Source organism: Niastella caeni, assembly GCF_004834005.1.
Classification (GTDB): domain Bacteria; phylum Bacteroidota; class Bacteroidia; order Chitinophagales; family Chitinophagaceae; genus Niastella; species Niastella caeni.
Genome location: NZ_STFF01000001.1, coordinates 305,018 through 362,688 on the forward strand (window position 1 = coordinate 305,018; position 57,671 = coordinate 362,688).

47 protein-coding genes (1 of these 47 cut by a window edge) are annotated in these 57,671 nt (G+C 42.0%); 21 read left to right on the forward strand and 26 right to left on the reverse strand.

The window, feature by feature from the left end:
• Together FAM09_RS01275 and FAM09_RS01280 are read right to left on the reverse strand one after the other, a co-directional pair.
• Positions 1–1,159, reverse strand: partial view of a RagB/SusD family nutrient uptake outer membrane protein gene (locus FAM09_RS01275; RefSeq protein WP_136575264.1) — the 5' portion only. The gene continues 419 nt to the left of window position 1, outside the view; 1,159 of the gene's 1,578 nt are visible here — the first part of the coding sequence; it begins with the start codon at positions 1,157–1,159; its stop codon lies off the left edge, out of view.
• Between the two features lie 24 nt (positions 1,160–1,183).
• The gene (locus FAM09_RS01280) at positions 1,184–4,330 is read right to left on the reverse strand and encodes a SusC/RagA family TonB-linked outer membrane protein (RefSeq protein WP_136575265.1); all 3,147 of its coding nucleotides are present in this window, start codon (positions 4,328–4,330) and stop codon (positions 1,184–1,186) included.
• A gap of 528 nt (positions 4,331–4,858) precedes the next feature.
• On the opposite strand from FAM09_RS01280, the gene FAM09_RS01285 reads away from it, so the two are divergent.
• Together FAM09_RS01285 and FAM09_RS01290 are read left to right on the forward strand one after the other, a co-directional pair.
• Positions 4,859–6,232, forward strand: coding sequence for a polysaccharide lyase 6 family protein (locus FAM09_RS01285; protein ID WP_136575266.1), 1,374 nt, complete (start codon positions 4,859–4,861; stop codon positions 6,230–6,232).
• Between the two features lie 347 nt (positions 6,233–6,579).
• Entirely contained in the window at positions 6,580–8,676 is a 2,097-nt protein-coding gene (locus tag FAM09_RS01290) for a cellulase family glycosylhydrolase (RefSeq protein WP_136575267.1), read from the forward strand.
• 84 nt (positions 8,677–8,760) lie between these two features.
• On the opposite strand, the gene FAM09_RS01295 is transcribed toward FAM09_RS01290, so the two are convergent.
• Entirely contained in the window at positions 8,761–10,020 is a 1,260-nt protein-coding gene (locus FAM09_RS01295) for a PQQ-dependent sugar dehydrogenase (RefSeq protein WP_243751555.1), read from the reverse strand.
• A gap of 219 nt (positions 10,021–10,239) precedes the next feature.
• Between FAM09_RS01295 and FAM09_RS01300 the strand changes: the two genes are divergently transcribed.
• Both FAM09_RS01300 and FAM09_RS01305 read left to right on the forward strand, forming a co-directional pair.
• Positions 10,240–11,565 carry a T9SS type A sorting domain-containing protein gene (locus tag FAM09_RS01300; protein WP_136575268.1) on the forward strand — a complete coding sequence of 442 codons (1,326 nt, stop codon included), beginning with the start codon at positions 10,240–10,242 and terminating at the stop codon, positions 11,563–11,565.
• Between the two features lie 136 nt (positions 11,566–11,701).
• On the forward strand, positions 11,702–12,190 hold the full coding sequence (locus FAM09_RS01305; protein WP_166436992.1) for a PepSY-like domain-containing protein: 489 nt from the start codon (positions 11,702–11,704) through the stop codon (positions 12,188–12,190).
• A gap of 150 nt (positions 12,191–12,340) precedes the next feature.
• On the opposite strand, the gene FAM09_RS01310 is transcribed toward FAM09_RS01305, so the two are convergent.
• From FAM09_RS01310 to FAM09_RS01315, 3 genes are all read right to left on the reverse strand, one after another.
• Complete coding sequence (locus tag FAM09_RS01310) at positions 12,341–13,888, reverse strand: hypothetical protein (RefSeq protein WP_136575270.1); 1,548 nt, start codon at positions 13,886–13,888, stop codon at positions 12,341–12,343.
• A gap of 13 nt (positions 13,889–13,901) precedes the next feature.
• Complete coding sequence (locus FAM09_RS30590; protein WP_153825434.1) at positions 13,902–14,075, reverse strand: hypothetical protein; 174 nt, start codon at positions 14,073–14,075, stop codon at positions 13,902–13,904.
• 230 nt (positions 14,076–14,305) lie between these two features.
• Positions 14,306–15,133 carry an acetolactate decarboxylase gene (locus FAM09_RS01315; RefSeq protein WP_136575271.1) on the reverse strand — a complete coding sequence of 276 codons (828 nt, stop codon included), beginning with the start codon at positions 15,131–15,133 and terminating at the stop codon, positions 14,306–14,308.
• Between the two features lie 389 nt (positions 15,134–15,522).
• On the opposite strand from FAM09_RS01315, the gene FAM09_RS01320 reads away from it, so the two are divergent.
• Positions 15,523–16,242, forward strand: a complete 720-nt coding sequence (locus FAM09_RS01320) for a hypothetical protein (protein WP_136575272.1) — start codon at positions 15,523–15,525, stop codon at positions 16,240–16,242.
• A 60-nt stretch (positions 16,243–16,302) separates the two neighbouring features.
• Here FAM09_RS01320 and FAM09_RS01325 read toward each other — a convergent pair whose 3' ends face one another.
• From FAM09_RS01325 to FAM09_RS01335, 3 genes are all read right to left on the reverse strand, one after another.
• Positions 16,303–17,340, reverse strand: coding sequence for a hypothetical protein (locus FAM09_RS01325; RefSeq protein ID WP_136575273.1), 1,038 nt, complete (start codon positions 17,338–17,340; stop codon positions 16,303–16,305).
• Positions 17,341–17,523: 183 nt separating this feature from the next.
• Positions 17,524–17,931, reverse strand: coding sequence for a hypothetical protein (locus FAM09_RS01330; protein WP_136575274.1), 408 nt, complete (start codon positions 17,929–17,931; stop codon positions 17,524–17,526).
• Between the two features lie 95 nt (positions 17,932–18,026).
• Positions 18,027–19,367, reverse strand: a complete 1,341-nt coding sequence (locus FAM09_RS01335; protein WP_136575275.1) for a phosphatase PAP2 family protein — start codon at positions 19,365–19,367, stop codon at positions 18,027–18,029.
• Positions 19,368–19,567: 200 nt separating this feature from the next.
• Here FAM09_RS01335 and FAM09_RS01340 point away from each other — a divergent pair, with 200 nt between their 5' ends.
• The 5 genes from FAM09_RS01340 (at position 19,568) to FAM09_RS01360 (ending at position 25,001) form a co-directional block, all read left to right on the forward strand.
• The gene (locus FAM09_RS01340) at positions 19,568–20,611 is read left to right on the forward strand and encodes a sensor histidine kinase (RefSeq protein ID WP_136575276.1); all 1,044 of its coding nucleotides are present in this window, start codon (positions 19,568–19,570) and stop codon (positions 20,609–20,611) included.
• Positions 20,604–21,296, forward strand: a complete 693-nt coding sequence (locus FAM09_RS01345) for a LytR/AlgR family response regulator transcription factor (RefSeq protein WP_136575277.1) — start codon at positions 20,604–20,606, stop codon at positions 21,294–21,296. The genes FAM09_RS01340 and FAM09_RS01345 overlap by 8 nt, the downstream gene beginning before the upstream one ends.
• Positions 21,297–21,829: 533 nt before the next feature.
• Positions 21,830–22,369 (forward strand): phage tail protein, encoded by a 540-nt coding sequence (locus FAM09_RS01350; protein ID WP_136575278.1) that lies wholly within the window; start codon positions 21,830–21,832, stop codon positions 22,367–22,369.
• 49 nt (positions 22,370–22,418) lie between these two features.
• Positions 22,419–23,312 (forward strand): methionyl-tRNA formyltransferase, encoded by an 894-nt coding sequence (locus tag FAM09_RS01355; RefSeq protein WP_166436993.1) that lies wholly within the window; start codon positions 22,419–22,421, stop codon positions 23,310–23,312.
• 27 nt (positions 23,313–23,339) lie between these two features.
• A complete protein-coding gene (locus tag FAM09_RS01360) occupies positions 23,340–25,001 on the forward strand; it encodes an FG-GAP repeat domain-containing protein (RefSeq protein WP_136575280.1) in 1,662 nt (553 codons plus the stop codon).
• A gap of 57 nt (positions 25,002–25,058) precedes the next feature.
• On the opposite strand, the gene FAM09_RS01365 is transcribed toward FAM09_RS01360, so the two are convergent.
• From FAM09_RS01365 to FAM09_RS01380, 4 genes are all read right to left on the reverse strand, one after another.
• Complete coding sequence (locus FAM09_RS01365; RefSeq protein ID WP_136575281.1) at positions 25,059–25,793, reverse strand: TauD/TfdA family dioxygenase; 735 nt, start codon at positions 25,791–25,793, stop codon at positions 25,059–25,061.
• Positions 25,794–25,832: 39 nt separating this feature from the next.
• Positions 25,833–26,774 carry an energy transducer TonB gene (locus FAM09_RS01370; RefSeq protein WP_136575282.1) on the reverse strand — a complete coding sequence of 314 codons (942 nt, stop codon included), beginning with the start codon at positions 26,772–26,774 and terminating at the stop codon, positions 25,833–25,835.
• Between the two features lie 37 nt (positions 26,775–26,811).
• Positions 26,812–27,381, reverse strand: a complete 570-nt coding sequence (locus FAM09_RS01375) for a hypothetical protein (RefSeq protein ID WP_136575283.1) — start codon at positions 27,379–27,381, stop codon at positions 26,812–26,814.
• A 93-nt stretch (positions 27,382–27,474) separates the two neighbouring features.
• Positions 27,475–27,687 carry a YwbE family protein gene (locus tag FAM09_RS01380; protein WP_136575284.1) on the reverse strand — a complete coding sequence of 71 codons (213 nt, stop codon included), beginning with the start codon at positions 27,685–27,687 and terminating at the stop codon, positions 27,475–27,477.
• Between the two features lie 130 nt (positions 27,688–27,817).
• On the opposite strand from FAM09_RS01380, the gene FAM09_RS01385 reads away from it, so the two are divergent.
• Positions 27,818–28,405, forward strand: coding sequence for a GNAT family N-acetyltransferase (locus FAM09_RS01385; RefSeq protein WP_136575285.1), 588 nt, complete (start codon positions 27,818–27,820; stop codon positions 28,403–28,405).
• 92 nt (positions 28,406–28,497) lie between these two features.
• Here the strand turns inward: FAM09_RS01385 and FAM09_RS01390 are convergent, their stop codons facing one another.
• The 3 genes from FAM09_RS01390 to FAM09_RS01400 form a co-directional block, all read right to left on the reverse strand.
• Entirely contained in the window at positions 28,498–28,683 is a 186-nt protein-coding gene (locus FAM09_RS01390) for a hypothetical protein (protein ID WP_136575286.1), read from the reverse strand.
• Between the two features lie 81 nt (positions 28,684–28,764).
• Positions 28,765–30,261: a M28 family metallopeptidase gene (locus FAM09_RS01395; protein WP_136575287.1), complete on the reverse strand. Its 1,497-nt coding sequence runs from the start codon at positions 30,259–30,261 to the stop codon at positions 28,765–28,767.
• A gap of 215 nt (positions 30,262–30,476) precedes the next feature.
• Positions 30,477–32,087 (reverse strand): OmpA family protein, encoded by a 1,611-nt coding sequence (locus tag FAM09_RS01400; protein WP_136575288.1) that lies wholly within the window; start codon positions 32,085–32,087, stop codon positions 30,477–30,479.
• A gap of 301 nt (positions 32,088–32,388) precedes the next feature.
• On the opposite strand from FAM09_RS01400, the gene FAM09_RS01405 reads away from it, so the two are divergent.
• The 4 genes from FAM09_RS01405 to FAM09_RS01420 all read left to right on the forward strand — a co-directional run bounded on the left by FAM09_RS01405 (position 32,389) and on the right by FAM09_RS01420 (position 39,334).
• On the forward strand, positions 32,389–33,594 hold the full coding sequence (locus FAM09_RS01405; protein WP_243751556.1) for a DUF1624 domain-containing protein: 1,206 nt from the start codon (positions 32,389–32,391) through the stop codon (positions 33,592–33,594).
• A 179-nt stretch (positions 33,595–33,773) separates the two neighbouring features.
• Positions 33,774–34,199, forward strand: a complete 426-nt coding sequence (locus FAM09_RS01410; protein ID WP_136575289.1) for a DUF1801 domain-containing protein — start codon at positions 33,774–33,776, stop codon at positions 34,197–34,199.
• A 310-nt stretch (positions 34,200–34,509) separates the two neighbouring features.
• A complete protein-coding gene (locus tag FAM09_RS01415; protein ID WP_136575290.1) occupies positions 34,510–37,689 on the forward strand; it encodes a SusC/RagA family TonB-linked outer membrane protein in 3,180 nt (1,059 codons plus the stop codon).
• Between the two features lie 16 nt (positions 37,690–37,705).
• A complete protein-coding gene (locus FAM09_RS01420; RefSeq protein ID WP_136575291.1) occupies positions 37,706–39,334 on the forward strand; it encodes a RagB/SusD family nutrient uptake outer membrane protein in 1,629 nt (542 codons plus the stop codon).
• A gap of 63 nt (positions 39,335–39,397) precedes the next feature.
• Here the strand turns inward: FAM09_RS01420 and FAM09_RS01425 are convergent, their stop codons facing one another.
• The 6 genes from FAM09_RS01425 to FAM09_RS01450 all read right to left on the reverse strand — a co-directional run bounded on the left by FAM09_RS01425 (position 39,398) and on the right by FAM09_RS01450 (position 45,435).
• Positions 39,398–40,225, reverse strand: a complete 828-nt coding sequence (locus FAM09_RS01425; protein ID WP_136575292.1) for a CheR family methyltransferase — start codon at positions 40,223–40,225, stop codon at positions 39,398–39,400.
• Between the two features lie 31 nt (positions 40,226–40,256).
• On the reverse strand, positions 40,257–42,041 hold the full coding sequence (locus FAM09_RS01430; RefSeq protein WP_136575293.1) for a methyl-accepting chemotaxis protein: 1,785 nt from the start codon (positions 42,039–42,041) through the stop codon (positions 40,257–40,259).
• 42 nt (positions 42,042–42,083) lie between these two features.
• Positions 42,084–42,560, reverse strand: a complete 477-nt coding sequence (locus FAM09_RS01435; protein WP_136575294.1) for a chemotaxis protein CheW — start codon at positions 42,558–42,560, stop codon at positions 42,084–42,086.
• Complete coding sequence (locus tag FAM09_RS01440; RefSeq protein ID WP_136575295.1) at positions 42,538–44,184, reverse strand: chemotaxis protein CheA; 1,647 nt, start codon at positions 44,182–44,184, stop codon at positions 42,538–42,540. Before FAM09_RS01440 ends, FAM09_RS01435 begins: the two co-directional genes overlap by 23 nt.
• The gene (locus tag FAM09_RS01445; protein WP_136575296.1) at positions 44,185–44,547 is read right to left on the reverse strand and encodes a response regulator; all 363 of its coding nucleotides are present in this window, start codon (positions 44,545–44,547) and stop codon (positions 44,185–44,187) included.
• A gap of 207 nt (positions 44,548–44,754) precedes the next feature.
• Positions 44,755–45,435 carry an XRE family transcriptional regulator gene (locus FAM09_RS01450; RefSeq protein ID WP_136575297.1) on the reverse strand — a complete coding sequence of 227 codons (681 nt, stop codon included), beginning with the start codon at positions 45,433–45,435 and terminating at the stop codon, positions 44,755–44,757.
• A gap of 104 nt (positions 45,436–45,539) precedes the next feature.
• Here FAM09_RS01450 and FAM09_RS01455 point away from each other — a divergent pair, with 104 nt between their 5' ends.
• The gene (locus FAM09_RS01455; protein WP_136575298.1) at positions 45,540–45,749 is read left to right on the forward strand and encodes a hypothetical protein; all 210 of its coding nucleotides are present in this window, start codon (positions 45,540–45,542) and stop codon (positions 45,747–45,749) included.
• Positions 45,750–45,975: 226 nt separating this feature from the next.
• Here FAM09_RS01455 and FAM09_RS01460 read toward each other — a convergent pair whose 3' ends face one another.
• Positions 45,976–46,635 carry a LexA family transcriptional regulator gene (locus FAM09_RS01460; RefSeq protein WP_136575299.1) on the reverse strand — a complete coding sequence of 220 codons (660 nt, stop codon included), beginning with the start codon at positions 46,633–46,635 and terminating at the stop codon, positions 45,976–45,978.
• Between the two features lie 328 nt (positions 46,636–46,963).
• On the opposite strand from FAM09_RS01460, the gene FAM09_RS01465 reads away from it, so the two are divergent.
• The 5 genes from FAM09_RS01465 to FAM09_RS01485 all read left to right on the forward strand — a co-directional run bounded on the left by FAM09_RS01465 (position 46,964) and on the right by FAM09_RS01485 (position 49,904).
• On the forward strand, positions 46,964–47,230 hold the full coding sequence (locus FAM09_RS01465) for a hypothetical protein (protein ID WP_136575300.1): 267 nt from the start codon (positions 46,964–46,966) through the stop codon (positions 47,228–47,230).
• Positions 47,231–47,491: 261 nt separating this feature from the next.
• Positions 47,492–47,869, forward strand: a complete 378-nt coding sequence (locus tag FAM09_RS01470) for a helix-turn-helix domain-containing protein (RefSeq protein ID WP_136575301.1) — start codon at positions 47,492–47,494, stop codon at positions 47,867–47,869.
• A 472-nt stretch (positions 47,870–48,341) separates the two neighbouring features.
• The gene (locus FAM09_RS01475) at positions 48,342–48,737 is read left to right on the forward strand and encodes a helix-turn-helix domain-containing protein (protein WP_136575302.1); all 396 of its coding nucleotides are present in this window, start codon (positions 48,342–48,344) and stop codon (positions 48,735–48,737) included.
• A 298-nt stretch (positions 48,738–49,035) separates the two neighbouring features.
• Positions 49,036–49,515 carry a MauE/DoxX family redox-associated membrane protein gene (locus FAM09_RS01480; protein WP_136575303.1) on the forward strand — a complete coding sequence of 160 codons (480 nt, stop codon included), beginning with the start codon at positions 49,036–49,038 and terminating at the stop codon, positions 49,513–49,515.
• Between the two features lie 134 nt (positions 49,516–49,649).
• Positions 49,650–49,904: a hypothetical protein gene (locus tag FAM09_RS01485; RefSeq protein ID WP_136575304.1), complete on the forward strand. Its 255-nt coding sequence runs from the start codon at positions 49,650–49,652 to the stop codon at positions 49,902–49,904.
• A 93-nt stretch (positions 49,905–49,997) separates the two neighbouring features.
• On the opposite strand, the gene FAM09_RS01490 is transcribed toward FAM09_RS01485, so the two are convergent.
• From FAM09_RS01490 to FAM09_RS01500, 3 genes are all read right to left on the reverse strand, one after another.
• On the reverse strand, positions 49,998–51,521 hold the full coding sequence (locus FAM09_RS01490; protein ID WP_136575305.1) for a TlpA family protein disulfide reductase: 1,524 nt from the start codon (positions 51,519–51,521) through the stop codon (positions 49,998–50,000).
• A 720-nt stretch (positions 51,522–52,241) separates the two neighbouring features.
• Positions 52,242–53,648, reverse strand: coding sequence for a RagB/SusD family nutrient uptake outer membrane protein (locus FAM09_RS01495; protein ID WP_136575306.1), 1,407 nt, complete (start codon positions 53,646–53,648; stop codon positions 52,242–52,244).
• 13 nt (positions 53,649–53,661) lie between these two features.
• Positions 53,662–57,318 carry a SusC/RagA family TonB-linked outer membrane protein gene (locus FAM09_RS01500; RefSeq protein WP_136575307.1) on the reverse strand — a complete coding sequence of 1,219 codons (3,657 nt, stop codon included), beginning with the start codon at positions 57,316–57,318 and terminating at the stop codon, positions 53,662–53,664.
• Between the last annotated feature and the right edge of the window lie 353 nt (positions 57,319–57,671).

The following is a 57,671-nucleotide window of genomic DNA, read 5'->3' on the forward strand; positions in this document are numbered from 1 at the left end:
ATACTACATTACTGTATTTACGGCACATGGGTTCAGCACTCTTCACATAATCGAAGTTCTTACGGTAACGAACATCGAGTGTGTCAAGAGGGCGTGTCCACTGGCTGCCATTCCAATACCAGAACTGGTAATTGTTGTTGAAGTAGGAATTGGGCACCCAAAAGCGTGCGTTGTTGCCGAAGTAAGATACATATTCGGCACTGCGAAGGAATTCCAGGCCGATGTGCGCATTGGAACCTTCCTGCGTTCTGTCGTCCATGTATAGTTGGAAAATGCCTTCCGGTGAAGTGGCGGTGTTGCTGCGGCCGACAAAGGTCATGTAATAATTGGACGTATCGGTATAGGAATAACCGCCCTCGGCCAGTAGTCTGGTAAGGGTCGTATCGGCATTTTGCACATCCGCCGGGTTCGGCACATTGGAATTGAGATTGGCCATGGTGGCGCGCCACAGATACAGGTGTGTCAGCAGTGCATATACAGAACCTTTATTAGCCGTGACTGCTCTTTCCGATTTTACGTTATAACCCCAATTCAGCAGGGCTGCGGCTTCTTTACAATCTTTTTCGATCTGCTTTTGCACGTCGGTGGCTGAAGTACGCGGTAACTGGGGCGCCGTGATCGGATCTTCGTATGCTTCTGTAACGAGCGGTACATCGCCCCAAACGCGCGTCATTTGAAAATAAGTGAAAGCCCGGATAAACAGTGCCTGTCCTTTTATCCTCCTTCTAAATTCCGCGATATTGTCTATATCGGAAAGATCTTCGTCGGTCGCGTTATCTATCTTGCTGATGATAAGGTTGCTCATGGTGATGGTCTTAAAGAACATCGACCAGTCGCCCAGACTTTGCACATTGTACTTGAATGTAAAATCGCCATTTTGGATGCCTTCCAGTCCATCGCCAGTATAATCGATGGTGAAATAATTCTTGGCAACTGCATCGCCATACAAGTAATAGCGGTTGTTTTTACTGGTCAGTGTATTTCGCAGTAAGGCATAATTGCCGGCCATGGCCGATTGATAATCGCGGCCCGACTTCCAGAACACCTCATCGTAGGTCGAGTTCTTCGGTGTTTGTTCAAGGATCTTTTTGCACGCACTGCCTGTGACAATGCATACTAATAGTAGCAGAATGGTATATATTGATAATTTGTGTTCCATGCTTTTTCTATTTATGCGGTTACATTAGAATTGAACTTCGAGGCCCAGGGTGAATTTTTTAGGAATAGGATATCCTGCACCGTTGTATTCACCGTATGAATTAACAGCTTCGGCATCGGGCAGGTCATCTGACCGCTGGAATATCGCCAGATTGTCGACAACGCCAAATACCTTGAACCGGTCGATCTTGAACCTGCTCAGGAAGTTGTGGGGAAGCTCATAGCCCAGCGTAACGCTTTTGATCCTGAAGTAATCTCCTTTTTCAAGAAAGAAGGTCTGGGCTGATGTATAATAGTAGCGATAAGTGCCAAGGTCGTATTTGGCATATTGCGCATTATCACCTGATTCGCGCCATATATTGATCTTATTGAGATCGGGAATGGAGAATCGTACAAAGTTATTATACGGGTCGCCATCGGTGGAGTTGGAGAAGCGGTCGGCTTTGAACAGGTTCAGCACATCGCGGTCGAAGGTAAAAGTGCAGAATACGCCGAGAGAAAAGTTCTTCCAGGAGAAATTGTTCGTAAAGCCACCGGTGATCTTCGGATTGGGATCGCCGATAGGCATTTTATCGGGATTGAGGCCATCGTTGAATACATCGATGAGATAATCGCCATCGAGATCGGCAAACTGAAAGTCGCCCGCGCGGTACTCGCCATTGGGATTCCTGAAGCGGGTGCCTGTATAAGGATTGATGGGAACATCCTTATCTGTAGGATATACGCCAAGCGTTTTGTACAGGTAAAAGGCATTGATAGGGCTGCCAACAGAAAGGATATGTGATTTGTCGAAACGGTCCCCACTCAATACCAGGTCGCGGCCGCCATTGGGCAGGTTCATGATCTTATTCTTGTTATAGGCGATATTGAACCGGCTGAACCATTTGAGTTGGCTCTGTTGGGGCAGGAAGTTGGCTGCGAGGGTTAATTCCACACCTGCATTCCGCACACCTATCGAATTGGTTTTGGCCACATCATAGCCCGATGTAACGGGCAGTATAACCGAGAACAGGCCAAAGGAATTTTCTTTGTTGTAAAAGTCGAGCGAGCCGGAATATTTGCCATTCAACACTTCTATATCGGCGCCTATATTCCATTGCTTCGATTTCTCCCAGCTCAATCCTTTCTGGGCAGCGCCATTGTAGAAATTGGGAGTAATAGCGGTGATGGCGTTGTAGGTGCCTGCACCTCCATTGCCGTTAAAGCCACCGGCATTCACATTATACAGATTGTATTGCAGGTAATTTTCCTTGGGCAGGGAACCGGAAGTTCCCAGGCTTGCGCGAAACTTGATCATGGAAAACGTATTCGCCACGTTCTTCATCCACGACTCTTCCGTCAATATCCATGCGGCTGATACAGATGGGAAGAAGCCCCATTTGTTGTTTTCACCAAAACGGGAAGAACCGTCGGTACGTACGCTGCCCGAGAGCAGGTATTTGCCATTGAAGTCATAGGCCAGGCGCCCATAGTACGATAATAAGCCATAAGCCTGGTAGTCGGAATAGGCGCCTATTTTCAATTGCTGGAAGCCTTGTACTACCTGTATCTGGTCAGAAGCCCCGCCATAGCCCGATGCTGTTGTATTCTGATATTGAGCGTAAGTGAATTCCTGGCCACCCACTACGCTGAGATTATGTTTGCCAAAAGTATTTACGTAGCTGAGGTAATTGGACGACATGATGTTGATCTCATTGTCGGAGAAAGTATAGGAAGAATTTCCATTGCCATTCCGCAGTTCGTTGGTCGCGTTCAAATCGCGGCGCGAATTCTTATAGATATAAGAAGTGAGCGACGTAATTCTCAGGTGATTACTGATGGCATAGCTCAGGTTCAGGGTAAAGTTGAACTGGTTGGAAATGTTTTTGTCGAGGTTGTCATCGTATTGCCCCAGCAGGAATGCCTTTTTATTCGGGTCGAGGTTAAACAGGGATGATGGCATATTACTGGCGCCAAGGCTGATGGGGCTATTGCCATCGCCATTGCCGCGGGCTTTGTCGGTACGCGAGAAATTGATGATGGGATTAATCTCCAGTTTACCACCCAGTGTACGGGCGCCCAGGTTCAGGCGCATGGTATATCTTTTAAAGCCGGTAGCTTTGATGATACCTTTTTCATCGTAGTAGTTCGTGCTGAAGCGGTAACTGGCACCGCCTTCACTGGCGCCGCTAAGGCTCAGATCGGCACTCTTTACATTACCGGATTGGTAGAACATGTCCTGCCAGTCGGTATTTCCATTGAAAGCAGGATTCAGGCTGTCTGTAATAAGCGCCGGCAATCCCCTTTCCTGGTTATAATCCAGTTGTTGCTGCAGGATGGCCAGTTTGGCCCTTCTTTCCTCCACGCCGAGCGTAACGTCACGGAGTTTGGGGCGTTGCACAATACCGGCATAGCCCGATAAGATCACTTTGGGAGCACCCGTTCTGCCTTTCTTGGTGGTAATGAGAATAACGCCATTGGCGGCGCGGGAACCATAAATAGCGGCTGCCGAAGCGTCTTTCAAAACGTCGATAGACTCGATGTCATTGGGGTTTACACCACCAAGATAGTTAAGACCAGTTCCTGTTCCAGGCCCTACATAGGTTTCGGTAGGCTGGGGTACCCCGTCTACTACATATAAAGGACTGTTGAGCACATTGTTTTCATCGTAAGCCGAGCTCAGCAACGAACTTCCCCGTACACTTACAGAAGGAGAGGCGCCGGGCGCGCCGCTGAAGTTTTGTACGTTTACACCGGAAAGCCGGCCCTGCAATAGCTGGTCAAAACTGGAGGCGGGCAGGTTCGCCAGTTCCCTCCCCGAAATACTGGAAACTGCAGCGGTATTCTTCTTACGGGTCACTTTTTGATAACCAATGATCACGGTTTCCGCCAGGTTGCTGTTCGATTCAGCCAACTTAAGGGAAAGCTGCTTATCGCTGGTGATCTTTACGGTTTGAGCGGCATAGCCCACCGAAGATATTTCCAGCACGGCATTGATGGACGTTTGAATAGAAAAGAAACCCTTGTCATTGGTAGTAGTTCCCTTGTCGGTGCCCCTGATTTTTACACTGGCATTTGGGATCGGTGCATTTCCCGGGTCAGTAACGACCCCTGTGATGATTATAACCTGCTGAGCATGAGCATAGAACAACAGGCATAGCAGTACACCTGATAAAAAAATCTTTTTCATCATAGCATTAGTTTGGTTAACCCTAAAGTTAGTTTTAAGCTCAGGATAACTTTAGACTAAACTTAACCGATAGTTGACCGATTTTGCCAAACTAATTCCATTTAGCATTGAAAGTTTCTGGTAAAAACCGCCCGGCGCGGGGGGAATAACGACGTATACTTACACGTGAACAAGCTATATGAGTGGCTTGGTCGGAACTGTCTTTTACACCGGCCCTTTCACCAGAATTACATGGTATAATTCAAATTCTATGCACTTCCTATGCACTTCCTATGCAATTACCAGGCGGGCTTGTGAGCATGTCTTGTACTGAAAAAGCTTTACAGGTGAGGAGTGTCTTGTAAATATTCATTACTAAATGGCCAATCTGTTACAATTGCACAGAGATCTATGTTTTTATATTTACATTATCTTCTTCTTAGCCATTTGCAAATAAGCTATCACGTAAGGTTACTGCCGTAATTTCTTTTGATCCGGATCACGGAAACTGCTAATCATTAATCAATTATTAAAAAGCTAAACACCTTGCCAATGAAAAGTGTATTGTGCAACCTATGCACGGTTGCGAATAACCGATTGCTGCTATTCCTGTTTATAACGATTGTTTCTGCAGGCGCCTGCAGAAAAACGGGCGTGGGGCCTGAAACGCCAAGTAACAATAATCTTCCAGTGGAAAACATCCTCGCTGCAGCTGCTACAACCTACAATGTATCTAACAATTCCCAATTAAATACAGCCATGTCATCTGCCGTTTCGGGCGATAAGATCGTGATGGCCAATGGAACGTACTCTGGTTTTACGGTCACCAAAAGCGGCATTACCATCCAGGCTGCCAATAAAGGCAACGCCACTGTTTCATCGGGTATTATCCGGCTGAGTAAGGTGTCTTCGGTTACCATACAGGGATTGAGAATTACCACTCCCGGTTCAAACCAAACGGTGGATGGCGAATCCTTCCGGGTAGCAGTATGGTTTGAAGCCAGCAACAACTGTCGCCTCGCCGGCAGCACGCTTAAGCTAAGCGGGCAGGCCAGCGGCACCCAATGGGTAATGTTGAGCGGGAACAGCAACAATAACCGTATTGATCACAATGAGTTTGGGTCTAATAGCGTAAGAGGCCATTATATTTTTGTGCGTGGAAACCGTACCGGTATAACGATCCCGGCAAATCGTACCAGTTGGGCCAACGGCAACGGGCCCAACAACCCTAATATGGCCCGTAATACGCGAATTGATCATAACTACTTCCATGACATGGCAGCCGGTACGGGAGAAATAATGGTACTTGGCGGTATAGGCGTGGCCGGTGACTACCAAAATACTTCTACGGTGGTGGAAAGCAATCTTTTTGTGAACTGCGATGGCGATGCGGAGATCATTTCTATCAAAAGTTCCAACAATACGGTTCGTAACAATACCTTCCGTACTTCGGTAGGTACCATCTCCTCCCGGGCGGGTAATAGTAACACCATCTCCGGTAACCTGCTGCTACAGGCAGGAAAATCAGGTACCGGTGGCATTAAAATTTATGAAAAGAACCATAGCGTCACGGGAAATTATGTAGACAATCCCCAGGATTACGGGTTTGTGTTGGGCGCAGGAGACAGCTATGCCAGCTCTGACTTTAGCCATGCGCAGGTATTCAATGCCAGTGTGACCGGCAATATATGGATCAACATGAATAACCGGGGTGTTATCATTGGTCATGGCAGCAACGATATGCTGCCGCCAACCGGTTGCACGTTTTCTAACAATGCGCTCCGGGGCAGTGCTTCAACGCTACTCAACCTGCGACTACCCGGCAATACCGTATTCTCCAACAACAGCACCAGCGGATCCAATCCGGCGATGCCCAGTACGCCGTTGACGACATCCAATACCGGCCCGGGCAGTTATAGTTATTAATAATCCATTGTGAGGCGTACCGCTTTCGTTTACAAGGGGGTAATAGCGGTACCGCCTACGCTACAGGCAGAAGGCTTCACAGATGTGAGGCCTTTTTCTTTGGATCAAAGCCCTCCATCCAACAATCAAATGCAACTAAATACTAATAAGTAGAATTGTTATCCACAAGATTACTTTAGTAATGGTCGTTTCCTACATTTGTGATCCCTATAACTCCTATAGCTAAACTAAGCTACACCTTCTTCACTGCCAGTAACACAAAAAGCCACTGCACACTTGTTTCCTTTCCTTAACCGGATAGGCCAACCCGTTTGTCTTTTTCAGAACATGTAAAATAAACCAAGTCAATGAAATCACCACTGAAACCAATTGTCCTGTTTGTAAACCTTTTCCTCTGTGCCTGGGGATTTGCACAAACACCCGTTGCCATCAACGGCCAGCTAAAAGTAACAGGCACCAAACTAACCAACCAGAACGGCTATCCTATTCAGTTACGTGGCATGAGCTCCCACGGTATTCAATGGTACAACCAGTGTCTTACCGATGCCTCGCTCGATGCGGTGGCGAATGATTGGGGAGCAGATGTATTTCGCATTTCCATGTATGTTCAGGAAGGCGGGTATGAAACCAATCCTACTTATTTTACCAACCTGGTAAAAACACTGGTGAACAAAGTAACGGCCCGCGGTATGTATGCACTGATCGACTTTCACATGCTTACGCCCGGCGATCCCAACTACAACACCAGCCGAGCCATCACTTTCTTTACCGAGATGGCCAACACTTTTAAAAACAACAACAACATCCTGTACGAGATCTGTAATGAACCCAATGGCAACGTAAGCTGGGCAACAATTAAGAATTATGCCAACCAGGTAATCCCCGTCATCAGGGCTATTGACAATGATGCCCCCATTATCGTAGGCACCAGGGCCTGGTCTTCATTGGGGCTTTCCGAAAATGGCAGCGCACAGGAGATAGTGAGCAGTCCGCTTACCTTCCCGAACATCCTGTACACGTTTCACTTTTACGCCAAAAGCCACCAGGATTATTACCTGAACCATCTTGACTGGGCCTCAGACCGGTTGCCCATCTTCGTTACCGAATTCGGCACGCAGGAAGCTTCCGGCGACGGCGCTAACGACCTGGTCATGTCGCAACGGTATATGGACCTTATGCGCACAAAAAAGATCAGTTGGGCAAACTGGAACTTCAGTGATGATTTCAGAAGCGGCGCGGTATGGACCACCGGCACCTGCTCCGGTACTAACTGGACAACCAGCAGACTAAAAGAAGCCGGTTTATTTATTCGCAACAATATGCTTAGTCCGGCTGATGACTTCGGCGGCCCAACAAATCCTAATCCTGCAAACATTGCCCTGAACAAATCCGTTACGGTTTCTTCTATTGAAGACGGTACGCTGACAGGTCCCAACGCAGTAGATGGTAATGGTTCAACCCGCTGGGCCAGTGCAGAGGGTGTTGATCCGCAATGGATCACCGTTGACCTTGGCAACAACTATGCTATCAACCGCATCCGCATCAACTGGGAAGCTGCCTATGGAAAAAACTTCCTGGTACAGGTTTCAGGTGATAACTTCAACTGGACCACCCTGCGCGACGTGCAGAACAATACTTCATTAAGCAACGACTACACAGGCTTATCCGGTACCGGCCGTTATGTGCGCATTTACGGTACTGCCCGTGGCACTACCTATGGCTATTCCATCTACGACCTGGAGGTGTACGGTACGCTGGTTACCACTTCACCCAATATTGCTTTGAATAAAAATGTAACCGTATCTTCTGTTGAAGCATCCGGGCTCGAAGGAAATTATGCGGTGGATGGCAATACGTCTACGCGCTGGTCGGCCACCATGTATGTTGATCCGCAGTGGATCACCGTTGACCTCGGCGCTCAATACAATATCTCGCGTATTAAATTCGTATGGGAAGCAGCTTATGCAAGGGATTTCCTGGTACAGGTGTCTGCTGATAATTCCAACTGGACAACGGTAAGAAACATCACGGGAAATACATCGCTCACCAATGACTATACTGGCTTGACGTCTACAGGCAGGTATGTTCGCATGTATGGCACGGCCCGCGGTTCGGCATATGGTTATTCTATTTATGAGTTGGAGGTTTATGGATCAGCCGCCGCTCGCGCATCTACAACCAACGCGATAACTATCACAAACACCCCGGAGCAACGCATACAGGTATATCCTGTTCCGTCAAAAGATGAAATAACCATCATCTTGCCCGAAAGCACAAAAAGGACACAGGTAGTGGTAACCGATCTTAACGGAAGAACCTACTACACCGGAATAGCATCGGGCCATGTTCACAAATTGCACATCAATAAATATCCTGCCGGCATCTATGTAGTGCAGCTTATTAATGGCGATAAAAAGATCATTAAACGGATCGTGAAAAATTAGCGATAGGTTTATTGCAGTACAATTATCAAGTGGGCTGCCCCGAAACTAAGAGGCAGCCCTTTTTCATTTTATAGCGGCTATTATTTATTTCTTCCCTATACGATACATTCTCCCCGCATCCGTAACCGCATACAACATTCCATTCTTACCCACGGCAACATCCCTGAACCGCTGGTCTTCCTTTTCAAGCAACCTTTCTTCCCCTGTCACTTTGTTGTTTTTAATAACCAGGCGTATAAGATGCGGCTTTTGTAAAGCGGCAATGAATAAATTGTTTTTCCACTCCGGCATGTTGCCGCCATTGTAAAAAGTCATGCCACTTGGCGATACAACGGGGTCCCAGTAATAAACCGGTTGCTCCAGGCCCTCCTGCTTCGTAATGGCTTCACCCACTTTTCCGCCACTATATTCAATTCCGTAGGTAATCGTGGGCCAGCCATAGTTTTTTCCGGGTTGAATGAGATTCACTTCGTCACCTCCCCGTGGCCCGAATTCATTTTCCCACAAGTCGCCGGTTTCAGGGTGCCAGGCCAGGCCCTGCACATTGCGGTGTCCATAAGAATAAATTTCCGGCCTCGCATTGCTTTGACCAGCAAAAGGATTTCCGCTTGCCGGTTGTCCGTTAGTGTTTATGCGAATGATCTTGCCCAGGCCTGAATTGAGCGATTGCGCCTGTGGCCTGGTTTCGCGGTCAGATCGCTCGCCGGTGCTCACTACCAGGTTGCCTGTTTTGTCGAAAAGGATCCTGCCGCCGTAATGCAGGTTGCTATTGTACGCCGGTGTGGCGCGGTAAATAACCGTTGCATTTTCTATCCGTTGTTCATCATTTGCAAGCCTGCCTTTTGCTACACTGGTGAGCGTGCCATTTTGCGTATTTTCAGAAAACACCCAGTACACCATTCTGTTACTGGCAAAAGACGGATCGAGCGTTAATCCGAGCAAACCGCCCTGCCCCCGGCTGTTTACTTCTGGCAGACCTGTAATTGGGCTACCTGCCTTTCCTTCGGCCGTAACAATGCGCATGGTTCCACCTTTCTGTGTGATCAGGAACCGGCCGTCGGGCATTACGGCAATTCCCCAGGGTTGTTTGAGATCGGAAGTGATCACGACAGCTTCATACGGCGTTTGCGTGGTAACCCGGCCAATTCGTGTTTGGCCCGCGAAAGCTGGTTTGTACGATGCGTTGGGCGACCCGGTTTCTACGGGAGAACCCAGCGTATCGCCATCGGCCTTAACGGATTCTGCACCAGATTCCGCATTTGACCCTTTAACTGTAGTTTGACTGTCGTTACAAGCCATGGCTGTTACGGCAGCACAAAACACTAAACAAATTAACTTATACATATGGCATAAATTTTTTAGTTCCGGTCCCCGGAGTGAAGAAGCAAAGTTATTACCATCAATGTTTATGCCGCTGCCTTCCTTCCACTTATACACCCATCCAACCGGTTCATAACTATACTTAATTGCCGCCACCTTTCCCTTATATTTCACCAACACACATGCGAATATTTCATTATATTCATTCCGCAAACTAATCATTTACAGGATAAAATATAGTTCATGAAACTGTTATACTTACATCCGATCAAAACGGCTGTTGCCATTTTCCTTTTCTTTTCGATATCACTTACAGTAAGATCAACCACACTCACTGCCGGCGACCTGCTCTTTACAGGTTACTTCAGCAACGGTTCCACTACCGACGAATTTTCATTTGTGTTGTTGGTAGATATTTCAGGAACTACTGTTATTAACTTTACAGATAATGCCTGGTTATCTACCAATGTGTTTCGTGTGGGTGAACAAACCGTTACCTGGACGTATACTGGTACCCTGGTAGCAGGCCGGGAAATAAGAATTTCCGGTCCCTCGGCAGGCGCCGCCACAGCTATCCTGTTTGGAGGCTCCAGTGGCAATACTATCATAGGCGCCTGCAGCGGCGCAATGCCCAGCTTTGCCACCAGCGGCGATCAGATCATTGCTTATAGTGGTACCGTGGGATCACCAACGCTTATTGCCGGATTGCATATGAACGTTTATTCAACAGACATTGGCCAATGCAATAATACTACAGCAGCTTCCTGGGACCCTACCTGTATAACTGAAAATGCCAATTACAGCAGAATGCCATTGGGTCTTTCGGCAGGCACCAGTGCTCTGTGGATCGGAACAGAAGGCGTTGGCGCCAGCGAACAGGACAATGGCAGGTTCAATTGTACAGGCCCATTGCTCACTGTTGCGCAATTAAGAACAGCCGTAACCAACTCAGCCAACTGGACGGTCAGCAACGTTGCTCCGCCTAATATGACATTACCTACAGGCTGCGACTACATGAACCTGAACCTTACGCTTCCTTTACAACTATTAAGCTTTGAAGGAACTGAACAAGAACGCCAGGTAACCCTGAAATGGCAAACCGCGTATGAAGAGAACCACAATCATTTTGAAATTGAAAAAAGTGCCGATGCCATTCATTTTACCAAAGGTGGCCGTGTTGAGGCCCAGGGCGGATTCAGTTACCTGGTAACCAATTATCAATACCAGGACCATTTGCCACTGCAGGGCGCTAATTATTACCGGCTGAAAATGGTGGCAACGGATGGCCGGTTTGAATACAGTTCAGTAATAAAAGTAACGTACAATAATGCTGGAAGAACATTGTTCGTTTCTCCCAACCCCGCTGTTACACACGTATATGTTTCAACACGCGAGGGCAGGTTCTCGGAAGTAATCATTTCCAGTTATACCGGACAAATTGTAGCAAAACAAAAATTGATCAGTGGCTATCAAAAAATTGATGTGAGCCTTCTTGCACCAGGACAATACATCATTACCGTTGCAGGCGATGCGGAAAAAGTAACTGAAAAATTAATGATCTTCAGATAATAAGATACCACTCATAAACTTTAACTTCTGTAAACCCATCAATAACAATTGTTTCGCAAATGTGTCCAAAATTATCAACACTTCCAAAGCTGGCATTGGCTTACTATTTGTGAGCCTTTCTGATAAAATGCTACATATGAAAAAGATAATTTTTGCAGGCCTGTTGACTACAGGCTTAATGATGGGCGCATTTGCCCAGGACACCAAACAAGACAAACAAGATAATCTAAAGGAAAAAGATGTTCCCACTGCCATTCAAACCAGTTTTAAGGCTGAGTTTCCAAATGCAACAGATGTGGAATGGAAAATGAAGGAAGGGAAGTACAAAGTGGAGTTTGAAATGAACGACATCGATCATTTTGCTTCGTATGATGCTTCGGGTAAAGTGATGTCGAAAGGAATGAAGATCAGAACATCTGAACTTCCTGCTGCTGTGGCAACAAGTGTAAAAGGCGCTTATGCAGACAGATCAATTGATGAAGTTTACAGAGTGGATAAGGATGGCGCTGTATTTTACAAGGTAAAATTGAGTGGCAATCCTGACACAAAGATCATGTATTCCGCAGATGGCCAGGAGGTAAAGGATAAGAAGAATCCAGCTGGTACTGATCAGAAACAGCAGTAATTACTTTACTGTACTGTAAACTTACATTTGCTAAATTAATAGCATTGACAAATACCGGGTGCGGAAGTGCCCCGGTATTTGTCATTTATGGCGTGGTTATGTTTTCACCAATCGATTCTTAGGATTATGGTGCCAGGATGAAATATTAAATTAAATGGATAATCTATCGATCAAAAATTGATAATAATTGTGGCTTGCTCTGTGATTGAATAGTGATTGAAGGATAGCTTTATTAGCGGCAAGAAAATTAACAAGTACAGGCTTAATTTCGTTTGGCAAATAGCAGATTAAGTCCTTTCCAATCATCCCGTTTTTCACGTCTGTTGCATCAAAAGTAAATTCAAATACTTTGTGAGATGCAATATAACATGAAGCAACCCACAGATACTTTGGTAGGCTTTGAGTTAATCTTGATATTTTCTCATTTTGTTCCAAAGCAGAATGTTTTATTTGCTTCTTAAAATTTTCTGAAAAATCAATTTTTATATCCCAAACTAAATCCGCTATATTTTGATTATTGAAGAAGAAACTTAGTATCCTATCTATACCTAATACTATTACCTCAATGTCTTCATAAGAAATACGAATTTTAGGATAAATGGATACAACAATATTTGAAATAAGTGTTGATTTTTGATTAGGATCAAAAACAGTCCAAGGTGTTTTTAATTCAATTTCATTTTTAAATTCAACTCTTGCAAAAGGTCCCCATTGGTCGTCATGGGCATAAAATTTTTCGATACTATCAGACAACCAACTTATTTGTGTTTGAGGAGGAATGGGTTTGGGAGCACTTTGTTTAAAACCAGATACAGTAATTGCATGTAAACCATGATCTCCACCATTGGGGACTTTAATAACCAATATAATAGGAATGCCTATAGGAGAATATGCATTTAAAATCTTTTTCAAATAACTATTTGATACAAACCTGCCAATTGGCTCTCCACTGCTATTTCTTAAAATGTAATCAGGTTGTTTAACCTCAGATACCAACCCTGAATTAAAAATTGCCTGGCAAATTTGTAACAAATTCAACCCTTTATTAGGAAATAATCTACTTCCATCTGGAGAAACATTGTCGGCATCTTTAGTTATTTGACTTGGAGATTTTAAAATTGTATGGAAGTCTATCGCCGCTTTATTTAACATTGACCAAATTGCAGTAGTAGCACATGCAGCTAAAACGCTATCTTGTTCCTGAAAAGCTAAAGATTTTATTTTTATTTCGGTTCCATGAAAATGGATCACATACTCCCTGATACCCCAAAAATTTCTTTCATCAAATGCTTGTTTGCTAGAATATGTTTTTAGTACAGTATATCCTATTACGGTGACAGGTATAGGTTTTATAACAATAAAGCCAAGATAGCTGTTCCAAAAATTTGCAGTTACATTTGCATCTATCAGTGATGCTTTTAATTCGACTTCTGTAAATGAGCTTTTGAAAAAATGAACACGCTTGCAAATCTTCGGGTAGGGCTCAAAGCAGAGGGCGTAGTAAGATGCATAATCATGAAGAAAATCCTTGCTTACATAATTTTCTTCTATTACAATTGATTTAGCATCAATGTCAGAACTTCCGAAATAATCCTTTAGATAAATGAAATGATTTTTTGAGGAAATTACTTCTGAGGATGTGTATTCGTTCGAAAGGGCTTTAGCCAAGTTTTCTACCGAATAAGGAAGAATTTTCAAATGACAGCAGTTTTTACAGTTGAACAACCATCTTCAAGCTTTCTTGATCAACTTCTTTAAGCTTGAGAACTTCAGCTTGTTTTTGCTTAGTCTCATCAATAAGTTTGGCCACATTTTTTTCATTTAACTTAATCGCCTCCAACTTGGCATCCTTTACCAAGATTTCAGAGATTTGTATTTTGTCCATTATGTCGCCTTGTTTGTCCAAATGTAATAACTTTATAAGGGGTTGCAAAGATACCACAAATTTTATTTAATAACAAATGTTAACAACTTCGAATTGATATAACATTCCATTATCAAAGCAGCGCGATTGTTATACACCCATAGAGTACGACTTACATTTAGATGAACATAATAATTGATGATGCCTATAATGCCACTCTCCTACGGTTATTATACTCTTCTTCTCCTTATTTATTTTTCACACTCCTTCTCTCCCCGCTCTACACTTTTAATATCCTCTTCCCGGTTCTTCTTAAAGTCGAACTGTTCAAACTCACTGCCCGACGGTACATGTATCGTATAACTGTTGAGCCTGTCAATTTCAATTGTGATACTGTCTGTTTTTACATCAATGATATGCCCGCCTGCATTTTTATTTGCAGACAGGTAATGAAAGTGATAGCCTGAAATATTGGTATTATCCATGAATGAAGGCAAGCGGTAACCAATCAGGTCACCCTTCACGTTATTGAATTCAAAAAAATGTTGCAAGTGTAGCATGGAAGCCAGCGGTGTATGGTCATGTGCTTTTACCGGCGGGAAAGCCCTGGTCTTGATATAGCTGAACTTTCCACTAATATGAATGGCATAAAGGCCATTTACGTTTGTAAGTATACTATCGAGAAAATGAAGAAGCGACTCTTTGCTTATTGAATTGCCATTGGTGATCTTTTTATCGGGTTGAAAGAAATTAACCATTGCAAAGGGTGTTAAATTCCGGTCGTCCACCACAAATGTTTTGCCCGTGTATTGGGTTTGATAAACCTTTCCCTGGAATACGACAAGTTCTCCATCCAGCTTATCCGGAGCACCCAGGCCAAAATTTCCGTGTTGCTTAAGTAAACGGTAAGGATAGTTGCCGTCGTACAGCCCTCCTATCAATGCGGCGCCAACACCTACGGTGAAGAGGTTGTTATGAAGCGTGTCTTTTTTATTACTATAAGGTATCGGGGCAAATGAAGTGACGGAAAATAAAGTTGCAGCAAGAGCAGTGACCAGCAGAATAATTGTTAAGCGCATGTTGTAGCTTGATATTAAGAAGCAAATATATTACGGTGAGAGGAAATTAGTAGCTATAGAGATCTTAATCAAACAAGTGCCCTAGTTAAATCATTTTGCACAAGTGACATAGAATATTGATTTTTAGTTATTCCAACAGTTAAGTTCATTGGCAGCTTAGCTGAATTGAAAAACTTATAAAAACTTCAAACTTATTGATACTCAATATGAAATATTAAAAGAAAGCTAAATCAATAAAAGCTAAGAAAAGGCTTCACGATAATGAGCCCTTTTTGCTTATTTCCACAGTTTTATATGCTTCTAATAGTACAATTGCTACTTCTTTACGTTTTTATATAGTGGACTTCGGAATTGAGGAATTTGTAAAAAAACATTCAAAAAAGATTGTTATGCAACGGCCTTTATGCTTTCAATACATCGCTTTTGATTCAGCCTTAATACAAGAAGGTAAGCAAAAATATGAGATGTTTCAGAGGACCGACGAAGATCAGGAATCAGTTACAGGAATGACAGAAGCTATCGCTGTAGAATGGCTTATGAATAATTTCGTCTTTCGTGATCTGTTTATAAAAGAATTTTTTGAGGTTCCTAATAGAATAAAGGCTTTTTTTGGGGTAAAAGAGCCTTTTACTCGTCACCATTTCAAGCCTGGTGATATTGACTTATTATTAGTAGATCCTCAAAGACCTGAGATATCAATAGCGTTAGAATTTAAAAGAGTAAAGGCTGTTTCGGAAAGTAAAACTGTTTCGAAGGTTAATAATGCAAAAAAAATTATAGATGGAGTAAAACAAGTAAATTTTTTAAGAGAATTAGGGTTTCATCAACATTATTTAGTTATTATTCTATTGGAAGATGGTCGTCAGATGGATATGCCTAATAGCGTATTCAATTATAGTCGAGCTCCAGAAATAGAATGCATATATGAAATACCTTTCAATGAGCCTTTGCATTCAGATGTTGGAGTTATCTATATTAAAGTTAACCAGATTAGTGGTAAGCATATCAATCACAGAGGTGGACTCGGATTTTGTATCGATAAAACAGCAGGAAAAATGGAACAGCTACATGATACTACTATAAAAATTAAACAATTATTATGCATATGAAGTTTGTAAATAGCATTTTAATATTTCCAGAAATTTTATTTACAGGTCCTATATAACTACTTACTTCCAATCAACCGGAATATCACGAAATTCCACAGCATAGGGCTCTCCGGCTGAATGGCTGTAATCGTATTTAAAAAGTTTAATAGTCTTGACATCCGCCAACACACCGCTAAAGGTATAGGTACATTTTATAGGAATGCCGGTGATTAAATCAATTGAACGTAAATAATCTGATGCGCCGTTTGTAAATGATTTTAGTTTGTATTCATTCCCTTCTCCATCAATGATGGATTTGACCTGCGACATAATATACCAATTGGCAGCACTTGTAGTCAGGACTAAGGTACATGTGACGGACTGAGTCTTTGCATTTCCTGTGACTTTGACAAGTTTGAACTCGATATTATCAGAAGTTGTAACCTGGATTGGTTTCGAAGGGGTTGAAAGAGACATATTATCCGCTTTCTTTTCGGCATGCTGGGTCGTCTGAGGTCTTGAATCTTCTGGTGTTCGGCTTGTGGGATTTTGCGGCTGCGGTTTTTCGGACGCTGTCAAAGTAGTTTCCGCAACCGACTGATCCTGTAAATTTTGTGTAAAAGAATCATTATTGGGTCGGTTCTGAGTTTGAGTGTCAGTTTTTTTAGCATTCGAAGAACGTTTTGGCCACAAACCGCCAATTGCCGTTAGAACGACGATAAAAAAAAGGATATATTTAACCTTATTGTCAAAGATCGTCTTTTTACCCTCGGCGGTGTTCACTTTCTTGTCGAACGATTCTTTTTCTTTTCTTTCTTTATATCTTTTAAGGTAACCTCCTGCATCCTGAAGGGCTCTACCCTCTATTGTTAAGCGATACTCAGTGCCAGCAAGATCGTCGTCATTGCTAATTATGAGATCAACATACTTCTCCCTCGTAAGAATTTCCAAAGCAACTTCGAAATAATCTCTGTTTCTGGCGTACCGTTCTGGATTCTCTTTATATATAGTAGTCAATAAGTTCGCTTTCGATATCTTGCCTGACCGTGGAATGTACCGCAGGAATTGATCAGCGAGTGTTATCTCAGGATGAGTTGAAGGATTGATTTTAACGCTCATACGATGCAGAAGTAGATAATTAGTTTAATGGTAATGCTACAACAAATATAAAAATTCTGCATTTATTAAAAAAGTAAACAACCTTTTTACCTATTCGTCCAAAAACCCAACATTGGATTAAGATCAATATCTGAAATTGTGAAACGCAAATGAGGCCTTTTGTATGATTAAAGTGTTGGAATCTTATCTGGCATCTCCACCATTGAACGAATAAACATGACGTCCCTCAAGGTACGCAAGCATTGCCACTACAACTTCCTGCAATATTAAAAATGCTGCGCCAAATAATGTTGCATTTTGTATGTAGAAAATCAACAACGCCACACTTATAATTGTCCACACCCAATTTGCGGTTATCAGTATCCTGAGGAATAAGATGGAAGTCGTTCTTTGAAGTACGAGGCGTAAGGCCAGTAAACCATACCCCAACGTAACAGTAGCAACAATGACAATAAGGTTCACTGGCAACCCCAAAAATTCAGTTAATGCCGGATACCATAACAAACCCACTAACCCTGTCCCCACGCCTAATGAACAGTCGGCCCATAGTACCTTTTTCAGCAAGGGAATATTTCTAAGCTGATATTTCATTTAGTAACACAAGGTACGTGAGAAATACAATTATATATATATATCAACTAACCTTCGCACCGGGCAGGTGCTTGCTTCATGACTATACAATCCCTTTACCTATCCCCTCCCTTCGCTAACGGTGAGGCCTCCGCTACCCCGTCACGCTTCGCTCGCTGGATGATAGCGGCAGCTACCTTTCTACCCAATTCAAGCGCTACGTCATTGTCGCTGCGAAAATGAATGCCTGCCTGGAAGCGCGATTCAGCCGCATCGGTTGCTTTTTTACGGAAATACACTTTATCGGCAGGGAAAAAATAAGAATATAATTCACCCATCAATCCACTGAGGGCTGCGTGACCGGAAGGATAACCGGGAAATGGCGGCGTTGGTATCAGCGGCCGCCAGGTTGTATCATACTGATCGGGACGCTGGCCCCAGTAAGCATACTTGGCATCCCAACAAGCCACAAATCCATCATAGCTTCCAATAGCCGTAAAGGCATATAACCTGGCTGCCCGTGGTGGGTTCAGGTGCAAATTGTGCTCAAATATTTTCTGGTTCAGTGCATCGAACCAGAAGTTGTTGCTAGCCCAATAAAAAGCATTCGCGCGTGTGCCGAACGTTTGTTTATAGTTCTTCATTTCTTCCATGTCTTTTGCAAAATCAGGCGGCGGAGCAGGACGGAACTGGCTGCTGCTTTCGAGCACAACCGTTTTGTTGGTACCGGCCAGTGGGAACATGGGCCGCTTTCCTTTCCATACGCCAGGCCCCTGTGGCATCTTTCCATCCCAGGCAGTGGCAGGTGTAAAACCTTTGGTACGCTCAATTTCTTTCAGGGCAATTGTCTTTCCTAATTCAAAACCCGCACGCGTATCACCCGGAAATGCAACGCCCGCTGCAATGCGTGCAGCCATGAGTTGCTGTGCCATTTTATTCACCGAATCGCGCATGGCGGGAAAGTAATTACCTATGACGGTAACGGCCACCCCGGCTGCTACGGAATACTCGCAGGGATAAGAAGGACTTTCGGGCCTGGGAACGTATACCTTTATACGCTTATCGGTTGTAAAAGGGCGCGGTCGGTTGTATGCATATTTAGTGTCCCAGGCAGCTATGGTAGCATCATAAATACCAACGCCCACCAGCATATTGGCCAGGGCGCCATTATAACCGGTATCAGACATCCATAATTTATTTACCATATCTGCCCAGCGATAACCCGGCGCGCCTGCGTTCCAGTACAACAGTTGCTGCCAGCCTGCAGAATCAAGTTCCTGCTGTGCCAACAATACCTGCCCAATTTCATTTTTGTAAGCAGGCGGCGGGGGCAGGCGATGGTCTTTGCCCGATGAAATGAACCAGGTCTTCCAGTTGCCGGCACCGGGTTCCAACTGTGCCTGCAGGCTCGTACCGATTGACAGTATGGCTATAATTAGAATTAAAAGCTTGTTCATATGCTGATTGTTTACACAAGAATATTTAAATTAAACAGGCCAATATCGCGGGTGTCAATACACAACAGTTTGTGGTATACAAACTACTTAGCAGGGCTTAATTGACTATTTTCAGTTATTGGTTTACCGCAACGCCTGTTCTGTAGACAATAAGAAGAAAAGCGAACTATTTGCCGACATTTACATAATAAAAAAACCGAATGGCTATAGCATTCAATAAAAAGCGGTGGATCTTGTATCTAAGCATTGGCGCCGCCTATTTATTGTTCTTGCTCTTTATAGATCTGATCCGGCATCCCGAAACGTTTCTGAAAAGAATAGTGAACAATACCTGGCTGGTCATATACCTGGTAGTAATGAATTATATACTTTTCGAATATACCATCCCTTTTATCAGGATGCGCTGGACAAGAATGCTGGCAACCCCCTTTCTGCTGTTCGCGCATTTGATGCTGGCTTCCTTTGGCTTTCATGCCTGGCGACATATCGCCATTGCGTTGGGCTTCTATTTTTCATTGAGAACATATCCTTCCCTTGAAAAAGCAGTTGAATATCTTGTTCCCTATAGTTTTCTTTCCATGTTGTTTTTTGGCGTCATCAAGTTTACATATGATTTCAGACAATTAAAAGCAGCCACCCAGCAACTACGGATCGAAAAACAGGAAGCAGAACTGAACTTTCTGAAATCACAAACCAATCCGCATTTTTTATTCAATACCTTAAATAACATTTATTCCCTGGCAAGAGATAAAAGCGACCTGGCCCCTGAATCCATTGTACGCCTGTCGAAAATTTTGCGCTATATGCTGTACGAAGCGGGCGGGGAATACATTGCCATTGAACAGGAACTGAAGATCATCAGTGACTATATTGCGCTTGAACAATTGCGTTACGACGATTCCTTATTGGTTAATTTTAACTATAACATCGAGGACATGAAACAATCCCTGCCTCCCCTGTTGCTGATCCCCCTGGTAGAGAATGCTTTCAAGCATGGTGTTTCGGAAACAAGGAACCGGCCGTTTGTTGATATTCATTGTTCGGTTAATAACCAGCAGCTACAATTCATTGTCAAAAATTCCACCGAGGCATTTCCGTCAGAAGGCAGCGTAAAAGAGAACATTGGTCTTTCCAACCTCCGGCGCCAACTGGAATTGCTTTATAAAGATTTTAACCTGTCTGTTCAACAGGGCGAATCTGTGTTCACTGCCGCTTTACAAATTAATCTGAAAAGCCATGTCTAAGATCAAATGCATCATAATAGAAGATGAGCCATTGGCGGTAAAGGTTTTAGCTGACTTTATTTCGCAGGTGCCTTTTCTGCAGTTACAGGCAAGCTTTAAAGACGCTATCCTGGCTACCGACTTCCTGCGGCATAATACTACCGATCTGATTTTTTTAGACATCCACCTGCCGAAGTTAAAAGGAATGGCCTTTTTAAAAACGCTTACCAACCCACCTGCAGTGATCATTACGACTGCCTATCATCAATACGCAGTAGAAGGATTCGATTTGAACGTAACAGATTACCTGTTGAAGCCAATTGAGTTTGAACGGTTCCTGGTAGCCGTGAATAAGGTAAAGCCAGCCGAGAAAGAAAAACAGCCATCGAACGAAAACCGGGACACGAAAGATTTCATGTTTCTGACCATACAGAAAAAGAAAGTGAAGGTCCTGTTCGCTGACATCGTGTATATAGAAAGCCAGCGGGAGTATATAAAGATCGTGACCACCAAACAGGAATACATTTCAAAAATAAGCACTCATGAAATGGAAGAACTGCTGCCGGCCCACCTCTTCAAACGAATTCACCGGTCATTTATAGTGGCTGTAAACAAAATTGATTCCTATACAGCCGAAATGGTTGAAGTTAATGGTGTTTCTATTCCTGTTGGCAGGGGCTATAAAGATATCCTTGACAGCCTGTAGCTTTTATATTAAATACAAAAGACACCCCGTTGGAAGCGCCTTCAGTATTTATTTAAACCCCCACCCGGCCAATAAAATTCATTTATGAACCTGCAGATGTGTTATACAGCATCTAATACACATTGTTTCACCATCAACTTGCGTACCTATTACAAGAACCCGTGCCGGTAAATTGTCATTATCTTATTTACGTAATTCAACCTAAATAAAAAACGTGAAAAACACCCAACCTAAACCCTTTGCGTACCCAATCCGCTATTCACTGCGTGGGCAACCGAAATTATAATTGCATAATGATACCATATTGATTTACAAACTAAGATTACACTTACCGGTTATATTAATCTAAATCAAGTATTTTTTTACTTCAAAGAAAGTGTCAATATAATTTTGCTACCTTAAAATCAATTTTTATTTTCAAATAACAATTCGTCTAGCCCCTCTTGTAAGCTGCTAACAAAGCTTATCCTTAAAATACTCCTGAACAGACATCTTACTGGCATTTATTTTATAACACTAATCAATTCTATTTTATGGAACCATTCTTAGGCGAAATCAAAATGTGGGGCGGCAACTTCGCTCCGGTTGGCTTTGCATTCTGCAACGGACAACTGATGTCAATTGCCCAAAACACTGCTTTATTTTCCCTTCTTGGCACTACCTATGGCGGCGATGGCCGTACTACTTTTGCACTTCCCAATTTACAGGGACGCCTTCCCATGCATTGGGGCAACGGTCCCGGATTATCTCCCAAAGATCTTGGCCAGGCTGCAGGAGAAGAAACTGTTAACTTGCTAATTACACAAATACCTGCTCATAATCACTTAATGAATGCAGGTACCGGAACCCAACCGGGTACTGGCGCCAATACGCCTGCAAATAACTACAATGGCGTTTATATAGATCCCAATAGTGGCAGCGCTGTTGACACGTATAGCACTGTAAAGGATGCAGTAATGAATCCAGCTTCCATTGCTCCTACAGGGGGAAGCCAGCCGCATGACAATATGCCGCCTTATCTATGTGTAAGTTTTATTATTGCAACACAAGGAATTTTCCCGTCACGCGATTAAATAGTACAGGGCATGTGATCAGGCATGCCTGCCTGTTATGAAAATAGGTGTGATTTCGAGTACCGAAGTTTGCCAGCCTGTTTTATATCATTTGGCTTCAAAAAGGGCCAGCGTTTCGCTGTTCTATGCAGCTGCGCCGGAAGCCGCTATTACAAAACAGGTGGTTTCCTTCTGTAACGGCTATCATATTCCTATTGTTTTAGAAACAACGAAAGAACATATATACGAATGGATCCGCAACGATCAACCTGATATTGTTTTTATAACCGGGTATGGTCTGTTGCTGAATGTAAACGGACTTGGTTCTCTTAAGTACGGTGTCTTTAATGTTCATTTTGGGTCTCTTCCGAATTATAGAGGACCAAGTCCGGTTTTCTGGCAACTAAAAAATGGCGAGAAAACGATTGATGTCTGTATTCACAAACTTACCAGTAAAGCAGATGCAGGCCCGGTAGTTTGGCGGAAAAGTATTGCGAATGAAGAACACCATAATTATACCTTCATTAATCAATATTTAAGTAATGTACTTGTAGAAGGCGTGGACTTTATTTTGAACTGCTTACCCGGTGGTAAGCTTATGGAGTTTCCGCAGGATGAAACAAAAGCAAAATACTATTCCCGTCCTTTATTAAAAGATGTAATGATCAACTGGCATACCATGCAGGCAGCAGCCATCTTTAATTTATGCAAAGCCTGCAATTCCTGGAATTGGGGGGCTATCACCAGTTATAAAGGTGCTGAATTAAAAATACTGGATGCAACGATCAGTACCGGCCAACAGAACAAAGAACCTGGCACCATTATCAGCGTTGAAAAAAATTTAGTGGTTGCCTGCCTCGACGGAAGTTGTTCAATCAATTTTATGAATTTGAATGGGATCTTCTTTCCTGGCCGTTATGCGGGAAACTTTGGTATTGCTGTTGATCACCGGTTAGGTGGTTAAAATATTTCATAATCTTAACCTTTAAAAATGAATCCTCGTTACATGGATATCAAAATAGATACATCCCGAACTTACCAGTTTCATGCACTTCCAAATAAAGCATCCGGAAAGATCTTTCTTGCCGGTCTTTTGTTGTTGATCACTGCCCGCAGTTCTGCGCAAACTTTCTCTTCCCAATCTTCCGCCACTTTTCCTAATCCTACGTTCAATGCCCGAAATGTAGTGGCTGATTTTGACGACGATGGTGATGCTGACATTTTATTTCAAACAGGTGGGAACGGTACAGCTTTCTCTTATGCAAGAAGCAATGGCAATGGCACTTTTACCACTGTTGCACAGGGATCTTCCCCTTTTGCCGGACTTACCCTGCCTGATGCAACTGCTTATGGGATCTACAGAACAGCCGATTTTGACGGCGATGGTGATATTGATGTTTGGGTAGTGGCCAACAGCTCTACCGGAACTTACTTCAGAAATGATGGAAGCAGCTTTTCTTCCCAATCTTCCGCTACTTTTCCCAATCCCACGTTCAATGCCAGAAATATACATGCTGATTTTGACGGCGATGGTGATACGGATATTCTATATCAGACTGGCGGGAACGGCACCGCTTTTTCTTATGCAAGAAGCAATGGCAATGGCACGTTTACCATTGTGGCCCAGGCGTCATCACCTTTTGCAGGACTTACCCTGCCTGATGTAGCCGCTTATGGCACTTACAGAACAGCAGATTTTGACGGCGATGGCGATATTGACGTTTGGGTGCCTGCAAACAGTGCTACCGGAACTTATTTCAGGAATGATGGAAGCAGCTTTTCTTCCCAATCCTCTGCTACTTTTCCCAGTGGCCTGTTCAATGCCAGAAATGTAGAGGGCGATTTCGACACAGATGGTGATACTGACATTCTATATCAGACAGGAGGAAACGGCACCGCTTTCTCTTATGCAAGAAGCAATGGCAATGGCACCTTTACCATTGTGGCACAAGGCTCTTCGCCTTTTGCAGGCCTTACCCTGCCTGATGTAGCAGCTTTTGGCACTTACAGAACAGCGGACATTGACGGCGATACCGATATTGATCAATGGATCCCCGTCAACGCTGCAACAGGCACCTATTTTATGCAGGATGGCAACCCGCTTCCATTAGTCTGGCTGAACGTTAATGCTGTGTTTTTAAATAACCAGGTAAGTATAAGCTGGAAAACTGCCGATGAACAAAACACGTCTCATTTCAATGTAGAAAGATCCACTGATGGAGTATTGTTTAATAATATTGGACAAAAAGCCTCGTCGAACAGTGCGGGTGAACATCAGTATTCTTTCAATGATAAATTAGTACAGCCAGGTTATACTTATTATTATCGGCTAAAGCAGGTAGATATAGATGGAAGCTATAATTACTCAGCAATCCATAGAGTAAATATACCCGGTCAACGGGCGGCTGCCATGAAAGTTCGCGACAACCCCGTACGATCTGACCTGGTTGTTGCTGTTACCCTTCCCGAAGCACAGCAGATCAGATTGGTTTTGGTGAACGCTGCTGGGGTAACCGTATTGGAAAGAAGAGAGAAACCAAGCGCAGGCGAAACCTTCATTACTTTACAAAGTAGCCATTTAGCAACGGGCGCCTATTACCTGGTGCTTTATGCCGGCCGCAACAAACTACGCACTACCCTGATAAAACAATAAATTACAGCCGCATCTATTAAAAGACCGGAGAACGATATAGTGTTCCGGTCTTTGCTGTTATAAATAATGTCTTGACCGGTAAAAAGCCCTTTTGCTGCCTGCTTCGAAAGCATAACGGCCGTGAAGACAGGTCCTGTTGTTTACTATCAAACATTGGTCTGCTTTCAATTTTACCGTGGTATAATGGATGGGATCATTCAAAAGCTGTAGCAGCGGTTGTATACCGGATAAGCATGCTTCTTTATCAGCAGGCAGGCAACTATCAACCAGTTCGCCCTGATGAAAACGGATAAAGAAAAGGTTTTCCATTTTCTCTAAGATCCGGTACTTTTTTGAAAAAAATTGATACGATGTAGTGAGGAAGTGTTGAATAGTTGAATCGGACAGCAGATGAATTACTTCGTTGATGTTAAGCAAAATGCTTTCACCACCTGAGGCCGAATTTTCAACGCAATAAAGAGCTATAAAGTCAGCAGGCTTATCCAGAAAACAGCAATCGGTATGCAGCGGGAATACCTGGTTGGTTGAAGATAGCAGGGAGCCTTCATTGCCCATGTCGTGGCCTCTGTCCTTTACCACATCATAAGGAATTTGGATGCCATTTTTTTGTGACATGCTTAAAGAAGGGCCAATGCACTCATGAAGCAGTAACATAAAAGCGTTCGCATCCGTTACGTTATTTTCAACAATACAATAGCCCTTGCCGCTGGTATTGATCTGTTGCCTGATGAAAGCAATTAAATCGTCTTTTGCAGATGGATCATCAAAAGATAGAGAGTCAATTATTTTCATGGCAAGTTAGTTTTTATACATTTTTACTACCAGCACCAGCTATTCCTGCGCAAAGAACACAGGCTGCCTTATTTTATAACGCAGTTTCCTGTTTTGTTGAATAGCGGGCTCCCATTGAGGTGATTTGCGAACAACTTCTACAGCTATTTTATCAAAAGCAGGATGAAAAGGTGTGTTCACAGTTACTTCTGTTACATTACCTTCTTCGTCAATGATGGCCTCTACTACCACAATGGCTTTATCACCATTCACCAATTTGTACTGAGTGGGAAAATAAAGCTTTTTTACCAGGTACTTCTGCCAGGCTTGGGGGCCGCCGGGAAAACTGGCCTTTCTGTCTTTATTGGCAGTATCAGCCAGGCCGCCCTGTTCATCAAAATACTGCTTGTCGGCTAATGCTCCGTCCTTATAAAATTCAGTGGCGCTGACCTTACCGTTACGATGAAAATATATCCATTTACCATTCTTTTTTTCACCTGCACTGTACCGGCCCGAATAAGAGGGATTACCATTACTGAACCAGGCTACCCCTACTCCGCTGCCATCGGCATTATAAAAAGAGGAATCTGACAGATAACCGTTCTCATACCATCCATAGCAGGCGCCAATCTTTTGCCCATTGTTGTAAGTGGTTGAATCGCTCATCATACCGTTGTAATGATAACTCAACCAAAGACCATCCCGCTTGTTATGCACATAACGGCCAGAGGTTTGTAAGTTTCCGTTCGGGTGATAAAATCGAAAATGTCCGTTCCTTATTTTACAGGCACTATCTTCAAATGTACCGTCCATTTGCAGCATTTGCTCCTGGATAAAATAGTCACGGTTATGCCAGCCTGAATCTGTCTTTTCAATTGTACCGTAGAAGCGTGCAGTGGCCGGTTTGGTTTCCTTCCACTGAAAATCGTAATACTTCTCAATTTTCTGGGCAAAGGTCTTTAACGAAAAAATAAGGGGTAATAAGGCAAGGATGGGTTTCATAAAGCTAAGATATTATATCTCATGTAAAAGTTAAAACTCATGTGATCATCGTATACCGTTCATAAACGGTGGTGATGGTAACCACTTTCCAACCTGCAGAAGTATACAGTTTTTTGGAGATGACAACTTTAATAGTGTCTGAACCTTCAACAGTAACGGCTAAAGGAAATGAGAAACGTCGCGTATCAGGTAGTGGAGTCGTATCCGGATTTACCAGGATCTTATTGCTGGTATTGTCCAGTGAAAATGTTCGTACTAAACCCTGCCGAACATAATTCACAGCCAGCGACGGGTCATAACCGGGAGGTTCTATTCCATGACCAATAAATTGCTCTGGCCAGGATTCCGCGAATAGAAAATTGTTTTGAGAAACGATCCGTATTTCCAACCTGCAATGTGTAAGGTCAGGTATTTCTGTTAGTATATTATCTGTGGCAACTCCATCCATGTTTACATCAACCGCCTCACTGCTGAAAGAACTGATCGCCTTATATTTTCCATGTAACCATTCATAAACCTGCTTTGTATTATCAGGCGCTGCATCCTTCCGGCTACAACTGATGGTAAGGGGTATAATACAAATGAGGAAATAAATAACACGATTCATAATAATATTTATTAATGAATCCCTACGCCTGATCCTGCATAAAAATATACATAAACGGCCAAAGTGTTTAAACACCCCTGGCATTTTTATCAGTTATTCGCCTTCCGGATCAACAACATCTGTCTGCGCAACGCGGCCAACCTGGCCGTCTGTCAAGCGCACCTTTATACCCCGGGAATGATAAGCCGCTGACGTCAACAGGTCTTTAACAATGCCATAGGTGAGCTTACCGGTTCGCTGGTCTTTTTTAAGGATAATTGCCACTTCCTGTCCGGGGTAAATATCTTTTCTATATTGGCCCTCCATATATTTTCTGATTTCTGCTGTAAAAATATTGAAGGAAAGTTATCTTACCTAATCAAACGCCCTTCCCATACTTTGCACAATGTTTTTGGCGATACTGCCATCGAACTTATATTTACAATCACACTTAAACATGAAAATATTTTTAGAAACCGAACGCCTCATCCTGCGGGAAATCGTACCGTCTGACGTTGATGGATTTTTTGAACTGGACTCCGATCCGGAAGTTCATAGATTTTTAGGTAGTACGCCTGTTCAAACCAAAGATCAGGTTGTTGAAGCTATCCGGTTTATCAGGCAACAATATATTGACAATGGGATCGGCCGTTGGGCAGTTATTGATAAGAACACAAATAGTTTTATTGGTTGGGCCGGATTAAAGTTTATTACGGAACTAACAAATAACCATATTAACTATTATGACGTTGGGTACAGGCTTATAAGAAAATATTGGGGGAAGGGAATAGCGACGGAAGCAGCCAAGGCCTCCTTATTGTATGCTTTCGATACCCTGAATGCCAGGGAAGTATATGCGATAGCCGACTGCGACAATGCTGCCTCAAATAAGATATTGACCAAAATCGGGATGAAATGCATTGAAACATTTAACCATCAGGGAATAAAATGCAATTGGTATAAAATTGAAAGAAATGATCCTGAACGCGATGGTTTAACAAAAGCGGACAATGCAGTATCAAAACCTGACAATGCTGGCAGGTGAAAAAACACCAATGGCCGCAGGCGCTGGCATAGGCAGCATGGAACGGCATTACTCAATACGGGGTAATTTTTCCCTTACGGGCAGTTGATTCTTTATTGCCCCTTATTTTGATAGCTCTTTTTATTTTTATGCTCTTTTTTGTTATGTGTAAGATCATCTCCTTTTACATCCTGCTCTTCATTTTTCCTACTGTCAAGGTTATCTTTATTTTCAGGCCTCATATGCCTGTCTTTTTGTGTTTTAGCATCTGTTGAAGGCATGGTTGGATTCTTTTTCATACAATACTATTTTAGATCTATCAGTATCAATTCACCTGCCATGCTTACGTTGTTCCGCCATCTAAATAGCCGCCAACGCGCTTACCGCTCCAGCTTGAACCCCGCTTCCAGTTGTGGGCGTTTGGCAGCATTGGCTACCGCAAAGCCGGTTGCATACATCCAGCGGGTCATCTTTGTTAGTTTTTCTATGTTGATAGCCGTGCTTTCATCGGCGGGCGTATGATACAACGGATGTGGCAACGTGCTGAAAAATAAAGCCGGAATATTCTTTTTCGCATAAGGGTAATGATCACTGCGGAAATACCAGCTTTCAAAATGCGTGGCTTTGTCCCATTCAGTATCGAGTTTGAATTTCGGGCCTCTTGCATTTTCCAGCAAAGCAATATTCACCAGGTCAGAAGAGTTAAGGTGCGGCGGAATAATACCGAGCAATGCAGCGCTGTCGGGTGCATTCATGCCGATCATATCGCCGTTCAATACAGCCACCAGCGATTCGCGGGGAACCGTAGGATGTTCGGCATACCAGGTAGAACCGAATAAACCGCGTTCTTCCGAGCCATGCCATACAAACAAGGCGCTGCGCCTGCCGGGTTGCTGGCGGAATGCCCGGCCAATAGCCAGCAACGCAACACTCACGGTAGCATTATCATCGGCGCCATTTAATATTGAATCTTTAACGCCTTCAATAGCGCGCACGCCATCATGGTCCTGGTGACCGCTAAACAACACATATTCTTTCGACAACACAGGATCAGCGCCTTTTACTTTCGCTACAACATTCACTGATGGATAGGTAAACGATTCGGAATATATGGTTGCTTTCAGCCGCTGATCGGGTTCACGCACGAGGTTAAGCGCTTCTTTTCTGACCCAGATAATGGGAATGCCTTTCAGCTGTTGCCGGTTGGTAAACAAACTGCCTTCTATCTGGTAAGAACCTCTATTGGAATATTGCGCTGCCCGCGGCCATGCCTGTTCGGCCAGGTCGTCTGATACAAATACAATAGCTTTTACGCCTTTAGCGCCCAGCTTGCGCGCCCATGCAGCAATAACAAAGCCACTGTACCGCCAGGCAATGGATTTACGTGGGTCTGTTAATCCTTTTGGCGTGAACTGCAGCGCCACTACTTTTCCTTTTATCGTTTCTTCTGCTACGGTATCGGCATCATCTATAAATACGACCGGTGCGTCAACGGTTGCAAAGGAGGGCTCATACACCACCACATCTTTCCATAAGTTAAAGGAGCGATCGCCTATTTTTATGGTACTGCTACCGCTTACCCGCTCGCGGATCAAAGAGAAAAACTGAAAGTACGTTCCATCATCACCGGCAGGTTCCAGCCCCGCTTTGCGCGCTTCTTCTGCAATCCAGGCCGAGGCTTTTAATTCATCCAGCGTACCGGCTTCGCGGCCTCTGAAATGATCATCGGCCAAAAGGAACAGATCTCTTTTAAGATCCGATTGCCGTATGGCTTCGACAGGCGCTTTTTTCGCCTGCGCAAAAACCGGATGTGATAATAATAAAAGAAAGCATATCGTGATAAATGATGCAAATAAAGAAGAAGCACTTTTCCTCATGTATTCTTGTTTTATTGGGTAAATATAGCTTCTCTTTAAATAAAAAAAGGTGAGCCCCGTAAGGAGACCCACCTTTATTTTTATTGCTTAGTGCCGCGAATGGCTTTCTGCCTTTGGCTTACAGCTTGCAGCTTGCGGCTTACAGCTTGCAGCTTACAGCTTGCAGCTTACAGCTTGCGGCTTGCAGCTTGTAGCTTTGTATTCTGCGTGCAGCTTTAGTTCTTCATTATCTTAAACTCCACACGACGGTTCAACTGTCTGCCCTCATCAGTTTCATTTTCCGACACCGGCAGGCTTTCACCATATCCTTTCGAAACGATCCTGCTCGCAGGTATGCCTTTCGAAATTATGTATTCCACGCAAGACCTGGCACGATTGTCAGATAGTTTGAAGTTGTATTCATCACTACCCTTGCTATCGGTGTGCGCACTCAATTCAATTTCAATGGCCGGGTTCTCTTTCAACAATTTTACTACCCGGTCAAGCTCAACATTCGATTCAGGACGCAGGTCCCATTTATCGAAGTCGAAGAATACGTTATTCAACCGCACCACCTGTCCAATTTCAATGGGCACCAGGTACAGGTCTTTGTGTATTTCCTTATACCCGGCCTTCACCATGGAGTCGAGGTTCAGGTTTTCTGAAATAGCAAAGAATTTATCGGCGCTGGCGCGAATGCTATAGTTCTTATCGTAAGGCAATACAATTTTGAAAGCGCCATCTACGGGATTGGAAATACCGTTCCCTGCTTCTACCCCATCGGGCAACGTTTCGTAAATGAGCGAAGCGCTGAGCGGTTGTTTTGTTTTTGCATTATACACGTTGCCGCTCACCAATATCACCGGGTCAGGCTTTTCGCGTTCCAGCAATTTTACTCGAACAATATCGCTTTCGCCATAGGTATCTTTATTACTGGTCAGGTACGCATACTCGCCACCGGCATCTAATGTAAAAAACGCATCCCAGCCTTCGGTATTAATGGGCTCGCCCAAATTCACCGGGGTGCTCCATTTCGTCCAGGATTTATCAAGGCGTTTGGTCATCCAGATATCATTATCACCTACGCCACCGGGCCGGTTACTGCTGAAATACATGGTTACGCCATCTGCCGCGATATAGGGCGTCATTTCATCACCGGGTAAATTAATTTGTTTACCCAGGCTCTTGGGCTCCGACCAGGAGCCATCGGGTTGCGGAAAACAAACAAACAGGTCGTTATTGCCACCGCCTGGCTCCGGCGTCATATATAATACCAGCGCCTGACGGTCCTGCGTCATGGTGGCGCCCGAAACAACGCCACGGTCATATTTTTGATAATTCCTGATGCGTAATTCTTCCGGCTCGCCCCAACGGCCATCGGCCTGGCGGGTACAAAGGCTCACGCCTTTTCCAAAATATGCACCGCCATTTCCAAAAGCGCCGCGAATCAAAATGCGGTTATTGTCGGGCGAGATCCAATACACGGCATTATACTGACTTGTGTTCAACGGATATTTTAAATGGCGGGCTTCCTGCCACACACCGTTCGAATCCCGTATAGCATACCAGATGTCCTGTGAATTGGGCACTGAATTGTACTTGGTATTGGCCGGGTGATTTTCACAAATGAAAAACAGCAGGTTGCCATCTGCTGACACGGTAGGTCGTAATTCGGGAAGATCGGAATTGATGTTCTGGCCCAAATTCTCGATCTTGATAATGGTGTTGGCGGTAATGATATTATCCTTTTGGGCTATTAATTTGCCAGTATCGCTTGCATGGCTCATCTGGGCAGTTGCCTGCTGCAGGCAAAAGGCCAGGGCCAAAAAGGGTACTATTCTTTTCACACGGTTTGGATTTAATTACCTAATAACGTACAATTTAGCTATGGATTGCACGGCTGATCACAGATAAATTTTTATAAAAGGTTACCCTATTGCTTCTCAATAATAAATTGACCTGAATCAGGCATTTCACCGGTTCCGGCCCCGGGAAATTACCAACTTCCGACATATATAAATCAGAATAATATTCTAAAATAAAGATTTATTGCTGAATTTTATTCTAATTTACATTATCTTCACAGAACAAACATCACCCTTCGACTACGCTCAGGGCTTTTCATAAAAACCAACATACCAACCTTTTATGACAACCATGTCAACAGTCACACCGGTAGTACCGGCTAAAAGCAAACGCATTCATTCCATCGACCTGCTGCGGGGAACCGTTATGATCATCATGGCGCTTGACCACGTACGCGATTATTTTCATGCCGGCGCCTTCCAGTTCGATCCCACCGATCTTACCCGCACAGATGTGCCGCTGTTCTTTACCCGGTGGATCACCCACTTTTGCGCCCCCGTGTTTACCTTCCTGGCCGGCACTTCAGCATTTTTAAATGGAAGAAAGAAGACCAAAAAAGAATTGTCTGTTTTTCTTTTTACCAGGGGGCTGTGGCTGGTGATAGCCGAAATGCTGATCATTACGTTAGGCTGGACCTTCAACCCCGCCTATCCTTTTTTGATCTTACAGGTCATCTGGGCGCTGGGTGTTAGTATGATGGTGCTGTCGGTCATGATCTATCTTCCGCAAACGCTCATTCTTATAATCGGGTTAACACTAATTGCCGGTCATAACCTGCTCGATGCCATTGCGCCTGCAGGAAACGGACCCTCTTTCCTGATGGCCGCCCTGCACGACCAGCACATTTTCTTCATGAAACCAATTTCAATTATGATGGGGTATCCTGTTATTCCCTGGATTGGCATCATGCTTACCGGTTATGTGTTTGGCCAATGGTACCTGCCTACATTTGATGCCGGTAAAAGACGAAAATTATTGATCTACGCAGGGTTGGGCGCTATTGCCCTGTTTATCCTGATCAGGTTGATCGATGTATACGGCGATCCCAGGCACTGGTCGGAACAAAAGACACCGATGTTCACCGTGCTTTCATTTCTAAATACCACCAAATACCCGCCGTCTTTATTATATACCTTAATGACGTTAGGCCCGGCGCTGCTGTTCCTTGCCTTTACTGAAAAACCATTGAACCGGCTTACCGAAAAATTAGTGGTGTTAGGGCGCGTGCCTATGTTCTTTTATATTCTGCATATTTACCTGATACATGCTTTGGCGGTAATAGCAGCAGCAGTAACAGGATATACATGGAGCGACATGGTACTGACAGGTTGGGTAAGTATGAATAACCAACTGAAAGGCTATGGGTTCAGTCTTGTTTTTGTATATGTATTATGGCTCATAATTATCGTTGGCGTATACCCGCTTTGCAGGTGGTACGATAACTATAAACGGGCAAACAGTGGTAAATGGTGGTTGAGTTATATCTAAAGTAAGTAGCTAGTGGCGAGTAGCTAGTAGGGAAAACCACAACAGGCTAGCAGTTAATAGCGAGTGACGAATAAGCCCCCACTAGCTACTTACTACTAGCCACTAGCTTTCAAACAATATTTCCATATTTGCCTTATTTTTATGGAAGAACCCAACTTCCATACTAAAAGAATTTCCTCATGGCAAAGTCAACCAACAAAACAACAGAAAACAATAACAGCGTTGAAGACTTTTTAAATTCTGTAGCTGACGAAACCAAACGCAAGGATAGTTTTGAACTGATGAAGATCATGCGGCAGCAAACAGGTTTTGAGGCCAAAATGTGGGGCCCCGCTATTGTAGGCTTTGGCAGCTACCATTATAAATATGCCAGCGGGCGTGAAGGCGATGCGCCGTTGGTTGGTTTCTCGCCCCGGGCTAAAGAAATTTCCCTCTACTTTTACCAGGAATTTACCGAAAAGCAACAACTACTACAAGCTTTCGGAAAACACCGGACCGGCGTAGGCTGTGTGTACATAAAAAAACTGCAGGACATTAATATTGAAGTACTTGGTAAACTAATTACAGCTTCTGTCAGCTTCCTGCAGAAAAAATATCCTTCCTGAGTTTATGTAACCGTGACACGGTTTTGTCGTGACACGTTTTTGCCGTGACACGATTTGCCATAAATGCAGCAAAAACGAACAACTGTTTGTCCTTATAGCAGGACCTACCCCACTTAGGCAAAAGATTACTAGCCAGATGTAAGTATCCATAAATACAACTGAATTCGGCCAAATCCAAACAACTTCTCTATTTACATCCTACCCGCGGCAATCATACCCGGAAAATTTAATGGTTAAGGTAATGAGGAAGCATGCTCCCTGCTTTTCATTACCAGGGGTTACTTTATTTTCTAACCAATAACATGCGACAATGAAGAAACTGTTAGCACTGCTTTTTATGGCAAGTATGCTGTTTTCAGCATACGCTCAAACCAAACAGGTAACCGGGAAAGTTACTGATGCCAGCGGAACGCCATTGCTGGGAATATCAGTGACCATTAAAGGCACTATGTCGGGCACTACTACTGCTACCGATGGAACGTTTAAATTAACTGTTCCCGAAAATGCAGTACTTGTTATTTCAGGCGTTGGCTATGAAGCAACGGAAATGAGCGTACGAAACCGTACGGTATTTGATGTACAGTTAGGTACAGAAGTAAAATCACTGGCCGAAATAGTGGTAACCGGTACCGGGGTTGCCACAGAGAAGAAAAAACTTTCTATTGACGTTGCGAGCGTAGGCAGTAAAGACCTGGCCAAATCAGCCATTGTATCAATAGACCAGGCATTGATCGGTAAAGTAGCCGGCGCTCAAATACAATTGAATTCCGGAGAGCCCGGACAAAAAGCGAATATTATTTTACGCGGCATTAACTCCCTCGGCTCTTCAACCCCTATTATATTGGTCGATGGCGTTCAGGTAACCGATATAAACGGACTGGATGTAGCAAATGTTGAAAAAGTAGAAGTTGCCAAAGGGCCTGCCGCCGGGATGCTGTACGGAGCGCAGGGCGCCAATGGTGTAATACAAATATTCACGAAGCGAGGCAGCCGTAATAAACCGGTGAGCATTTCTTTGCTTTCAAAAGTAAGCATCGATAAAGTCATTCTTGGCGAAGATAAAACCCTCAGTGCCAAATACCATCACTTTACACAGGACGCCAACGGCAACATACTCGATCGCAATGGCGATATTTTACGGCCCGACAGTAACGGCATGTGGCCCGAACCGGCCGAAGACGATTTCAATACCGATTTTAGTTTGAAGAATAATAAAACCTATCCGGCTAATCTGCCTTTGTACAATCACCTTGAACAGGCTTATCAAACAGCCATTTCCACTACGAACTCATTGAGCATTGGCGGCGGCGGTAACAAATCAGACTACTCATTTACACTCTCGCACCTGAACCAGGAAAACGTACTGGCCAATCGCTTCCGGCGAACCAACATGTCGGCCAACCTGGGGTTTGAATTATTTAAAGGTTTTACCGCCCGCAACTCAACACAGGTAATACTGCAGGACGAAAACCTGATCAGCGGAACGTACAATGTAAGCTCCCGCATTAAATACAATATTGATCCCTTATTTGAAGGCACCAACAACAACCGGTTCGAAATGATCAACTCCTATCCGTGGATCGATTTCACTTCAAAATATCCCGGTACCAATTTAACGGTTACCCGGCCCCGGGATGAAAACCAGTTGAACGTTTTGTCGGAAGCCGACTGGCATTCCCGGTCCAGCAAGGACACCCGCATTATCAATAACAGCAACCTGAATTATAAATTTCCGCGTTTCCTGGAACTGGATTTTAAATACGGGATTGAATTATGGAATTCAGAATATAACGACCTGTACAGGAACCAGGAAAATGCACCGCAGGTAGCGCTTGGTTTCTGGGGAAATACCGCCCAGGGTTCAGTGCGTAATGATTATGCAAAATCAACCTATCAAAACGCGCTGTCAACCGTTTACTTCAGAACTGATTTCAGGAAAGATTTTAAAATAGATGTGCCGATCACTACCACTACCCAGCTTTCGTACGACTGGCGCAAGCTGGAATACAATTCTTTCTTTGCACAGGGATTAAACCTGCCGCAATACCCGCCAACGAATATCTCGGCGGCTGCACTTAAAACAAGCGGTGACGGTAGTTTTGAATACATCACCTATGGTTATCTCGTAAACCAGACCATTGATTTCGGCAGTTTGTTTGGCGTTACGGGTGGTTTCAGGTCAGATTATAATTCACAGTTCGGCGACCAGAAGAAACCATTTACGTTTGGCCGCGGAACTGTTTACTTCAGGCCTGTTGAATTACTCAATGTGAACAAGCTGACAGAATGGAAAATACGGGCCGCTTATGGCGCTGCCGGTATTCCGCCAAATGAATTTGACGGCGAATATTACCGTCGCCAAACCACCCTCGGCTCTATTCAATTAGGCGAAGGGGTTGGACTTTACCTTCCCAACATCCTCGGAAACAGAAACCTGAAAGTGCAGGAAGTACGCGAGATGGAAGTAGGTACCGATGTGATCGTTACACCGGGAACCAAAGAATGGTTTAACCGGATCAGTTTTTCATTCACCTACTGGCATAAGAACAACAAGAACAATATTCAATATGTTGATCTGCCTCCTTCCAGCGGTGCGCAACAGATCCCTGACAACCTGATAGAACTAACCGTAAAGGGCGCCGACATCACCCTCGATGCGAATATGATCACCAATAAAACGGTCGATTGGCAATTAGGGGTCCGCTTCGGCACCTTCAAAACCAAAGTTGATAAAGTAGCTAACGGCCGTGATTTTGTAAGTGGCTTATTCATCATAAGAGAAGGGGAATCGTTGGGTAATTTTTATACCCAAAATCCATTAACAAGGATAGACCAGACCCGTACAGCCGACAAAACCAGGTACATACCGGAAGCGAATGCCGCTAATTACGAAATTGTCAATGGCATTGTGGTAAATAAAACCACCAAACGGGCAATCCTCACCGATCCTACCGATCAGAGTATCTCCGGTAATGCCTATCCAAAGTTTACCATGTCGTTTATCAATAGTGTTACACTATGGCAAAAATTAAATATTTCCATGCAGTGGGATTGGTACCATGGTAATGAAATTTATAACCTCACCAAGCAATGGATGTACCGCGACAGGCTGCAAAAAGATTTTGATAAGCCAATTACTGTTAATGGAGAAACCGGCGCCTTTGTTAATTTCTACAACAGTTTATATAATAGTGTTCAACGTACCGGATGGTTTGTGGAAGATGGTTCGTTCTGGCGGATGAGAGATCTTACGCTCACTTACCAATTGGGCAGTGCACTGAATGTGCCATGGGTAAAAGGCATAGCGCTTACGGCCTCCGGCAGAAACCTGTTAACGATCACCGATTATGAAGGACTTGACCCCGAAGCAACATCGGCCCAGGACAGTCAGGGCAATCGCTCTGTAGGCGCAGGATCGAATATTGGGGCAGATTATTTTTCCATTCCTAATCTGCGCTCGTACCAGTTTGGCATTAACCTTCAGTTCTAACCAAATTCTGATTTTTATGAAACGATACCTCATATATATAATAACAATAGTTATCCTCACCGGAGCCTGTAAGAAAAGCTCCCTCCTGTTAAACGATCCCAACCTGCCAACACCTGAACTATCACTGGTAACGGAAGCAGGGCTGAAGAATTTTTCATTGGGCATTTTGCAAAAAATGATGGCTGATGTTCCGGACGAAGGGAATACCAATATTTTTCATATTGCCTTAACCAACCACAGTATTATGGGCGATGAGGCTTATGTGCCGTATGGCAATTATGGTATGCGGTGGGTAGACCAGGTACATAAGATCACGTTGCCCAGCGGAACGGTAATAACCAACCCCAATGGCCTTGATCAGAAAACCCAGCTACAGGGATTTGATTCAAGAGGAGCCGGTGAATTGAACGCGTTTCAATACGAGTGGGCTGTTAACTATTACATCATTGCGCAGGCCAACCAGTTATTAACGGCATTGGAAAATACCGCGCTCAGCCTTTCCGGTGATGCAGATAACAAGAAAAATATTTTTAAAGCCTGGGCTTTATGGTGGAAGGGATACGCGTATTCCCGCATCGGCTCCATGTACCTGGCCGGTATTATTACCAATGTAGCCGGCGAAACCAATGGCGACTTTGTTGACCATACAGCTATTATGGCGGAAGCCGATAAAATATTGAATGAATGTTTGACCACTTTGAATAACATCAGCGAATCGGCCGAATATTCAAACATCATGACGGCCATTGTTGCTTCGTTCAACGATAACAAAAATGTAGTAACACCTGCCATGTGGAAACGGCAGGTATACTCGTTACAGGCACGCAACTTAATGGCCAATAAAAAAATTGAGGAAATGACCCCTGCCAACTGGCAGCAGATCATAACGCTTACCAGCCAGGGCATTCAGGCCGGTGATAATATTTTCAGGTTTGGGATGGACCCCAGTGGCACCAACGATATATCTCAGGCCTTCTTTCATCCTTATGCCTTTATTGGAGAAGTGCAACAATTTTCATTTGTAAGCGAGCGCCTGGTACAGGAATTTAAACCCGGCGATGCCCGGTTTACAAAAGGGTTCGTTCAATTTTCGGTACCGAAAGTAAATGAAAGAGGCCGTGGCTTGCAATTTGGCACCCGGTGGAACCCGGTGTTTATTGAAGATGGCGGTTTATATGCCACCGGCGATAACAGAGGGCTGGTTCCCTGGGCATGCAGCTATGAAGAAAATCAATTGATGCGGGCGGAAGCGTTGATACGTACCGGTAGCATTCAACAGGGATTGCAGTTGGTAGATGAAGTGCGTGACTTTCAAAACTCCGGCCTGGCGCATGTTGCCAATACCGGCTTAAATGCGGCCCAGGCTTTGGAAGAATACAGAAGGGAAAGAAGAGTAGCGCTCTTTTTATGGGGCACTGCGTTTTACGATGCGCGACGCTGGGGGGTTACCAAACCGGCTTCACAAGGGGGCGGAAGAGCCAATGCCATTGTGATGATACCCGGCAATTTATTGTCGCCACCGCAAGCGGGTTCTGTTCCTACTCCCTGCTTTATGGAATATAATTACATGGATTACTGGGATGTGCCGCAAAATGAACTGGACTTCAATACGCCGGGCAATATTTCTATTCCGCTGAAGAATTAATAAGTGATTGTTTGATGGCTTGATTGTTTGATGGCGGAGATTCTAAAATTGTCTCCCACCAAGTTATTGGTGGGAGAGCTTTTTTAATATCGTTGGCTGCACAGGGACCAACGACAATTGCATGTTGGAAACTGTTTCAGAATGACCCAGGAACAGGTAGCCGCCCGGTTTTAATTTCTCAGCCAGTTTATTGATCACTGTACACTGGGTTGTTTTATCAAAATAGATGAGTACGTTGCGGCAGAAAATAACATCAAACTTACCGTACACATCATAATCCTCATCCATCAGGTTAAGGCGTTTGAATTCCGTTCTGCCTCTGAGCGCCGCGTTTATCCGGATGGTTTGTTTTGCGCGGTCTTTACTCCGTAACAAATATTTTTTCCGCAACCACATAGGAATATCGGCAATCCGCTCCTCGGTGTACACAGCTTCTGCAGCTTTCGATAACATGGTTAACGAAACGTCTGTACCGGTAATGCGGTAACTGGTACCGTTTACCATTTCTGTAAATTCATTCAACACCATGGCAAGCGTATACACTTCTTCCCCGCTTGAACAACCTGCGCTCCATACGTTTATTTCCTTATAGCCATTCCAGCCTTCACAGAGTTCGGGTAAGGCGTATTGCGTTAGAAATTCGAAATGGGAAGGCTCCCTGAAAAAGTCGGTCTTGTTGGTGGTTACCACATCAATCATGTGCAGCATCTCCTGCTCCAACCCTTCATCGCTGAATAAAAAATCGCAATATTCCTTATACGACGACATATGTAGCGCAGTGAGTCTTTTTTGCAGCCTGCACTCCAGCATTACCTTTTTCTCAGCCGGCATTTTTATGCCATAGGCATTATTTATATAAGTACTTAGCCGGTTAAAATCGCGCGTTGTCATTTTCTGCTATTTACTTTTCAAACCTCGCTCATTAATATTGCTCGTAATCGTTATCCAGCCGATCGCCTTTTTTGCCAGGTATAGCCACTTTGTGGCCATTTTGCTTTGCCATTTCGGGTTTATGATTCAACAGGTGACCGTTTATGACCGGTTGTTTTTTAAAGCCTGTGTGCAATACAGATTTATAATTCCTGTGCTCACCGATCCTGAAAAAATCTACCGCCTGCTTCAATTGTTCGGCCTGCACCATCAGCTCTTCAGAGCTGGCGGCTATTTCTTCCGATACGGCTGCATTTTGCTGTATCACATTATTTAACTGCTGCAGCGCATTGTTTATTTGTTCTGAATTTACCGTTTGTTCTTTGCCTGAGATACTTATCTCTTTAACCAGCGCAGCCGTTTTCTCAATATCCGGCGCTATCTCTTCCAGCAATTTACCCGATCTGCCAGCGATATCGATGCCTGATGAAGAAAGCCCGTTGATCTCATTGGCAGCGGCCTGACTTCTTTCAGCCAGCTTTTTTACTTCCGCAGCTACTACGGCAAATCCTTTACCCTGCTCACCGGCACGGGCCGCCTCAATGGCGGCATTCAATGCCAGCAGGTTGGTTTGCCGGGCTATTTCACCTATGATAGTGATCTTACTGGTGATTTCTTTCATCGATACTTCGGTACTGTTCACGGCTTTGTTGCTCTCTGTAATATCAATGGCCGCTTTGGCTGCTATTTTTTCCGTAGTAAAGGCATGCTCATTATTCTGCTGAATATTGGCCGCCATTTCTTCCATAGAGGAAGCCACTTCTTCGGCTGAGGCAGCCTGTTCGGTAGCACCGGAGCTCATCATTTGCGAGGCAGCGCTTAACTGCTGACTGGCCGAGGCAATGGTATCGGCGCCCGACATAATGCCGTTCACAATATCACGCAAGCGCAGCACCATGTTTTGCAGGGCGGTTTCCAGTTCTCCTTCCGGCTTTTTATTTACATCTACCGTTAAGTCGCCTTCAGAAACTTTTTTTGCAATGGCCACACTTGCCTGTAGCTTCAACGTTGTTTTATTGATCTGGTCTAACACCTTTCCTATTTCATCTTTATTGTAATCTGTTATCTGGGTGCTAAAATCGCCTATGGCCAGCTTTTGCATGGCCACATTGGCTTTTTGCACCGATTTGGAAATGGTAGAAATGATAACATACAACATGGCGATCTTAGCCAGCAGGATGATAGCGAAAATGATCAGCATATTGCGGCGGCCTTTTATATACAGCACTTTGGTATTTGCCTCAATGTTTGCCAGATCAGCCTTATTATATTGGATCATCCTGTTCAAAATGGCGGTAGCTTCTTCAACAGTGCCAATTGATTCATTGATGATAATATTGTAAGCCTCGGCATTGCTTTGCGTTGTATTTACTTCGCTGGCCAGGTGCTTCACTTTATTATAATCATCCAGGTACTGTTTCCACTTCAACTGAAAAACGTCAAAGTCTTTTTTTCCTTCCTCATCCAGGATCGGCTTTAATTCATTCATGTGCTGATCAATTTCAAGCAATGTATGATCGGCCTTTTCCCGCAATGCTTTCAATTTGCTGTTATCATGCACGATGTACATTTCCTTTTCGGTTTTGGAAATAAACTGCACATCGGCTGCCAGTTTGCCCGACAGCTCAATGCGCTTGGTATGGGTTGAAATAACCGTTTTAACCCATTCATTTAATTCATGGCTGTTATTATTGGCGAAATAAAAAATAGTTCCAGATAATACGATCATTATTACCGAAGAAATAAACAATCGCTTTTTTAAGGTTAGCGCTCTCATGGTTGAAGGTTAAAGGGTGTTATGTTTTAAGGGTATGAATTTTTAATTAACAGCGGCCAATGCGATCAATTCATCTGCTGCAAAAACTTTATCGGGATCTACGATCATGGCAAAGTCGTTGCCGGTTTTTCCCATGCCAACGATGAGATCATTATTGCAAAAAGCGCCGATAGCCGGTGCGGGTTGAATGGCGTTTTCAGGTATTTCAAGCACTTCTTTTACCGAATCTACCAGCACCCCTACCAATAAAGGTTCTTTACCAAAGCCAATACCAACCACAATAATGCAACTGTTTATGGTAAAAGGCGCATCAGCCATGCCGAACTTAATGCGTGCATCTATAACAGGCAGTATATTCCCCCGCAGGTTAATGACGCCACGCATGTACGCCGGCGACATAGGCACTTTCACAATGGGTTTTATTTCCAGTATTTCAAGCACCTTGTTTACCCGGATGGCAAACAGCTCTTTATCGAGTGTAAAGGTTAAATACGAGTCAGCTTGCTGCTGTAAGTTCATATCGTCCTGTTTTTTTATTGAAAAACTGTTCAATTACATTATTTGTATCCAGCACCAGCGCAATGTTGCCATCGCCTAAAATGGTGGCGCCCGTAACAATATCGAGGTGATTGAAGTATTGTCCCAGCGGTTTTAACACTGCCTGAAATTTGCCGGCAATAATATCAACCAGTAAACCGATCTTTTTTTCGCTATACTGCACCACCACTATTTCTTTGCCGGGCATTGAAGATGCCTGCCCCGCCAGTTCGTGTTGTAAATTGATGAACGGAATTACCTGGTCATCTATCACTATGGTATTGGAGAAGGTGTTCAGGAGTTGCACCGAAGACAATTCCTGGCAAATATCTACTGCCGACAACGGGATCACGTAATCAGCCCCATTCACTTTTACCAGCAACCCATCAATGATAGATAAGGTAATGGGCAATTGAATGGTAACGGTAGTGCCCGCGTTTTCGGTAGAATGGATGGCCACCTGGCCTTTAATATCGGCAATGCGGCGTTTAACCACATCCATGCCCACCCCACGGCCAGATGTTTCGGTAATTTGTTCAGCGGTTGAAAAGCCCGGTACAAAAACCAGTTGCAGCAATTCTTTATCGCTCAACACATCGTTCTCACCGATCAATCCCTGTTTAATGGCCTTGCTTCTGATCTTTTCTTTATTCATGCCTTTGCCATCATCCTGTATTTCCAGGTACACATGCGCACCGGCGCAATAGGCCCGCAACACAATGCGACCGTGCCGCGGTTTACCGTTCTGCTCTCTTACAGCCGGCTCTTCAATGCCATGGTCGATGCTGTTCCGCAGCAAATGCATTAAGGGATCCTGCAATCCCTCCATAATATTTTTGTCGAGTTCTGTTTCGGTTCCTTCCGTTATAAAATCTATTTCTTTGTGAAGCTCAGAAGCCAGGTCACGCACCAGCCGGTGAAAGGGCGTTACCATATTTTCAACCGGCACCAGGCACATGCTAAAAGCGTTATCGCGAATGCGGGTAGAAATTTTTTCGAGGCTTTCAGCAGCCGCTAACAGATCGGGTTGCGGATGTTCGCTGGTAAGCACGCTTAATTTGGCCTGCAGCGTGATCAGTTCGGTTACCAGGCTCATCATGGTGTCCAATCTTTCCACCGGCACCCGGATGCCTGAAATGATCGCTTTTCTTTTAGGCGCCTCACTTATTCTCTCGTGGCTATCCACGGCCTGGCCTTCACAGGCAACTATAGATCGATGATCATTACCCATGTTTGTAATGATCGTTAGAATATCAGTTGTTAAGGATTCATGAATTTGTTTATTGGCATCGCTCAACTGTTTGTTACTATTTAACAAAACAGATAAATGATCTAAAGAAGCCAGGGTAATATTGATGATGGGGGCAGTAACTTTTATCTTTTCCGCCCGCACGAATTCATAAATAGCTTCCAGGTGGTGCGTGAAATCGGCAATCACTTTGAAGCCCATCATAGCGCTGTTCCCTTTCAGGGTATGCAAACTGCGAAACACCTGCTGCACCAGCGACACGTCATCAGGATGTGTTTCCAGCAACAACAAGCCCTGTTCCATGTCGGCAATCAGCTCCAGGGCCTCACTTGTATATTTAGCTTCAAACGGGTTCATTTAACCGATCATTTGTTTAACCGTGGAAACAAGTTGTTCGCTTACCAGATCTTTCGACAGTAAAGCGGTAGCGCCGGAACGCTTCAAATAGTCGGCATCGTTAGTGTTATGCGAATCGAATAATACGATGGGAATATGATGGTAGGCGGCCTGCAGGCGAATGGAATTAATAAGGTCCAGGCCATCCATGTTAGGCATGTTCAGGTCGGTGATCACGAGGTCGATATGCTGGCCATCAAAATGCTTTAACGCATCTTTACCATCGATACCGGCCAGGGTGGTATATCCTTCCTGTTCCAGGGTAAACCGGATCATTTGCACAACAAAATCGGAGTCGTCAACTATCAGCACGGTTTTATTCATAACAATAAGATTTGGATTTTATCAGGATCAGCGGCCACCAATGGCAAAGCTGCCTCCTTAGTAAACGCGATTGAAGGCGGCGGCACATGTTATGATGCACCCAATATCAGCTGGTTACAGGTTTATATGTAGAGGAGCAATATTTAACTACTAAAGAAGCAGGTTGTATAAACGCAGATGGGCAGGCAGCAGCAGAAAGCGAACACGTTATATTTGTTTCGTAATGACCGACACAACACTAAAGATGGCCAGAATATCGTCCATCTTCCGGGTTATTTCAGGGTACTCTTCATTTTCAGCGGCAAGGATGATGCTGTTATTTTCAGCAGCAGGCCGCACTCTTCTCAGGATGCCGGTATGGTTCTTATCAACAATGTAATAATAGTAACCCGCATTGATGATTTTAGTGAACCGCAACTTTTTAATGGCAACCAGGTCAGTGCTTTTGAATTTTGGTTCCATACTATTACCGGTAACCGGTATAACACCATCAACTTCACCTATAACGGGCGCTTCAAATCGCCACGCAACCAGTACGGGTTGCTCATTGATGGCAATAATGGAACCAGGAGCGGCATTTTTAAAGATAGGCAAAGGGGCCTCATCCTGTGAAAGAAAGATACCGGTAAATAAAGAGGAGGAAGGTGGTTGAAACGAGTTATCGGAGCCGTTAGATCTTGGATCCTGGAGAACATGATCGGGCAGGTTCTCCATTTTTTCCATGTAATCGATGAGCTTATTATACAAGGTAATATCACTGGGCTTGGTACCCTTTTCCCACTTGTACAGGTTCTCTTTGGAAATACCAGTGGCAGCGGCAATAGCCGGCATTTTTAAATTCTTACGGAGCCTGAAGTCCTTCAGTCTTTTACCAATAGTAGTATCCATTGATATTGATCAATTAAGTACAAAAATTACACTTTGCTTTACACTAATTGGAAATATTTCCATTATCTTTATACAGCAAATTTAGTGTATCAAATTAACAAATAATGAAACTAAGCCCAAAAGCATTAAAGGCTATCAATAATCCGGTCACCAGACGCCGCCTTATGGATGTTTTAGGATGTACGGAATTCACCATTGCCCGGTATATTCAAAAGAACAGTGATAACCTTACCAAAGCTGCAGCCATGCAGGTAATAAGGGAAGTAACCGGGTTACCTGATGAAGAGATATTGGAAGTAGGCATAAATAAATAAAACAGGTCCAACTATTCCATTGAACCTGTTTTTTAAACACATTACACTCTCATTGGAAGTACGCAATTAAAATACACTTTACCAGAGCATTTGGTAAATGATCAAGGATTTACTATTAATTAAAACAATTAAGCAATCCTGCTGTACTAAATCGAAGTAAAAAAAAGTTGTGCCGATAGGCTTATAAGGTAGTTCGAACGGCAATTTTAAGAAGTCGTTATGAATTTTAATATCTCAAAATACCGGCCGTTACGCGGAAAATGGCTTCAATTTGCTCCCATTGCCGGTGGATTGGCGGATATTTTTCCTGGTTGAGGCTATCAGAAACCAGTTTTATGGTGTTGGGCAGATCGCCCTGGTAGATGCGTCTTATAAATCCCTGCCAGTTTTTATCAACAATGTAATAGTACTTGCCCCATTCGAGGATCCTGTAATCGATGAGGCGGATAAGCACTATGCGGCTGCCGTTGATGAACGTAGGCGCCATGCTATCTCCTGTAACTTCAATTACGCCTTCGCCTTCTCCCAGGAAGGGAGCATTTATCCGGTCAACAATAAGTTCCGGCTCATTGTCGCTAAAAATAATGGTACCAGCGGCGATGCGGCCTTCGGTTTGCGGAACAGCTATCCGTTTCCGGTTGAAGGGCAGCCTGAGGGTGGTGGGTTTTTGGTATTCGAGCAGGAGCTGTTCTTCTTCCAGTTTGTTTTCCATCTTATCGAGGTAGGACTTTAATCTGAAATATTCCTGAATATCACTGGGTTTGGTGCCTTTCTCCCATTTATACAGCGTTTCCCTGGCAATACCGGTAATGGCTGAAATGGTAGGCATTTTAATTTTCGACCTCTCTCTAAACTCTTTCAATCTTTTACCGATGTGCTGGTCCATAAGAAAATAGATTTCTGATGATACTGACAGGTATCAATAGTTGGAAATTTCGACAATAAATTTTCGCAAACTGATGGAAAGTGGAATGTTGTAAACAGAACGAAGCAACGGAATTGATCTTCCTCAAGAAAAAACTGAAAGCATGATGAATAATAGGTGAATTCCTCATTCAACGGAATACTTTCCATATCTTTAATTACTTTCCATTTAACAAATGTATTCAATAAACCATTTTCCATTACATGTGAATGCATTTTTTGATCAAGATCATATCCTACGAATATTACAATACACTCAACACTTTTATCTAACATTTAAATTTGAAAAAATGGTAAAGAGCAAATTGAACAAGCCGCCCAGGAACATTTTTATCGTGAGCTTACAAAGGGACAGTGGTATCACCAAGGCCCGGGAGAAGCGGGTTTTACAGGAGATCTTTCCTTGCCCGCTTTTGCCCGAAGAAAGCGATATTATCATTGTCGTAATTCCTTCCCCCGGTAGCACGAGGAGGCGAAAGATCATTCAAAAAGTTGGCGCACTAAAAAAAAGCAATCGCCGTTTGACAACGGTCGTGAAGCGATATATCTTAAATTAACCATTGAAAATGAAAAAATTAAGTATACCGGTCACGCCTAGCCAGAAAGTGGCCGGTATACTTTTAATATTTAATTAAAAAAATGACCTTTATCGTTAGAAGAAAAAAAACTACATTTGATTTAGTAGTGCCTCCTCACAGCCACACTTGTCCGTCCTTTTAAACGCACGCCCCGCTGGTATTTATATAGATATAGTGTACAGATCCAATGCATCACAGAACGATATGCAATAAAATAAACCTTTATCTTAAAACTATCTTATGAACCAGAAACGTTTGAGGAGTTCATTTCAGGAGACCATTTATTCCATTAAAGACTACATTGATCAGCATCCGTTGGAGATTAAAACGATCTCAACGCTCATCCACAAAACACATTCACAAATCGGGATCAATTTGCTTCACCAGGGTTTTCGTCAGTTGTACGGAACAGGCATTAAGGAATACGAGATCAGGAAACGGCTGGAAGCTGCCGCCCACCTGCTGCAGGCAGATGAATTGACCATGCAGGAGATCACGGCGAAATGCGGTTACAGTTCGCAAAGTTCGTTTGTACGGGCATTTAAAGATGTACATGGCATTACACCCGGACAATGGCGCAACCAGCATGCACCTTTGTTATTGCAGGAAGCGTGTTAATCACCACCACCCTACCATCATTATTTTAATTGTAATTACTGTTGCAGGCAGATCATGAAAAGGTTTGCCTGCACAGTATTTTAACAGGTATGCATAACAGTTAAATGAAACCAGATTAAAAACGAGATAACAAGGCAACGAGGTAGAAAGACAAAGAATAAAAAAGAGTGTGGTTTTGTATAAAAAAATTGCAAATAGCGAAAATCTACGGTTGTAAATTGCAGGTAGATAATTGATGAAGCAAGGGCAACGAAGGAAGGAGAAACTACAAGAAGAGAAAATAACCGATAGGAGCATATACCAATCAACAACAGCCTTTCTTGATCTATTATAGAAGGTTTTTAACAGTGGCTTGCTGTGCTGCCTTTTTTGTCTAATTAGGGCACCCTGCAGTGAGCAATATGAATAAGCAACGTAGGACCTGTTACCCGTTTACCCTACCTGATTTGTACACACTATTTGAGGTAGCACTATGCGTATAAAGTCGCCACAGGCAATATGTAACCAGGAAGCAACATTAACGATTAGGGAAGCCATTGAAGCCAACCCACTCAGCAGAAAAAGCATACAAGAGCTTGTACCCGGTATTTACATAGGGCGTAATCAACTACAAATATCTTTTAAGCAAATAACCGGAATGACCATTACGCATTTCAGGTTATGCAAAAGAATGGAAGCAGCCAGGAATATATTAACCACTGGTGTTACTGTAAAAGAAGCCGCCTTCACCTGTGGCTATAAAAGGCAAAGTAACTTCAGCAGGGATTATAAGAATGTATTTGGCGTACCACCGATGGAGTGTATACGCAATCAATATGAACAAGAGATGAAAGTACTATCAATAGATCTTCTGAAGAAAGTGCAATAATGGAAAACAATGCTGCAAATGCGATAAAAGAAGAGGAGTAAATTGCGTATAGATTGAAAGGGGAACACAAGAAGCAGTAAAAAGAAGTAGCTCTTATAGTTTATCCGTACATTAATAGAAATTTCACCTCTGATTATTTTATCATTATCTATTTGATGAAATTGTACACAAAAGAACTCTAGCCTTAATAATATTGATGATTACATTGTAGACTTGATTTACGATCAGGTTCAGTAGAGGACTATGCTATGGTGAGTAGAGATTTAGTTATGTAACTCAGGAATTAAACCTTGTTATTATGAAAAATGTAGCCTTATCTGGAGAATCTTCGAAACGAAATAATATTACCCAATTTGTAATTGAAAAAAGAAATACGATAATTAATTTGATAACCTATCTATTAATTTTACTATTTCTCTATACTAGCACTAGCAAATTATTAGATTTCAATAAATTTATCAATGAAATTAATATTCAGCCGTTTCCCAATTGGGTAAAGCCATACCTTATTTATACTTTAATTCCAATTGAAATAATAATTTCTATATCTCTAATATTTGATAAAACTAGAAAAACTGGATTGTGGGCTGCTTTAATACTTATGATACTATTTACTGTTTATTCCTCTCTAGTATTATTCAGATTTTTTGATAGAATTCCTTGCTCATGTGGTGGTGTAATAGAAAATTTAACTTGGACTCAGCACTTATTCTTTAATTTATTCTTTGTCGGCATATCATGCTTTGGCATTATACTCTCTAAAAAGGAAACGTTCTAAGAAATTTCAGTAACTAGATAAAAACATTTCATGCATGAAAATCTGCTGATTGTATTACCACACTTGGCAGATAAACAGGGGAAGCCGAAAACCTGTAATAAGAGTAGGCTATTAATCATTAAAAGCATTTTTTTATGAAAAAGATGAAATTATCCTTTGTAGCAGTTGCATTGATTGCAATTTGTAGCGCTTTTGCAACAAAAGCATCAAAAGTAAATTTTGACTATTATGTTTCTGGTACATCTGGCTCTAACTATGTAGTTGTTGAATTTGTGTCAAATTGTACAACAGAGACAAATTCAACTATTTGCAAAGTAAATAGCACTCAAGAACAATCAGGTGGTTTAGTGCCAATTAGCACATCTACTGCTATTGGTTGGAAACCATAAGAAATAAAATAGGGCTGAACTATTAGTTACTAAGTTAGTTATATACTTAATGAACTTTTAGATCAGCCCAATTTTTATATAAACACAAAATCACTATTTCGTAAATGTCAACTGATTTTGCGTCTGAACATTTCTAATTTCACTTATTAAGAATTCAGTATTATCTATTGAGCTAAAATATTTGTAAATTTTTCCTTCCGGATTTACTAATAGGACAGTTGGATACATACTAATTCCATAATATCTAATCAAAGGATGATCTTTTCCTTGTCCTCCAGTATATAAATTAATTGATTGCGATGATGTATAAACATTGGACTTAATACTTTTTAACCAATATTCTTTACCCAAATCAATTGATACAGAAATAAAAACAATATTTGAGTCATAAGAAAAATGTTTCTCAGCATTTTTTAAAACTTTTGAGTAAAGCTTTGCACACCCACCACAGCCAGTAAACCAGAAATCAATTAACACAATCTTTCCTTTAAAATCATCCAATTCAATAATATTGCCTGCTGTATCTGGTAGTTTAAAGTTATAAGCAAGAAATCCTGGAGTTCGTGCTCTAAGGCGACTTAATGCTACTTTACATTCAGGATTATTAATTATAAGCAATGCCCTTTCTAACGATTCATTTAATTTATTCAGATTATTCGAAGCTAAAAAAGATTGGACAATTAGTTTGTCTTTGACATCTCCTTTGTAATTAGTAATAATAGTTTTAAAATTCATTTCATGGCTTTCAAAGCCATTGCTTATTAAATTTTGAAAATTTATTTTTTCATACAAATAATAAATATAACTTTTTGATTGAGATAAAATATAGGCAGGAATATTACATTGCTCAGCCTCGTTTAAGGATTGAAATAAATTCCTTTTAAACCTATTACTGATCAAGGAATCCTTCAATTTAATTTTATCATTAAAAAAGTCCTTTAGAAAGGTAAATCTGTTACTGCTTTTACTTGAAATCAAATCAGCCTTCAATAGATCATAGTAATACTTCGATACTAGTGCTTTATTTTTATTTAAATAATTAATACCTGCTTCTATTTGTCTACTATAAGGATCTGTATATTTATATAGAGAGTCAAAAGCTTGCTTGAAATCACAGCAAGGAGCATCAAAAGAAATTGAATCAGACTTAAATCTTAATAAATATTTTTGAAATCCTTTCCCTTCAAAAATATACTCATATCCAAGATAAACGTAGTCGCTTTTAAAATCTGCCTTTTTTGTAATACTTATAATTAGGCTATCACTCGCATCCCAATACATATTTGTTGGAGTTATAGGGATATAATCGCTAAAACTTCCTTTAAAAACATCCGTTGACTTTCTTTTCTTGAAAACTGTAAGTCGCCCTCTATATGAGCCTGTCGTTATTTTAAATCGACAATATCCGTTTTCTTTAATAGGCTCTTTAAGCAATAAATCATCATTATTGTAAAATAAGTTCCCAACACTCAAGTATAATGTATCTTCCAGTTCAGGAGCGTTGTACTTAATTGTTAAATTAAATTCGTGTAGTTTGCTATTTATTTCATCCTGGCTAAAACTTGATCCAACTATCAAACTAAAAACTATCGATATTAAAAATCTTCGATTAATCATTTTAAAAATGTTGAATCTTTAATATTTATTACTCTTAAGACTATATTCACCAAAAAACACTTTTTTTAAACCATTATAAGTGCATATCCTGGTATATGTTGGTGCTTCATCCGATTTGGTGGTAACAGTTTTTATCATGTGTCATAAACAAGCCGCTTCCATGATAAATTAAATTTGTCATCCATTCATGCCTCACCTCTTGAACACTATAAGATTTATTGACTCTTCATTCCAGATTCTTCAACTCGCCCTTTTAACAAATCTTGGAGGACTTCTATAAAAAGAACTCCGTTATTAACACTTTGCAGACACCAGTCAAAGACTAGCACTAATACATTGGCGCTCCAACCTTAGCCGATGCAATTATGGATAGACGGTCAGCCACATGCACGAATTAAAATGCGAATCGCCCAAGAAACAATTAACCTTGATCTAACACTTTGCTGCCCCCTAAAATATAATCATCCTCACCACATGCACTGTCTGATTTAGCTCAACCATACACATTGATAATCAACACATGGCATAATCTTGGCATAGTACATTTAAAAGTTCTTATGATGATTATAATTCATTTGCAGATCACCGTGAACTTAGCTTGCCCATACCAATTAGCAAGATTATTACTCATTTTAGAGCTTCTTAATAGGGTTTTCTAACTTCGCACCGTTCAGGTACGCTTCACTTGGATGGCATATTTTGCTTCGGGCACATAGTTCATTACCGATCATTTTGCTCCACACCACTCAATTGTATCTCCCTATCCGGAATAGGGAAAACATATTTTTTATCGTTGGGTGATAAAGAATAAGTAACATTATTATAGATATGGTTAATAGTTACAGAAAACTGAGAATCCTGATTTAATCTGCGTAAATCTTCCCATCTTATTTGCCCTGTAAATGGCAATTCTTTTCGGCGTTCTTTAAGAACTTTCGAAAGAGCATCATTCGAATTAGCAGCAGTTAAATCTGTAAACGTACCTGTATTATATCTTTTCTTAAGTAAGGAATTTAAATCGTTCATCGCTAAAGAGGCATTACCTTGCCTAGCATAACATTCAGCCCGGATTAAATACATTTCATTAGTAGCAATTCCCCAAAAATTAAAAAAAGTGCCAGTATAACTTCCTGCATATTTTACCTGAACTCCTCCATTATTTTTATATAGCACTAATTTCCTACGATCATTATTCTCATAAGACTGATATAATAAAGAATCCACAAATTGAACTCCGAAAGCAAAGATTGATGCATCATATCCAATGCCTGCCGCATAAAAAATAATTTCGGGGTTAGCTGTACTTGCGTTTGTAGTAAATGCGGGAAATCTAAAAGTACTTGTAGTTGAAACAAGATTTGAATTATAATCAAGCAATGTATTATAAGTATTTAATACTTCATTCGCATAAACAAAGGACTTTGAATAATCGCCCATGCTTAAATATACTTTGGATAATAATGCCTTTGCCGAGGTTTGCGAAGGCCTTGTTGTATATAATTGTTGCACAGGTAGCAATTCAATTGATGTACTGAGATCGCTAATAATCTGATCATATGTTGCCTGGATTGTTGCTCGCTGATAAACAATGTTTGGATCAGATGACTGGCGTAATACTATACCTAAATCAGAGGTAGCAGTAGCCGTAACAAATGGCTTACAAAACAATTGTGCTGAAGCATAATATGAAAGAGCCCTAAAAAAAAGCGCTTGTCCTTTAATATTGTTATAATTAGTTTCGATCGATGGATCAATTTCTATATTTTGCAGCCCTTCTAATACAATATTAGCATATGATATTTTCTGATAGCTATAATCTGAAGGAGTTGAACCAGCATAAACGTCTTTTGCAAAAATATAAGAATTTCGTTCTGTGGCTGAAATGCCTGATAAACTAGCATTGGCAATGTATAAATTATCGGTTGCAATCAAACCAATTGTAGGATAATTATTATTCATTACATCAGTATTATCTAATAAGGCCTGAAAATCTTGCAAACTTTTTAATATAACTTCATTTTTTAATCGCTTTTCTTCTAGCCACTCATTTTGTTTGTTGCAACTATTGAGTATTACTATTAAAAACAGAATACTAATAGAAAAATATTTTTGAACTATCGTTAACATAAAAAATATTTATTTAAAAGTTAGCTTTACAACCAAATGAAATTGATAAAGGATTTGGTAATATGTGTACTGTATTAAAGCCACCTGCATAAGCATCTGGGTCTATATTATGGCGATTTTTTCTCCAAAGAATACCGATATTATTGGCATAAACATACAGTTGTACGCCTTCTAATGGTAGCTGCTTCCAAATAACCTTCTTGCTGAAATCATAACCCAGCCTTATATCTTGAAGACGAATATGATCAGCTTTCTCTATCAATACTTCCGAATATTGATAAAAAGTGTTTCTATTTGCATTACCAGGATAGACAAGAGAAGGAACGTTGGTTATTAATTCATCACCGGGGGTTTGCCATCTTTTTGTAAAATCACTATTAGCACTAGCAAAAATTATATCTTGATAATTCAAACTAGTTGAAGCCCTTCTAAAGTAGTAGCCTAATTTATAAACTAAATTAATTGAAATAGAAAAACCTTTGTAGCTAAAATCGTTTCTAAATGACCCCCAAATGGTAGGGCGAGCACTGCCACTATATATTAAACTATCTGGTTTAAAATTGTTAATTATACCCGCATAATCTTTGCTTATTTTTCCACTTAAATATCCTTGAGGGTCACCATTTACAGGATCCAGCCCCCCCCACTTATAACTAAATAGTGCATATAAAGGCTTACCTACTAATTTCACTAAATCACTTGTTTGAATAGATGAAGCAGTTTGATCTACATCATATTTAGTTACTTTATCGCGGAGATAACTAAATAATAAACTTGAATACCATTTAAACTGGCCGTTAACGTTTTTACTATTTATAACAACATCTACGCCCTTTGTTCTAGTACTTGCTGCATTCTTAGTAATAACCCCAAATCCAGTTTGTGGAGCAATCGGAACTGATTCTAATAAATTCAACCCGTCTTTTTGATAGAGTTCAATAGAACCATTGATTCGATCGCTTTTTATTGAATAGTCAACGCCTATATTTATGTTCTTAACCTTTTCCCAACTTAATTGCGGATTGGGAGATGTAAGATTTCTAATCATCTGAGCTCCGGTTAAACTACTGGTAGAATATGTTCCAGTTGTATAAGCGGAACCATTGTATACATTTCCGTTATATCCATATGTTGCTCTTAATTTTAAATAGGGAAGCCAACCAACATGATAAAATGATTCATTACTAATATTCCAGCCAGCCCCCATTGACCATAGTGGTGTTATTTTATCATTTGTCTTTACTCCAAAAATATTTGCCCCATCTCTTCTTCCGCTTAAGGTTAAAGTATATCTTTCATCAAAAGTATAACCCATATTTGTGTAATACGAAACGAACCTATAAAGTGTTCCATTGATATTACCATCTGGCCCGGATATTGAGTTATAAATTGTTGATGATCCACTGGGATTAGTTGGATAAGAAGTATTAAAGTTGATGTTCATATTTGATGTTCCAAATGACTCATCATACCCAATCGAATTTCTTATATAACCATCTATTTTTAATTCCTTAATTTCTGCACCAGCAATTGCAGATACATTATGTTTTTGTTTAAATGTCTGAGTATAATTTACCTGTGCTCTAAGAATATTAGAAAGCCATTCATAATTTCCTAATTCCAAAACCCCACCTTTAGGAAAATTGTATGTAAAAGCTTTAGTCGTTGTATTATACTGTGAAAATCTATTTATCAGATTTCTTGCATAATAAGTCTGTTGGCTTCTATAGTTTCTACTATTTATATTTTGCTTTTCTTTTTGATATTGAATAACTACATTTAAATAAGAAGTGATTTTATATTTCAAGCCAGTCCTAAATATTAGATTATTTACCTTTGTATTATTATCAGCAAATTTTATTTCATCTAATGGACGATATTGCCAATTTAAAAAGCCAAGCTTCCCAACACTATCTTTGTAAGCAGATCTAAAATCTCGAACAATAGCTACCGAATTCCCATCAGAATCGGCCAATTGGGCATATGGATAAAGAGATGAGTATTTGCTTGTTATACCGCTGCCTGCAACAAAAATATTTCCGTAATAATTTTGATTGTTCAGGAATGTCTTATTTTGACTATAAATGATATCCGCAGACAACTCTAAATTCTTTATTGGAGTAAACACATTTAGAGAGTTTAAAGTAATTCGTTCGTAACCATTTCTTATTAGATTATCTCTAGTCTTATCGTACCCTACGGAAAATGAATACGCGACATTGTTACCTCCACCTCTGAATCCTAAAGAATATTGTTGATTTAGCCCTTTTTGATAAACATATTTAAGAAAATCATTCCTTACGTCAATATCTTTTAGTGCATCAATTTGAGAAGAGGCTTCAGCGCTAGTAATTAAACCATTATTTTGTTTGGTCCGTATTTCTATTACTGGAGATAATGGAGGTCTGTTGGTACTATTAAGTATATCCGAATTAAAAAACCCTTTACTATAAAGAGAATCTTCAACTGTTATATAATCAGCGGCATTTAAATAATTATGATCATAAAACAAATCTGGTTTATCAACTATCGTAAAATTTGAATTGAATTCAATTTTAAGCTTCTGATTTAATTTCCCCTTTTTAGTTGTAATAACAATTACTCCATTTCCAGCTCGTGCGCCCCAAATACTAGCAGCTGCAGCATCTTTTAAGACTGTGATAGTCTCTATATCATTAGGATTGATATTTTTTAAATCACCTTCATATGGGAAATTATCAACAACAATTAATGGTTCCTTACTAATTTGATTAATGCTAGAAAGTGTACTTTCCCCTCGTACTCTAATTCCAGATGCCCTTTGTAAGGGGCTAGTGGTTGCTATAGAAGTTTGAGCATTGTTATATTGAAATAATACCCCGCTTGCAACTCCATCTATGCGACTTAAAATGTCTGTAGATACACGGCGATTTATTAATGCATTATTCAATTGAACAAATGAGCCTGTTGACCTTTCTTTTGGTATATCTTGGTACCCCGTATTCACCGTCACAACCACATCCCCTAAAGCACTCACCTTAGTTTTCAAACTTATCGCCAACTCCGTCTTCCCACTCACCTTTAACTCAAACGACTCCATTGTGATATGCGTAAAAACCAATGTGGCATTCTGATCCACAGTCGCTAATGAAAACTCTCCATTTTTATCAGTAAGTGTATTTTTCGAACTTCCTTTTATCGTTACAGTAACACCCTCAACCGGCTCCCCCTTCTCATTTACCACCCGTCCCCTAACATCAATAAACGGGGGTGCTTCGTTAATACCGAAGACATCAGCGCTTACCTTCTCCGCCTTTATTGCCACGCTCTTCCCTACTATCTTATACGACAGTGCCTGGCCTTTTAAACAGATGTCCAATGCCTGTTCAAGGGAAGCATTGGTTACTTGTATGCTAACCTTCTTATCCTTGATCGTTTCATCTTTATAAATGAAAACAAACCCGGTTTGCCTTTCTATCTGGTCAAAGACCTTGTCCAACGACGCATTGGCCAGGGAAAGGTTAATTTTCTCCTGGGCCAACCCTTTGGCTGAGACCTGTAAAGCTGCAGCAAACAGAAAAATAGCAGTTAACTTCATGATCCGCAATGTTTTTGTCAATCCCCTTTCTAGCAGTAATTGTTTCGGTTTAGTTCCCCAAACGGAACTTTTGCCAGATACAAAATCTGTCATAGTTTTGTTGTGTTAGGTTAATTAATAATACGACTCCAACGTTGAACCTAGTTAACCTCAAACTGCCGGTTGTGGTAACGACACAATCGGCATTTTTTTGCCTATCTGTGGCGGTTAACTATTTGCGGATTTGGTTATGGTTAGCAGTTTTGCTTATGGCAATTGTCGCTAGGAAGAAGGTATAATTATGATAAGGGTATTGAAAATGTGCTTTGGTCAATGACTGACTCGTCAGGTTGTTATTATGGGAACAACTTGCCTGACGTCAAACATTGACTTACTTCCAATATAATAAAACGACGATGTGGTACTCTTATGTATGGATAAGATGTTATTTCCGGATCCGGAATTGA

Excerpts from the sequence above, each read along its gene's own strand:
- FAM09_RS01440 (WP_136575295.1), bottom strand. The coding sequence starts at position 44,184 with ATGAACCCGTTTGAAGCTAAATATACAAGTGAGGCCCTGGAGCTGATT.
- FAM09_RS01465 (WP_136575300.1), top strand. The coding sequence starts at position 46,964 with ATGGTAAAGAGCAAATTGAACAAGCCGCCCAGGAACATTTTTATCGTG.
- FAM09_RS01500 (WP_136575307.1), bottom strand. The coding sequence starts at position 57,318 with ATGACAGATTTTGTATCTGGCAAAAGTTCCGTTTGGGGAACTAAACCG.
- FAM09_RS01300 (WP_136575268.1), top strand. The coding sequence starts at position 10,240 with ATGAAACTGTTATACTTACATCCGATCAAAACGGCTGTTGCCATTTTC.
- FAM09_RS01360 (WP_136575280.1), top strand. The coding sequence starts at position 23,340 with ATGAATCCTCGTTACATGGATATCAAAATAGATACATCCCGAACTTAC.
- FAM09_RS01350 (WP_136575278.1), top strand. The coding sequence starts at position 21,830 with ATGGAACCATTCTTAGGCGAAATCAAAATGTGGGGCGGCAACTTCGCT.
- FAM09_RS01445 (WP_136575296.1), bottom strand. The coding sequence starts at position 44,547 with ATGAATAAAACCGTGCTGATAGTTGACGACTCCGATTTTGTTGTGCAA.
- FAM09_RS01370 (WP_136575282.1), bottom strand. The coding sequence starts at position 26,774 with ATGAAACCCATCCTTGCCTTATTACCCCTTATTTTTTCGTTAAAGACC.
- FAM09_RS01410 (WP_136575289.1), top strand. The coding sequence starts at position 33,774 with ATGGCAAAGTCAACCAACAAAACAACAGAAAACAATAACAGCGTTGAA.
- FAM09_RS01495 (WP_136575306.1), bottom strand. The coding sequence starts at position 53,648 with ATGTTAACGATAGTTCAAAAATATTTTTCTATTAGTATTCTGTTTTTA.
- FAM09_RS01435 (WP_136575294.1), bottom strand. The coding sequence starts at position 42,560 with ATGAACTTACAGCAGCAAGCTGACTCGTATTTAACCTTTACACTCGAT.
- FAM09_RS01470 (WP_136575301.1), top strand. The coding sequence starts at position 47,492 with ATGAACCAGAAACGTTTGAGGAGTTCATTTCAGGAGACCATTTATTCC.
- FAM09_RS01365 (WP_136575281.1), bottom strand. The coding sequence starts at position 25,793 with ATGAAAATAATTGACTCTCTATCTTTTGATGATCCATCTGCAAAAGAC.
- FAM09_RS01390 (WP_136575286.1), bottom strand. The coding sequence starts at position 28,683 with ATGAAAAAGAATCCAACCATGCCTTCAACAGATGCTAAAACACAAAAA.
- FAM09_RS01285 (WP_136575266.1), top strand. The coding sequence starts at position 4,859 with ATGAAAAGTGTATTGTGCAACCTATGCACGGTTGCGAATAACCGATTG.
- FAM09_RS01460 (WP_136575299.1), bottom strand. The coding sequence starts at position 46,635 with ATGGACCAGCACATCGGTAAAAGATTGAAAGAGTTTAGAGAGAGGTCG.
- FAM09_RS01475 (WP_136575302.1), top strand. The coding sequence starts at position 48,342 with ATGCGTATAAAGTCGCCACAGGCAATATGTAACCAGGAAGCAACATTA.
- FAM09_RS01425 (WP_136575292.1), bottom strand. The coding sequence starts at position 40,225 with ATGACAACGCGCGATTTTAACCGGCTAAGTACTTATATAAATAATGCC.
- FAM09_RS01395 (WP_136575287.1), bottom strand. The coding sequence starts at position 30,261 with ATGAGGAAAAGTGCTTCTTCTTTATTTGCATCATTTATCACGATATGC.
- FAM09_RS01290 (WP_136575267.1), top strand. The coding sequence starts at position 6,580 with ATGAAATCACCACTGAAACCAATTGTCCTGTTTGTAAACCTTTTCCTC.
- FAM09_RS01480 (WP_136575303.1), top strand. The coding sequence starts at position 49,036 with ATGAAAAATGTAGCCTTATCTGGAGAATCTTCGAAACGAAATAATATT.
- FAM09_RS01375 (WP_136575283.1), bottom strand. The coding sequence starts at position 27,381 with ATGAATCGTGTTATTTATTTCCTCATTTGTATTATACCCCTTACCATC.
- FAM09_RS01325 (WP_136575273.1), bottom strand. The coding sequence starts at position 17,340 with ATGAGCGTTAAAATCAATCCTTCAACTCATCCTGAGATAACACTCGCT.
- FAM09_RS01405 (WP_243751556.1), top strand. The coding sequence starts at position 32,389 with ATGACAACCATGTCAACAGTCACACCGGTAGTACCGGCTAAAAGCAAA.
- FAM09_RS01335 (WP_136575275.1), bottom strand. The coding sequence starts at position 19,367 with ATGAACAAGCTTTTAATTCTAATTATAGCCATACTGTCAATCGGTACG.
- FAM09_RS01430 (WP_136575293.1), bottom strand. The coding sequence starts at position 42,041 with ATGAGAGCGCTAACCTTAAAAAAGCGATTGTTTATTTCTTCGGTAATA.
- FAM09_RS01450 (WP_136575297.1), bottom strand. The coding sequence starts at position 45,435 with ATGGATACTACTATTGGTAAAAGACTGAAGGACTTCAGGCTCCGTAAG.
- FAM09_RS01485 (WP_136575304.1), top strand. The coding sequence starts at position 49,650 with ATGAAAAAGATGAAATTATCCTTTGTAGCAGTTGCATTGATTGCAATT.
- FAM09_RS01455 (WP_136575298.1), top strand. The coding sequence starts at position 45,540 with ATGAAACTAAGCCCAAAAGCATTAAAGGCTATCAATAATCCGGTCACC.
- FAM09_RS01295 (WP_243751555.1), bottom strand. The coding sequence starts at position 10,020 with ATGTATAAGTTAATTTGTTTAGTGTTTTGTGCTGCCGTAACAGCCATG.
- FAM09_RS01330 (WP_136575274.1), bottom strand. The coding sequence starts at position 17,931 with ATGAAATATCAGCTTAGAAATATTCCCTTGCTGAAAAAGGTACTATGG.
- FAM09_RS01305 (WP_166436992.1), top strand. The coding sequence starts at position 11,702 with ATGAAAAAGATAATTTTTGCAGGCCTGTTGACTACAGGCTTAATGATG.
- FAM09_RS01420 (WP_136575291.1), top strand. The coding sequence starts at position 37,706 with ATGAAACGATACCTCATATATATAATAACAATAGTTATCCTCACCGGA.
- FAM09_RS01320 (WP_136575272.1), top strand. The coding sequence starts at position 15,523 with ATGCAACGGCCTTTATGCTTTCAATACATCGCTTTTGATTCAGCCTTA.
- FAM09_RS01340 (WP_136575276.1), top strand. The coding sequence starts at position 19,568 with ATGGCTATAGCATTCAATAAAAAGCGGTGGATCTTGTATCTAAGCATT.
- FAM09_RS01490 (WP_136575305.1), bottom strand. The coding sequence starts at position 51,521 with ATGATTAATCGAAGATTTTTAATATCGATAGTTTTTAGTTTGATAGTT.
- FAM09_RS01280 (WP_136575265.1), bottom strand. The coding sequence starts at position 4,330 with ATGATGAAAAAGATTTTTTTATCAGGTGTACTGCTATGCCTGTTGTTC.
- FAM09_RS01415 (WP_136575290.1), top strand. The coding sequence starts at position 34,510 with ATGAAGAAACTGTTAGCACTGCTTTTTATGGCAAGTATGCTGTTTTCA.
- FAM09_RS01345 (WP_136575277.1), top strand. The coding sequence starts at position 20,604 with ATGTCTAAGATCAAATGCATCATAATAGAAGATGAGCCATTGGCGGTA.
- FAM09_RS01315 (WP_136575271.1), bottom strand. The coding sequence starts at position 15,133 with ATGCGCTTAACAATTATTCTGCTGGTCACTGCTCTTGCTGCAACTTTA.
- FAM09_RS30590 (WP_153825434.1), bottom strand. The coding sequence starts at position 14,075 with ATGGACAAAATACAAATCTCTGAAATCTTGGTAAAGGATGCCAAGTTG.
- FAM09_RS01380 (WP_136575284.1), bottom strand. The coding sequence starts at position 27,687 with ATGGAGGGCCAATATAGAAAAGATATTTACCCCGGACAGGAAGTGGCA.
- FAM09_RS01385 (WP_136575285.1), top strand. The coding sequence starts at position 27,818 with ATGAAAATATTTTTAGAAACCGAACGCCTCATCCTGCGGGAAATCGTA.